The organism is Nocardia sp. PLKS1-43, assembly GCF_059510335.1.
In genome coordinates, this window is the sequence record NZ_JCAJZQ010000008.1 from 230,687 (window position 1) to 286,742 (window position 56,056).

Consider the following 56,056-nt stretch of genomic DNA (forward strand, 5'->3'; position numbering starts at 1 on the left):
TATTCGGTAACCGTGGAAAGTTTCGGGCCGGCCGTACTCGAGCGTGCCCTGCACGGTGAACACGACCTGCTGATTCTGGATCTGGGCCTACCCGGTATGGACGGGCTCGAGGTCTGCCGCCAGGTCCGCGCCAGCGGCGCCGATCTCGCGGTGCTCATGCTCACCGCCCGCACCGACGAGGTCGACTTCGTCGTCGGCCTGGACGCCGGCGCCGACGATTACGTCGGCAAACCGTTCCGGCTCGCCGAACTGCTGGCCCGGGTGCGAGCGTTGTTGCGGCGCAGCGGAATCGGTGACGAGGCAGTGGAGATCGGCGGCATCCGGCTCGAACCGCAGGCGCGGCGGGTCATGGTCAACGGCCACGAGGTGAATCTGGCCAACAAGGAATACGAACTGCTCAAGGTGCTCATCGACCGGGCCGGTCAGGTCGTGCCGCGCGAGGCGATCCTGCGCGAGGTGTGGGGCGATGCGGATCTGCGCGGCTCCAAGACGCTCGATATGCACATGTCCTGGCTGCGTCGCAAGATCGGCGACGAGGGCCCGGTGGCCGAGCGGCGCATCGTCACCGTCCGGGGCGTCGGCTTCCGGTTCAACACCGACTGAGCGCGGATGCGGCGCAGAATTCTGCGGTCCATGCTGGCCGCGCTGCTGCTCACCACCGTCGTGCTGGGTATCCCGCTGGCCTTCACGGCCTGGCAGTGGGTTGCCGATATCAATCGCAACGATCTCATGGCCCGGCTGGATCGGATGGCACAGGAGGTGCGCGGTCAGGAGCAGGCGGACGGGCTGGTGCACGGCACCCTGGATCTGCATCTGGTGCAGGCGCTGATTCCGCAGGGCGGCAAGCTCACCATCATCTACCCGACCCCGGAGGATGCCGCGCTGAGCGTCACAGCGGGCGTGACGAATGTGCAGGATCCGGTGGCGCAGTCGCTGTCGATGGGCACGTCGGGTTCGCTGCGGCTCGAGGTGCCCGCGGACCGGATGCACGCGATGCAGTGGCAGGCGGTGGGCGCGGTGGGCCTGGTCGCGCTGGCCTCGCTGGCTGCGGGCGTGGCGGTGGCGGTGGTGACCGCGCGCCGGGTGGCCGATCCGCTGCGCGACGTTGCGGGCCGTGCCGCGCGCCTGGCGATGGGCGATTTCCGCCTGGAGGTCCGGCGGCACGGCATCACCGAGCTCGATCGGGTCTCCGATGTGCTCGATTCGGCCGCGGTCGAGATCGCCGGCCGGCTGCAACGCGAACACACGCTGGTGGCGGACGTGTCCCATCAGCTGCGCAGCCGCCTGACCGCGGTGCGGCTGCGCCTGGACGAGTTGTCCGCGCACGCCGATCCGGCGGTCGTGCACGAGGCGGAGGAAGCGATGGCCCAGGTCGACCGGCTCACCGCCGCCATCGATGAGCTGGTGCGCGCCTCCCGCGACGAGAACGCCGCCGACCGCGATCCGGTGCCGGTGGTGGAGGAGTTGCGCGGGGTGGTGGCCGAATGGCGGCATCCGTTCGCCGACGCCGGTCGCCGGCTGATCCTGTCGGGCGATCCCACGCTGCGCGCGCCGGTGACCGGTTCGCGACTGCGCGAGGCGCTCGCGGTGCTGATCGACAATGCCCTGATGCACGGCGCCGGCGACTGCACGGTCTCGGTGCGCACGGTCTACGGCGGTCCGGATCGGGAGCCGCTGATCGCGGTTGAGGTGGCCGACGAGGGCGACGGCGTCAGCGACGAGCTGGCCCCGCACATCTTCGATCGCGGTTTCTCCGGCGCCGGATCGACCGGCGTCGGACTCGCGCTGGCGCGGGCGCTGATCGAGGCCGACGGCGGCCGCCTGGAACTGCAGCGGCGACGTCCGGCACTGTTCGCGGTCTTCCTGGGCAAACCCACTCGCGCCCGCACGGCCATCGGCGTATCGGGCGAACCGCGCTGAGTTGTGTTTTTGGCCTCTGGATTTTTGGCCTCCGCTTCGCTCCGGCGGGTTTTCGGCGCTGTAAGGCTCGTCGTTCAGCCCTCGAGACTCGGCCTTCGGCCATGCGCTTCGAGGGCCGAACGACGAGCCCGCGCCGAAAACCTTGCGGGTCTTGTTGCTGAGCCTTTCGCTTCGCGGGCGACTCCCAGCCATACAGAGACGCTTCGCCGCTGGGCGCGTCAGCCGTCGCCTCGCCTCGCTTCGCTTCGGTGGTGGTTCGTGTGATTCGCGCCAGGAACCCTTTGAGTTGGTGTTGTGGAGCGCGGGTGACTGCCAGCCATACAGAGGCGCTTTGCCGCCTTCTGGGCGCGTCGGCGATACAGAGACCGTTTGCGCTGGGCGCGTCGGCCTTCGCTTCGCTTCGGTGGTGGTTCGGTGTGATTCGCGCCGGGACCCGTTGGGGTTGGCATTGTGGAGCCCTTTCGCTTCACGGGGCTTCCTGCGGGATGGAGACGCTTTGCCGCAGGGCGCGGCATCTGGGGCGCGATGGAGAGGGGTGTTGGGGCCCGTTCGTGGCTCGGCGGGGTGCGTCTTCGGGCACCGGAACCGGGCGCGGCAGGGGCGACGAGGATACAGCCGTGCGGAAAACTCAGTGTGGGGTTTCGGTGCTGTGTTGCTCTTCGTCGTAGAGTTCCTCGAATTCGTCGACCAGGGCGTCGATCTCGTCGGGGAACACCCAGCGCTTCATGGTCCAGTAGCGGAACGCCATCTGTAGCAGGTTGCCGATGACGAACGCGCTCAAGAAGTCGGCGATGTTCTCGGTGGTGAGGCTCACGTGCGGGACGCGCAGCTGGAACACGTAGCTCGAGATCCACAGCGGGATATTGCTCAGCAGCACGCCGATACCGCTGACCACGAAGAACAGCAGCGCCTCGTGATGACGTTCGCGTCCGCCGCGACCCTTGAACGACCATTCCCGGTTCAGAATGTACGACGCGATGACCGCGATCACACCGGAGATGATCTTGGCGGTGACCGGTTTGGGCGAAAGCACCGTCAGCTTCAAGGCATAGAAAATGCCGCTGTCGATGATGAAAGTGGTCGCTCCGACAATGGCGAACTTGATCAGTTCATGATGACGGATTGCGAGGTCCCGCACCGTTTTGGGCAGGACACTGACCACATTGTCGACGATTGACACCCGATGAGTCTACGTCCGTTCCAGTTCGGGCAACCAACCCGCACGCATTCGCCGGTGGCGGCGCATGACAACATTGTGGCTCGTGACGTCCCGTTCTTTCGACAATTCGGGCATGCCGACCGTGACGATGATCGGTGGCGGCCAGCTTGCCCGCATGACGCATCAGGCCGCCGTGGCGCTCGGGCAGCGCCTGCGCGTGCTGGCCGAGCGCCCCGATGACCCCGCCGCCCAGGTGACACCCGAGGTGGTGCTGGGTTCGCACACGGATCTGGCGGCGCTGCGCAAGGCGGCGGTCGGCTCGCATGCGTTGACCTTCGACCACGAGCACGTGCCGACCGCGCATCTCGAGGCGCTGGTCGCCGAGGGCGTGAACGTCCAGCCGCCGCCGGGCGCGCTGATCTTCGCCCAGGACAAGCTGGCGATGCGGCGTCGGCTCGCCGAGTTCGGTGCGCCCGTTCCGGCGTTCGCCGCCGTGGAATCGGTCGCGGACGCGGTCGGCTTCGGTGCGGAGCACGGCTGGCCGGTGGTGCTCAAGGCGGTGCGCGGCGGGTACGACGGCCGCGGGGTGTGGATGGTCGACGATGCCGAAGCGGCCGCCGCCGTCGCCGGGGAGCAGCTGGACCAGGGCGTCCCGCTGCTGGCCGAGCAGAAGGTGGCGCTGCGCCGGGAGCTGTCGGCGATGGTCGCGCGTTCGCCGTTCGGTCAGGCCGCGGTGTGGCCGGTGGTGGAGACGGTGCAGCGGGAGGGGCAGTGCGCGGTGGTCATCGCGCCCGCGCCGGACCTGCCGGAGGAGTCGGCTGCACAGGCGCAGTCGCTGGCCCTGCGGTTGGCCACCGAACTGGGCGTCACCGGGGTGATGGCGGTGGAGCTGTTCGAGACCGATGACGGCGCGCTGCTGGTGAACGAGCTGGCGATGCGACCGCACAATTCCGGGCACTGGGGAATGGACGGCGCGGTCACCGGCCAGTTCGAACAGCATCTGCGGGCGGTCCTGGACTATCCGCTCGGCGACACCACCCCGCTCGCGCCGGTGACGGTCATGGCGAACATCCTGGGTGCGCCGCAAGCGCCGGAGATGTCGATGGACGAACGGCTGCACCACCTGTTCGCCCGCCTGCCCGAGGCCCGAGTTCACCTGTACGGCAAGGGCGAACGCCCGAAGCGCAAGATCGGGCACGTCAACATTCTCGGCGATGACGTAGCGGTGGTACGCGAGAAGGCCGAGCGTGCGGCGCACTGGATGTCGCATGCGGTATGGACCGACGGATGGGATCCGCACGATGAGCACTGAGGCAAATCCCGCTGGTGGCAACGGGTCCGGCGGTTCGGGCCCGATGGTCGGCCTGATCATGGGCAGCGATTCGGACTGGCCGACCATGCAGGCCGCGGCGGAAGCGTTGGCGGAGTTCGGCATTCGCTTCGAGGTCGGCGTGGTCTCGGCGCACCGCACGCCTCAGCGCATGCTGGACTACGCCCGGGCCGCGGCCGGGCGCGGCATCCGCGTGATCATCGCGGGTGCGGGCGGCGCGGCCCACCTGCCCGGCATGGTCGCCTCGGCCACCGCGCTGCCCGTCATCGGCGTTCCGGTTCCGCTCAAATACCTTGACGGGATGGATTCCCTCCTGTCGATCGTGCAGATGCCCGCCGGTGTCCCGGTCGCGACCGTCTCCATCGGCGGCGCCCGCAACGCGGGCCTGCTGGCGGTGCGCATCCTCGCCGCCGCGGACCCCGAATTGCGCACTCGCATGGAGCAATTCCAGGCCGGCCTGGAAACGATGGTGCTGGAGAAGGACGCCGCGCTGCGCACGCGCCTGCTGGGCTGACCGCACCGGGCGCCTACTCGAGCAATGTGCTGGGCCGGCAGGTCCGGTCTTGCACCGGGTAGGCGCCGTCGCGGAAGTAGTCGTTGGTGGTGTCCAGGACGCAGAGGCTCAGACCGGGCCGCAGCACCATGTGAATCCTGGTGTCGGTCAACGTGATCAAGCGTGACCGCGACATCTGATGATGCAGGGCGACGGCCCCCGGGTAGGGCGTCCGATTGTCGCCGGTGGCCTGCAGGATCAGTGCGGGCACGGCGTTGTCGACCACGGTGGGCGGTTCGGCGGGCGGCGGCCAGAAGGCGCAGGGCTGAATGTTGTCGGCCAGTGCGGCGAAGATCGGCTGGGTCGGCCGGGCGGCCTGGATCGCGTTCCAGTACCAGGCGGGATCGGCGGGCATCGGCGCGTCCGCGCACCAGATCTGCACCATCACCGAATTCTCGTCGTGCACGTTGTCCTGGATCAGCTTGTGCAGCTCCGGCGGCACCTGCGGTGCGCGGCCCGCGGCCGCGTCGGCGAGGGCCAGCATCGACGCGGCCAGGGCCGCGTTCAACCGCGCGTCGCGCAACATCGTCCACAGCACCGTCGGCAGCAGATGATCGTCGAATCCGAAGCCCTCGACCACGATCGGCGATCGTGATGCCCGGTCGATCAGGGCTTCGACGCCACGCCGCACCTCGGCCGCGTCGGCGCCCAGATGAAACCGCCGGTCCCGGGCGGCGACCCAGCCCGCCCAGTCGTCGAAGGCCGTTTCCACCGCGGGGCCCCAATCCTGTTGCAGCCCCAGCCAATAGCGGCGCGGATCGATGGCGCTGTCGAGCACCATGCGATCGGACCGGCCGGGGAACAGCTGGGCGTACACCGCGCCCAGGTACGTTCCGTACGACACGCCGTAATAGCTGAGCCGGTCCTCGTGCAGCGCGGCCCGGATCACGTCCATGTCGCGGGCGGTATTGCGAGTGCTCAGCTGCCGCATCCAGTCCCGGTCGCCCACCAGGCATCGGGCGGCCAGCTGAGCCTGCAGGCCCGTCTCGGCGACGAATCCGGGCAATCCGACGCCCGCCGAGCGGATCGGGGTGGCGACCGGCCATCCGCAGCGCTGGTGCCGTCCGGATCGGGCGACGCCGCGCGGGTCGAAGCCGATCAGGTCGTAGCGGCTCAGCACGTCCGGTCGCAGCACGTCACCGACCAGATCGAACGCATCGATCCCCGGCGTGCCCGGCCCGCCCGAGTTGGTCAGCAGCACGCCGCGCCGGTGTGCGGTATCGCGCGCCCGGATCCGCGAGATCGCGATCGTGATGTTCGGCCCGTCCGGCCTGCCGTAGTCCAGTGGCACCGCGACACCCGCACATTCCGCGTGTTCCGCCGCCAAGCCCGGATCGTCGCACGGATGCCAATCCAGATGTTGCCGGTGAAAGTGCGCCAGGGGGTCCGCCGGTTCGGCGACCGCGACACCAGCCGCCATCGCGGTCGCCAGAACGGCGACGATCATCGTCGCGACGACACTTCCGGCATCACGCAGCCAACGAGCTTCGATACCCACCGCAAACTGCCCCTTTCAGCAAGTCGAGACCGAATCACGCAGGGAGCCACCGCAGAACGAACGCAAATCAGGGAGAGTCAACCGCAAATGCGAGCGAATTCGCGGACGCTCCCCGGCGTTTTGCGGTTCGGCCGCGGATTGCGAGCCGGGACTCGCGCCGGACCAGTTCGGCGAACGTGCCGGAGAGAATGGTCGTGGAGTGGGATGCCCTCGCGCCGGACCGCTCTGGGATAATCGCCGATATGCCGACCGGCCGACTGATTTCGCGAGCACATGGGTAATTCACGGGACACGCCCGAGAACCGGCCGGGCAGCGAACCGCCGGCTCGCGGGGCACATCTTTCCGCGTCCGAGGATTCGCAGAATTCCCGGAATGGCGGCGCGGCGTTCCGGTTGTCGGTGGTCGACCACGCCCTGCGGTTGTTCGCGGACCAGGGGTACGAGGCGACGGCGGTCGACGAGATCGCCGAGGCCGCGGGCATCTCGCGACGCACCTTCTTCCGCCAGTTCCGGTCCAAGGAGGACGTCGTATTCGCCGACCACGAGGCACAATTGGCGCAGGCTCGGGCGTATCTGGATGCGGCGCGGGGTGATCCGTGGGACGAGGTGTGCGAGGCCGTGGTGGGGGTGTTCGAAAGATTCACCCGCACACGGGAATTGGCCGCGCGGCGGTATCGGGTGGTGCGGCAGGTGCCGGCTCTGCGGGATCGGGAGATCGTGACCGTGTTCCGGTACGAGCGATTGTTCACCGACTATCTGCGCACCGCCCTGCCGCAGACGCCGGATCTGGCGCTCATCCAGTTCACCGCGGCGGTGACGGCCACGCACAACTACCTGCTGCGGCGGATGGTGCGCGGTGAGTCCGACGGCGGGGTAGCAGATCTGCGTGCGGCGCTGGCGAGTATCGGACGCGAGCGCAAGGGAGACCAGGAGATGGTCGTCGCGGTCTTCCCGCGCGATATGCCACCCGCGCAGGTGACCGCCTTCCTCGGTCGACGGCTCGGTAATCTGTGATAACCGTCACTCCCAGGCGTTGACACTCAGTGCCAGCGAGATCGGGGTATCGCGGAACGCGCGGTGAAATGTCGACGTATACTCGACAACGACTGGCACTGAGTGCCGACATGCTGAAAATTCGCGGACCCAGGTGATCCGACCCGACAACCAGGAGCGACCCATGGCGGGCAATCCCGATTTCGACCTGTTCAAGCTCGACGACGTACACAACGAGCTGCGCGAGGCAATCCGCGGCCTGGCGGAGAAGGAAATCGCGCCCTACGCCAAGGATGTCGACGAGCATTCCCGCTTCCCGCAGGAGGCGCTGGACGCGCTCAACGCCGCCGGGTTCAACGCGGTGCACGTGCCGGACGCGTTCGGTGGTCAGGGTGCGGATTCGGTCGCGACCTGCATCGTGATCGAGGAGGTCGCGCGGGTGTGCGGTTCGTCCTCGCTGATCCCGGCGGTGAACAAGCTGGGCACCATGGGCCTGATCCTGAAGGGCTCCGAGGAGCTCAAGGCCAAGGTGCTGCCCGATATCGTGAACGGCCGGATGGCCTCCTACGCGCTGTCCGAGCGCGAGGCCGGCTCCGATGCGGCCGGTATGCGCACCCGCGCCCGCCGCGACGGCGACGACTGGGTGATCAACGGTTCCAAGTGCTGGATCACCAACGGCGGCAAGTCCAGCTGGTACACCGTGATGGCGGTGACTGACCCGGACAAGGGCGCCAACGGCATCTCCGCGTTCATGGTGCATATCGATGACGAGGGTTTCGTCGTCGGCCCGCTCGAGCACAAGCTGGGCATCAAGGGTTCGCCGACCGCCGAGCTGTACTTCGAGAACTGCCGCGTCCCCGGCGATCGGATGATCGGCGCGGAGGGCACCGGCTTCAAGACCGCGCTCGAGACCCTGGACCACACCCGCCCGACCATCGGTGCGCAGGCGGTCGGTCTGGCGCAGGGCGCCCTCGATGCCGCGATCGCGTATACCAAGGAGCGCAAGCAGTTCGGCAAGGCCATCGCGGACTTCCAGAACACCCAGTTCATGCTCGCGGATATGGCGATGAAGGTCGAGGCGGCCCGCCTGATGGTCTACACCTCCGCCGCTCGCGCCGAGCGCGGCGAGAAGAACCTCGGCTTCATCTCCGCCGCCTCGAAGTGTTTCGCCTCCGACGTGGCGATGGAGGTCACCACCAACGCCGTGCAGCTGTTCGGCGGCGCGGGCTACACCACCGACTTTCCGGTGGAGCGGATGATGCGCGATGCCAAGATCACCCAGATCTACGAGGGCACCAACCAGATTCAGCGCCTGGTGATGTCGCGCGCCCTGCTTCGGTAGCGGCCGCATTCTCCGCCTTCGCTCCGGCGGGTTCGCGGCTTCCGAGGTCCCACCGTTCGGCGCGCGGCTGGCGTGCCTGTCGCGCGGCCGAGTGGTGAGGCCGGGCCGCGAACCGGAGACCGGTGTCGTTGGAGATGTTCCGGCCAGGTGTGCGGGGTTGTGCGGTAGGCCCCGAGCGCCGGTCCCGCGGGCGGGTTGCCACTGTTTCGCTCCGCTGCGAAACCGGCTCTTTCCGGCGTTCCCGTGGCAGCGAGATCTGTTCTTGCAGACGCAAATACAGTCGCAATCGGGCGAATTCGGGTCTATCGAATGTGGCTCGCACGGAGCACTATTGAGGCATGGCCGGAGTCGAGATCAACGACAAGTTCGTCCGGCGCACGTTGGACAACGGGCGGATCGAAGAGGTCCTGTGGCGGGACCTCTCCGAAGTCCGGGTGATCACCACGGCGGACGGACCTTTCGCCGAGGCGATGTTCTTCGTGCTCATCGGGACGAAGGGAAATGGATGTGTGGTACCCCGTTCGGCAGCCGACACCGAATTTCTCGTGCGGCTGCGGTCGTTACCGGGTTTCGACAACCGGCGGGTGAATCAGGCCATCGGCACCGCGCTCGACCGGCAATTCTCGGTGTGGCGGCGTAATTAGCCGCCCACCATGTCGGCGTATTCGCGGTGTTCGGCGATGAACTTCTCCACGTACCAGCACGTGGGAATCACCGAGAACCCCGCTTCCCTGGCGTCTTTCAGCGCGAATTCGACCACCTGTGCGGCCACGCCGCGGCCGCGGAACTCCGGAAACGTCAGGGTGTGCTGGAAATCGCGCGTCTTGCGGTCGCCGTCGGCGCGCTCGCTGTAGTCGGCGTATCCGGCGAGGGTGTCGTCGAGGTAGATCTCATATCGGGTATCGGCGACATTGTGCTCGAACCTGGTGGTCATATGTGCTGAAACTCCTCGGAGGGGTGAGTTTGTTCCGGCGGAGTACCCGGTTCCGGGCGCTTTACATCACGGCGCCGGGATTGAGAATTCCGTGCGGGTCCAGCGCGTCCTTGATGCGACGGGTCAGGGCCATCACATCCGGGCCGACCTGATCGGGCAGCCACGCCTTCTTCAGCCGGCCGACGCCGTGCTCGCCGGTGATGGTGCCACCCAATGCGATCGCCAGCTCCATGATCTCCCCGAACGCCTGGTGCGCGCGAGCTGTCTCCTCGGCGTCGCTGGGATCGTGCACGATCAGCGGATGCGTGTTGCCGTCCCCGGCGTGCGCGATCACCGAGACCAGAACCGCACGGCGCGTGGCGATCTCGGCGACGCCGGTGACCAGCTCGCCCAATCGCGGCAGCGGCACACCGACATCCTCGAGCAACAGTGTGCCCTTGCGCTCCACGGCCGGGATGGCGAACCGTCGTGCGGCGGTGAACGCCTCGCCCTCCTGCACGTCCTCGGTGCTGAAAACCTCTGCGGCACCGGACTTTTCGCAGATTTCGACCATGATCGCGGCCTCGGCGGCGGCGTGCTCGCCGGGGGCGTCGGATCGGGCCACCAGCATGCCCGCCGCGGTGCGGTCCAGGCCCATGCGCAATTCGTCCTCGACGGCGTTGATCGCCACCGAGTCCATGAACTCCAGCATCGAGGGCCGCAGCCGCGCGGTGATCGCCAGGATCGCCGCGGTGGCCGTCTCGATCGTGGAAAACGTTGCCACCACAGTGCTCTGCGGTGTCTGCGCGGGCAGCAGACGCAACGTCAACTCGGTGATGACGCCGAGGGTGCCCTCGCTGCCGACGAACAATTTGGTCAATGACAGCCCGGCCGAATCCTTCAGCCGCGGCCCGCCCAGCCGGACCGCGGTGCCGTCGGCCAGCACCACCTCCATCCCGAGCACGTAATCGGTTGTGACGCCGTACTTCACGCAGCACAGACCGCCCGCGTTGGTGGCCGCGTTACCGCCGATCGAACAGATCTCGAACGAGGACGGGTCCGGCGGATACCACAGCCCGTGCTCGGCGACCGCCCGTTTGACCTCGGCGTTCAGCAACCCCGGCTGGGCGACCGCGGTCCGGGTGACCGGATCGACGGTGATCTGTCGCATCCGCTCGGTACTCAGCAGCAGCGCACCGTCCTGGGCGGTGGCCCCGCCGGAAAGCCCGGTCCCCGCGCCCCGGGGCACCACCGGCACTCGGTGCCGCTGCGCCCATCGCAGCACGGTCGAGACCTGTTCGGTGGTGGTCGGGCGAACCAGCGCCAACGGGGTCCCCGCATCCGGGTCCAGGGCCCGGTCCTGCCGGTAACCGGCGAGAATGTCCGGATCGGTGACGACCGTGCCCGGGGGCAGCTGCTCCGCGAGCTTTGTCACGTCCGCTCCTGCCCGGGACGCTCCTGCACCTCCCCGGGACCTCAGCGTGTCGTCGGGCGCGTGGCGGCTTGTGCTCGAGGCCGGCGGTTGAGCGCCCGCTCGGATTTCGGGCGTGCCCTTGGAGTTACCCATGTATCAACCAGATCAGTTGTCGCCTGCTCGTGCAACCAGTTGTCCCTGCTCGTGCGATGAAATCTGTGCTCGGCAGGGTGGTGCGCTGGTCCGGGCGTGGATCGGCCGGCGGGATAACCAGGTGCCGGTACGTCGGTTGCCCTGGTCTCATACAATTTCGCGGTGTCCGATCCGAAGCTCGAAATTCAGATGTTGCACGACAGGGTCATCGTGCGGGAAACACCCGAGGCCGGGGAGCGGCGCAGTAGCGGCGGCATCCTCATCCCCGCGACCGCGCAGGTGGCCAAGCGTCTGACCTGGGGCGAAGTGTGCGGCGTGGGGTCGCACGTGCGCAGCGTCGAGGTCGGGGACCGGGTGCTGTACAGCGCCGAGGACCAGTTCGAGGTCGAGATCCAGGGTCAGGCGTACACCGTCATGCGCGAACGCGACCTGCACGCGGTCGCCAACGACCGCACCGAGCACGGTACCGGCCTCTACCTGTGAGCCCGCCCGTTCGGTTGCGCACCGAACGGACGGGCTCGTCGGCCCGACGAAGGCCTTCGCGGTGAGCCGGGTTCAGGGCCGGGTATGCCTGGGCAGGGCGAAGGCAGCCGCCAACGCGATCACCAGGACGGCGAGTCCGGCCAGCGCGGCGGCCCGCATGGCGTTGACGTAATCGCCGGTCCCGTCGGCCGACCCCAGGACCGCGAAGAAGGTGGTTCCGAGAATCGTTGCGCCGATGGCGTTTCCGAACTGCTGTGAGGTGGTCAGCGCACCGGCGGCCATCCCGGCCTGCTGTGGCGGGATGCCCGAGGACAGCACCGCGCCGATCACCGAGGGCAGGGTCAGGCCGTTGCCGATGCCGACGATCATCATGCCGGGAACGAGTGCGAACACGCTGACCTCACGACCGAACCAGGTCAGTACCGCCAGCACGATCACGGTGCCGAGCAGTCCCGACCCGACCCCGGCCACCATGACCCGATTGCCGATCCGGTCCGCGACGCGGCGAGCCAGGAAGAACGAACTGCCCGCGAAGCACAGCCCCAGCGGCGCGAACGCCAGCCCCGCGCGCAGGGGTGAGAGGCCGAGCCCGTCCTGCAGCAGCAGGGTCAGGCAGAGCATGAACCCGGCGAAGAAGGTCAGATAGCCGCCGCCGATCAGCATGCCCGCGCTGAACACCCGGCGGCGCACCATACCCATGTCCAGGACCGGCGCGCCGCCGCGGCGGCCGAGCCGGGCCTCATAGCCCGCGGTGAGCAGCGCGACCGGAACCGACGCGGCCATCGAGATCCACGTCCACAGCGGCCAGCCCTCCGGACGTCCCACCGTAACCGGGACCAGCAGCAATGCCAGTGCACTCGAGATACCCAGTGCGCCAACAGGATCCAGCCTCGTGCGGTGGCGTGCTTCGGTGCGCGGCAGCCAGCGTGCGGCCAGTGCGGCCGCGGCCAGGCCGATCGGCACGTTGATGTAGAACACGGTGCGCCAGCCCCAGCCGAACAGATTCGCCTCGAGCAGCAGTCCGCCCAGCACCTGCCCGGCGACCGCGCCCAGGCCGATGGTCGCACCGTAGGCGGCCATCGCGCGGGGGCGTTCGCCGACCGGGAACAGGGTGTTGATCAGGGCGAGCAGTTGCGGCACCATGAGCGCCGCCGTGCCGCCCTGCAGGATGCGGAAGGCGACCAGCGTCCAGGAGTTCGGCGCCAGCCCGCACAGCAGCGATGCCGCGCCGAAGGCGAGCATGCCCAGGACGAACATGCGCCGGTGACCGTACAGATCACCGAGGCGTCCGCCGGTGATCAGCGCCGAGGCGAAGGCGAATCCGTACCCGCCGACGATCAGTTCCAGGGCGGACTGGCCGGTGTGCAGCTCGTGCTGCAACGAGGACGCGGCGACGTTGACCACGAACCAGTCGAACATCGCCATGAACATGGCGCTGAGCACCACCGGCAGCACTCGCCAGCGTCCGGCGAACGGCGCGGCGGTTGCGGGCGCCGGCGGCGCGGTGGGTGGCGCGATCTGCTCGGGTTCGAGAAACGTTGCGGCTGTTGAAGTTTCGAGAGTGGACATGACGATCTCCCGGAATCGGTATGCGGATGCCGGGCGCCGCGCTGCGCCCGGATCGGGTCGGAGGTGAACCTCGAAACCCAGTAACTAACCGGTTGGTTGTGAATATTCCAGTCGGCCACGCGCCTTGTCAACTGTTCGGTTGGTTAGACTCGGTGCATGGCTCCGAGAGATCCCGAGGCGACGAAGGCGCGCATCTTCTCCGCGGCCATCGACGAGTTCGCGGCATACGGGATCGCCGGGGCCCGGGTCGATCGCATCGCCCGTAACGCCAACGCCAACAAGCAGCTGATCTACGCCTATTTCGGGGATAAACAGCAGCTGTTCCGCCAGGTGCTGGAGAAGGTCATGCTGGATGTGGCCGAGGCGGTGCCTATCGATCTGACCGATCTGGACGCCTGGGTCGATGCCCACCTGGACTACCACCGCGCCCATCCGGAATTCCTGCGTCTGCAGATGTGGGAGGCGCTGGAGATGGGACCGGACGAGATCACCGCGGGCCAGGCCCGCGCCAACCGCTACCAGCACAAGGTCGCCCGGGTGGACGACGCGCAGCAGCGAGGGCTGGTCCGCGACGATATGCCGCCGGGTTATCTGCTGACGCTGCTGACCGGCCTGATCAACTACCGCGAGGCCCTGCCCCAGTCCGCTCGATTCGTCCTGGGAGACGACGCCGACCCCGACCTGTGGCGTCAGTGGGTGAAGGCGGCCGTCCGTGATATCGCCTTGCGGGACAGGGGCATTGCCGAGCGGCAGTGAGCATCGGGTCGCACGCTCGCATTCGGCGTCGTCAGTGGGGGTCGCCGGAACACGGGCGGCGTCAGGGCCGGCCGCGCAATACCTCGACCCGGTCTCCCTCGACGATCACCGCATCGTCGTCGGTCAGCGCCCAGTGCGGAATCTCCTCGCCGCGGAACTTCGCGGCCAGGGCGGTGCAGACTCCGCCGGGATCGGTCTCCGGGGAGTCGACGTGCGGGACGATGCGCCGGTCCACCAATCCCAGTCCGTCCCAGCGGGTTTCGACTCCGCAGGCGGGCAGCACCTCGGCCGGGTCGTCGGCAGGCTCGAGTCCGTGCAGGTCTGGAGTGAGCAGGCAGGCTCCGGCGCTGTACCCGGCATAGGCCACGGCGTCCTCGCCCAAGAGGTCGCGCAGCACGAGATCGGCTCCGCTGCGGGCGAATTGGGCACGCAGGACGAATGTGTTGCCGCCGCGCACCCACAGCACGGGATACCGCCGCAGCGTTTTCTCCAATTCACCTGTGCGGCCGACGTAGTCGCGCAGGTCGACCACGTCGGGGCGAAAGCCCGCGCGGCGCAACGGGACTCGATCGCTGGTCACCGCGCCGGCCCAGGCCGCGGGCCAGGCGTCACAGGCGTTCGGGATGATCGCGACCGGCCCCGGTTCGCCCGCGAGCGCGGCGAATCGGTCGTAGTGCGCCCCGAATCGATAGCTGGACAGGAACAGTCGCATCGGCGCTCAGATGGTGAAGCGCAGGTTCTCGACCACGCGGCGACCCAGGTCCGTATCTCCGGTGATCGTGATCTGGTCCGAATGCTCTGCGGCCGTGGTTCTTCCGGCGCGCAGCCGGGCGAACAGCCCGGAGGGCATCTCGATGCGCACGGTCGCGGGGCCGTCGAGTTCGTCGACCTGATTCGCCCGGCCGTCCACCGCCAGATGCAGTTGCCGGGTGACGGGCCCGGTCAGGACCACGCTGATGCGCGACCCGTCCGGGGCGTGCGCACCCTTGACCACCGCGCGGCCGAGAGTCGGGGTGAGTTCGTCGAAGGCGATCTCGGCTCGCGGCCCGTCCTCGGGCACCGCGACGCCGAGCGCATCGGCGATGTCGAGTTCGTGCATCCAGCAATCGAACAGGCGGACCTGCATGAACCGGCCGTACGGCACGATGCCCACCGGTGATTGCGACGGGTTCTGCCACTGATCCTCGGTCAACTCGGCCAGCGCCTTGCGCCGCCGGTCGGTGACCTCGGTGAATTTCGCCAGGAGTTGTTCGCCGCGCAGCGGACGCAGCGACTCGATCCACGCCTCGTTGAGCGCACCGATCTCGTTGCGCACGTGCGGCGCCGCGGTGACCGCGGCGTCCGCCGTCGGATTGGGCTCACCGAGCAGGATGGATTCGATCCCGACCAGATGGGCCAGGACATCGAAGACGGTCCAGCCGGGCAGCGGAGACGGTGTGCGCCACTGATTTTCGTCGAGGCCGCTGACCAGATCGGTCAACGAGTCCCACTCCTGTGACAGGGCGGTGGTGAGGGTGTCGCGGTCGGTCATGCGTTCTTTTCCTTGTCCGTGTCGGCGGATTCCTCGATGCCGAGCCGATCCAACCCGGTGCGGATGGCCGCGGCGGTGGTCGAGGGCTCGGGCTGGCTGCCGACCCGTCCGCGAAAGAGCATTCCGGTGGCGAAGGATCGAATATCGCCGGTGTGGCGTGGCACCACGTGCAGATGTACGTGGTGCACGGTCTGGAAGGCCGACTTTCCGTCATTGAGGATGAGATTCGCGCCATCGGCCGCGAGGGTGCTGCGGCGCAATGCTTTCGCCATCCGATGGCCGAGGGTGAACAGCTCGGCGCCCAGCGCCGCGTCGAGGTCGTCCAGGTTGGTCGCGTGGCATTTGGGGATCACCAGCATGTGCCCGCGGGTGATGGGCCGGATGTCGAGGAACGCGCACAAGGTGTCGTCCTCGTGGACCTTCGTCGCCGGTGCCGTGCCCGCGACGATCGCGCAGAATATGCAGCCGCTCACAGTCGAGACATTACGGTGTACGAAGCCCACGGGACACCCCCCGCCGGCTTTGCCCGGGTCAGCGGCGGGTCCCGTGCCCGCGGGCGCGGCGCGGGCCTGCGATACGGACGAACCGGAACGGCGTGTGAGATTGATCTCGGTTACGCTCACCGGCGAGCCGGTACAGTTGTGCGACCTGAAACCTACTGGTGGGTAAGTTTCGGGGCCGAAAGAACGGCTCGAGGCTCCGCACGAACCGTGGGGCCGGCTACCGTCACGAGTAAGGATGTTGACCAGTGGAGACAACGCAGAGCGGAGTCGACGCAGCGCCACCCGGTGATGATGGGAGCGCCTCGCAGAGTACCCGTGTCGGTGTCGTGCGTGAGACGAATCCCGGTGAGCGCCGGGTCGCGCTGGTGCCGAAAATCATTGCGGGCCTGGTGAAGCAGGGTGTGCAGGTGGTCGTGGAGGCCGGCGCGGGGCAGGGCGCGTTGATCCCGGACACGGCGTTCACCGAGGTCGGCGCGGTGATCGGAGATCCGTGGTCGGCGGAGGTGGTGGTGAAAGTCGCCCCGCCGAGTGATGCGGAGATCGCGAAGCTGTCCGCTGGGCAGACGGTGATCGGCTTCCTGGCTCCGCGCAATGCGGACAACAAGATCGGCGCGTTGCGTGATGCGGGGGTGCGGGCGTTCGCGGTGGAGGCCATCCCGCGCATCTCCCGCGCCCAGGTGATGGACGCGCTGTCCTCGCAGGCGAATGTGTCCGGGTACAAGGCCGTGCTGCTGGCCGCGTCGGAGTCGACGCGGTTCTTCCCGATGCTGACCACCGCGGCGGGGACGGTGAAGCCGGCCACGGTGCTGGTGCTCGGTGTCGGTGTCGCGGGCCTGCAGGCCCTGGCGACGGCCAAGCGCCTTGGTGGTCGCACCACGGGGTATGACGTGCGCCCGGAGGTGGCCGATCAGGTGCGGTCCGTGGGCGCGCAGTGGCTGGATCTGGGTATCGACGCCGCCGGTGAGGGCGGCTACGCGCGGGAGCTGACCGAGGAGGAGAAGGCTCAGCAGCAGCAGGCCTTGGAGAACGCCATCAAGGGTTTCGACGTGGTGATCACGACCGCGTTGGTGCCGGGTCGCCCCGCGCCGCGCCTGGTGACCGCCGCCGCTGTCGAGGGAATGAAGCCGGGCAGTGTGATCGTGGACCTGGCCGGTGAGACCGGCGGCAACTGTGAGCTCACGAAGCCGGGCGAGACGGTGGTGGTGCACGATGTGACGATCTGCTCACCGTTGAATCTGCCCGCGACGATGCCCGAGCACGCCAGTGAGCTGTACGCGAAGAATATTGCGGCGCTGCTGGAGTTGATGCTCGTGGACGGTGTGCTGGCACCGGATTTCACCGATCAGGTTCTCGCGGACTCGTGCGTCACCCGGGACGCGGAGGCCGAGGCGAAGACGGACTCGGCTGCGGCGCAGGCGGATTCGGCCGAAACCTCTGCCGATGCGACGGATTCGACTGCGGACACCTCGGATTCGGGTGCGGCCGGCTCGGCCGGGAAGGAACAAGGCTGATGTATACCGAGTTGTTGGCGAATATCGCGATTCTGGTGTTGTCCGGTTTCGTGGGTTTCGCGGTGATCTCGAAGGTCCCCAATACCCTGCACACGCCATTGATGTCCGGTACCAACGCGATTCACGGAATCGTGGTGCTGGGTGCGTTGGTGACGCTCGGGAATGTGAAGGACCCGTCGATCCTGACCCAGATCATCTTGTTCGTGGCCGTGGTGTTCGGAACGTTGAACGTGATCGGTGGTTTCGTGGTCACGGACCGGATGCTGGGCATGTTCAAGGGTAAGAAGCCCGGTAGCGAGAAGGCGGGTCAGTGATGCACACCTTCGACAATGTCAGTTATCTGGTGAACGGCCTCTACATCATCGCGTTCGCCCTGTTCATCTACGGTCTGATGGGCCTGACCGGGCCCAAGACCGCGGTCCGCGGCAATTTGATCGCGGCGGCGGGCATGGTGATCGCGGTGGTCGCCACGCTGATCTCGGTGCGGCACACCAGCAATTGGATTCTGATCATCGCGGGCATCGTGGTCGGCGTCGTGCTGGGTGTGCCGCCGGCGAAGTTCACCAAGATGACCGCGATGCCGCAGCTGGTCGCCGCGTTCAACGGTGTGGGCGGTGGCACGGTCGCGTTGATCGCGTGGTCGGAATTCATCAATTCCCACGGCTTCTCGCATTTCGACGAGCAGCCCACGGTGCACATCGTGGTCGGATCGCTGTTCGCCGCGATCATCGGGTCGGTGTCGTTCTGGGGATCGTTGATCGCGTTCGGCAAACTCCAGGAAATCCTGCCCGGACGCCCGATCGGCGTCGGCAAACTCCAGCAGCCGCTGAATCTGCTGCTGCTCGTCGGCGCGATCGCGTGCGCGGTCGTGATCGGTGTCGGGGCGACCGGGCACGGGGTCTCGCAGGTGTGGATGATCGCGGTGCTGGTGCTGGCCGGTGTGCTGGGGCTGATGGTGGTGCTGCCGATCGGCGGCGCGGATATGCCGGTGGTGATCTCACTGCTCAACGCGTTGACCGGGTTGTCCGCCGCGGCAGCGGGTTTGGCGTTGAACAACACCGCGATGATCGTGGCCGGCATGATCGTCGGCGCGTCGGGTTCGATCCTGACGAATTTGATGGCCAAGGCGATGAACCGGTCGATTCCCGCGATCGTGGCCGGTGGCTTCGGCGGCGGCGGCACGGCTCCGGGCGCTGGTGGTGGTGAGCAGAAGCAGGCCAAGGCCACCAGTGCCGCGGATGCGGCGATTCAGATGGCGTACGCGAACCAGGTGATCGTGGTGCCCGGCTACGGTATGGCCGTGGCGCAGGCCCAGCACGCGGTCAAGGAGATGGCCTCGCTGCTGGAAGCCAAGGGCGTGGAAGTGAAGTACGCGATCCACCCGGTGGCCGGTCGGATGCCCGGTCATATGAACGTGCTGCTGGCCGAGGCGGAGGTCTCCTACGACGCGCTCAAGGAGATGGACGACATCAACGGCGAATTCGCGCGTACCGACGTGGCATTGGTGATCGGCGCGAACGATGTCACCAACCCCGCGGCGCGGGAGGACTCCTCCAGCCCGATCTACGGGATGCCGGTGCTGAACGTCGATCAGGCGCACAGCGTGATCGTGTTGAAACGGTCGATGAACTCCGGATTCGCCGGAATCGACAACCCGTTGTTCTACGCCGACCACACCTCGATGCTGTTCGGTGACGCCAAGAAATCCGTCGGCGCCGTGACCGAAGAACTCAAGGCGCTGTAGAACTTTCGCGAAAACGGCCCGCACCGATCGAATCGGTGCGGGCCGTATCGCGTCGATCTCGCTGCCGGGGGCCGAACGCGATTAGGCTGTGGACCGTCCAGCTCACCGGTATACAGCCGGTGACCGATCCTCGAGTCAGGGGGCAGTATGACGCCCGGAGAGCACCTCGAAGTTTCTGCGGCCGTAGACGATTCGGCGATCTTCGGTACCCCGCATCAAACCCCCGACGGCGCGACGGTCATAACCGTCGCCCGGCCCGGTGGCCGATTCCGGCGCGGACCGCGTCCCTTGGGGGCGATCGTGGTCCAGGGCGGCGACTCGAAGTGGATCCCGGCCACCGACGATACCCGAATCACCTTGCTGGCCTTGCTGATCGGACTCTCGGCCGCGACGCTCGGCACAGCCGCGGTGCTGCGCCGCCCACCGTGGCCGGACCTGACGGTCACGGTGGACAAGCACGTTCAGTAGTGCGGTTGCTCCCGAGCCTCCACCGCGTCCTTGGCGTTCTTCAAGGACGTGCCGGGCAGCATTTCCCGGTAGAGCTTGATGGCGTGGATCTTCTTGCCCTGTGCGATCAGCGCATCGATCTCGGCCAGGTCCGCGCCGGACAGCGGCGCGGAGCCGGACATCGGCCGAGTCGGTGAATTCATCAGCGGCACAGAAGAATCGGTGATCTCCAGATGTCGCATGATGAGATCGAGTTTGTACTCGATACGTTGCAGCCTGCGTTCGTGCCGCCGATTCTCGAACATTCCCGAACTCTAACGCCCGGACGCCGAGGGGCGGGCGCACTCATGCGTCGTTCACATCACCTTCAGCGTTCCGCCGTCGATGACGTAATCCGCGCCGAGGATGTTGCCCGCGCGCCCCGAGACCAGGAAGGCAACCAGTGCGGCGACCTCCTCCGGTTCGGTGATCCGCTCCGAAGCTATGCCGAACTGCTGCGGCAGCGCGGCGAGAAACTCCTCGTGGCCGACCCCGCTGACCTCGGCGAGTTTGGCGCCGAACCGGCCGGGTTCGCGCCACAGCGGAGTGCCGACCACACCCGGGGACACCGTGTTCACCCGCACGCCGCGCGGACCGAATTCCTCGCTGATCCGCTTGGAGAACGAGGTCAGCGCGGCCTTGGCCTCGCTGTAGGCGACCGGACCGGCCGCGGGCAGGTGGGCGTTGATCGAGGAGATGGTGACGATCGCGCCCCGGCGTTCGATCAGACTCGGCAGTGCCGCCCGGGTGGCCCGGACCGCGCTCATCAGATTCAGTTCGAAGATCTGATCCCACTGCTCGTCGGGGATGTCGAGGAATCCGCCGAGGGTCAACTGATCGACGTCGCCGCCGCCGACATTGTTGACCAGAATATCGATTCCGCCCAGCTCCGCCTGCGCTGCGTCGAACAGTGCGGTGATGCCCTCTGTGCTGCTCAGGTCGGCGGAAACAGCTGCGACACTGACCTTTTCGAGTTCGGGTGTGACGGTGCGCGCCCCGCCGACCACCCGAACGCCCTCATCGGTGAGCGCCTGGGCGACGGCCAGGCCGATGCCGCGGCTGGCTCCGGTGACGACTGCGGTCTTGCCGGTCAATTCGAGATCCATGGGATTGCCTTTCTTTATTGAACTGAGGGTCAAAAATTAGGGCAGCGGAACGCGCCGCGGTGGACGGGGAAATTCAGAGGGTGCTCAGGGCGGTATCGATGATGCGGTGCAGGACCGCGCGGTCGTGGCTCTTGGCCATGACGCGCAGTCCGGCGAGGGTGTTCATCAGGAACTCCGCCGCGGCGCGCGGATCTGTGTCGCGGCCGACGTCGCCGTCGCGGCGGCCCTGGGCGATTCGATCGGCCAGGCCGGTGAGGTGGTGTTCGGTGATCTCTTCGACGATGCGACGGATCTCCGCATCATGTCCGCACAGCTCGAGTGCCGTATTGGTGGCCAGGCAGCCGCGTCGGTCCGGATCGGCCATATCGGCGTCCACCAGATCTCGCAGGTACGCGCCCACGACTTCGCGGGTACTGCCCGGCCGGGACATGTATTCCGCGACCAGATCGATACCCATCCGGTCGTAACGCGCGAGGGCTCGCTCGAACAGTTTCCGCTTACTGCCGAAGGCGTTGTACAGGCTGCCCTTGGCCAGGCCGGTGGCCTCGGCGAGCTGTGCGGGAGAGGTGTTGGCGTATCCGTTGATCCAGAACATCTCCATCGCGCGATCGACGACGGCGTCGTCCTCGAAGGTGCGTGGCCTGCCCATGACATGAACGATATCGATTTTGGACCTGTGGGTCAAGAACTGGCGCGACGATTCGCGCGCAGGCCGAATACCCGGTGCAGCGCGCTCCAGTCGTTGGCCACCCCCTCGGTCAGCAGGAAACCGAAGGCGATCGCGGCGAGGGCGAGCACCCGCGGCGACGCGGACCGCCGTGCATCCGTTCAGGCCGAACACCGTGAACACGGCGGCCCGCGACATCCGGACCCGTGGAACCAGCGTCGAAGCATCCATCGGAACCACAGTATTGGCCGGACCGGAGGGATGATCGGACGAAACCGAGGGGTGGTTACTGTTTGGTGGTGACTAATGCGCAGGACTATCCGGTGCTCTGGCCGGTACCGACCCGCTGGGCCGACAACGACCACTACGGTCACGTCAACAATGTGACGTACTACTCGTACTTCGACACCGCGGTCAACGCCTGGCTGATGCACGCCACCGGCACCGACATTCGCGACCTGCCCGCAATCGGAGTGGTCGCGCGCACCTCATGCGATTTCCACGGATCTCTGAGCTTTCCCGACCAACTGCGGGTCGGACTGCGCATCAGCCGCCTGGGCCGGTCCAGCATCACCTACGACCTGGCCATCTTCCGCGAGGCCGGACAGGACCTCGAACTCGCCGCCACCGGCGATTTCGTGCACGTCTACGTCGACAACGAGACCCGCAAATCCGTGCAGATCCCGGCCGTCATCCGCGCCGCCGCGACCGAACTGGTCGTCGAACCGAAAACCGTGTGAGTTCACCGGCGTTGCGCGGTTTTCATGCCGTGGATCGAGCGCATGAATGCCTGGACGCGGACCGGATGCCGCAGAGGCGATCAGATTCGGCCGAGCAGGGTCAGTGGATCCTCCAGGAGGGACGCGACCGTCGCCAGGAATCGGGCGCCCAGTTCGCCGTCGATCATCCGGTGGTCGAAGCTCAGGCCCAGGGTGGTGACCCAGCGGACCGCGAGTTCGTCGCGATATACCCACGGTTGTTTGCGGATCGACCCGAGGCACAGGATCGCGCCTTCGCCCGGATTGACCAGCGGCACACCGACATCGACGCCGAAGACACCCACGTTGCTGATGGTGAACGTGCCGCCGCGCAGATCCGCGGGCGTGGCCGAACCGGCGCGGGCGATATCGGCGAGCCAGCCGATCTCCCGGCACAGCTCGCGCAGGCTCAGGGTGTGCGCGTCCTTGACGTTCGGCACCAGCAGTCCGCGCTCGGTGGCCACCGCGATCCCCAGGTGCACATAGTGCTTGGTGACGATCTCGCGGTTCTCCTCGTCCCAGAACGAGTTGACGCCCGGGAATTCGGCCATCGCCACCAGCGTCGCCTTGGCCACCAGCGCGAGCGGGGTGAGCGAGAGTCCCATGAACGAATCGGTCGTGCGCAGATGGTCCAGCAGTTCCATGGAGGCGGTGAAATCCGTCGTGACGAACGTGCTGGCCTGCGGAATCGTCCGAGCGCTGGTGAGCATTGCGGCGGCGGTGCGTTTGCGCACGCCGGTCACCGGGGCGCGGGTCTCGCCGGTGCTCGGGGTCGGGCGGATGACGCCGCCGTCCGGGCGCATCGTCGGCACCGGCGGCACGCTGGGCCGCGGGGCGTTGGGTAGCGCCTCGTCCTCCGGACGCGCTCGGCTCATCGGCTGGGAAACCGGCACCGCGTGCCGCACGTCCTCGACGGTGACCGCCCCGCCCGGTCCGGAACCGGGAACGAAGGCGAGGTTGATGCCGAGTTCCCGGGCCAGCGCCCGAGCGCCCGGCGTGGCCGCGGGACGGTCCGGATAGGTCGGCAGCAGTGTGGTTTTCGTCGAATCCTCATCTGTCGCAGGGGCATTCGTTCGTTGGCGGGTGCGGCGCGGGGCGGTCTCCTCGTTCGGGCCGTAGCCGACCAGGACCGACCGGCGTTCGCCCGGCGCGGGCGGTGCGCCCGCGCCGCGGTCGCTGCGCACCCGGATCAGCGGCGCGCCCACCGCGACGGCGTCGCCGGGCGCGGCCAGCAGTTCGGTGACCACGCCGGAGAACGGACACGGCAGCACCACCTGGGCCTTCGCCGTCTCGACCTCGGCGATGGTCTGATTCAACTCCACCGAGTCGCCCACGGACACCGCCCAGGAGACCAGTTCCGCCTCGGTCAGCCCCTCGCCCAGATCGGGAAGCCGGAACTCGAGCACCCGCGGGTCGTCGGTGCCGTCCGGTAGGGGGTCGTCCGCATTCGCGCGGCTGCTCTCCTCCGGGGCCGGGCCGGTCGACCGGGGATCTTGGGTGGCGGCTTCGTCCAACGGGCACCTCTGTCTGAACGGGCGGATCAGGCGGCTAGCGTTCGGTCGACCGCGTCCAGGATGCGGTCGGGGTCTGGCAGGTGGTGCCGTTCGAGCTTAGCCGGGGGATACGGGATGTCGAAGCCTCCGACGCGCAGAATCGGTGCTTCTAGCTGGTAGAAACAGCGCTCGGCGATGCGGGCGGCGATCTCCGCGCCCAGTCCGGCGAACACCGGGGCCTCGTGCGTGATGATCAACCGCCCGGTCCGCAGCACCGACTCCTCGATGGTGTCGAAGTCGATCGGGGACAGGCTGCGCAGATCGACGACCTCGAGCGAATGCCCCTCCCCGGCCGCGATCTGCGCGGCGGTCAGCGCGGTGCGGACCATGCCGCCGTAGGTGACGACCGTCGCGTCCGAACCCGCGCGGCGGATGCGGGCCCGCTCCAGCGGAAACGGATCGCGGTCGAGGGCGGCGAAGTCCACCTCGTCCTTGTCCCAGTAGCGGCGCTTGGGTTCGAGGAAGATCACCGGATCGTCCAGCGAAACGGCTTGGCGGATCATCAGATAGGCGTCGGCCGGGGTGCTCGGCGAGACCACGCGCAGGCCCGCGGTGTGCGCGAAATACGCCTCCGGCGATTCGGAGTGGTGTTCCACCGAGCCGATCCCGCCGCCGAACGGGATCCGAATCGTGATGGGCGCGAGCACTTTTCCGGCCGTCCGGTAGTGGATCTTGGCGACCTGGGAGACGATCTGATCGAAGGCCGGATAGACGAATCCGTCGAACTGGATCTCGCACACCGGACGGTAGCCGCGCAGGGCCATGCCGAAAGCCGTTCCCACGATGCCGGATTCGGCCAGTGGCGTGTCGATGACGCGGTTGTCGCCGAAATCCTTCTGCAGGGTGTCGGTGACCCGGAAGACGCCGCCGAGGCGGCCGATGTCCTCACCCATCAGCACGACCCGGGGGTCGTCCTCGAGAGCCCGGCGCAGCCCGAAGTTGAGCGCCGCCGCGAAGGTGGTGGTCATGGCTGGACTCCTTCCAGGTAGGCGGTGTACTCCCGGCGTTCCCGCTCGACCAGCGCATGCGGGGTGGCGTAAACGTGCTCGAACAGGTCCTGCGGCTCGGGATCGGGCATCTCGATGGTCGCGGTGCGCAGCCGGGCGCCGACCTCGTCCGAGCGTTCCCGCACTTCTCGTTCGAAATCGCTGTCCCACAGGTTCTCTCGTTCGAGCAACCGGCGCATCCGGTCGATCGGATCGCGACGCCGCCACAGCTCGGTCTCGGCATCCGAGCGGTAGCGGGTGGGATCGTCGGCGGTGGTGTGCGGGCCCATCCGATAGGTGATCGCCTCGATGAACGACGGGCCGCCGCCCGCACGGGCGCGGGCCACGGCCTGCCTGGTCACGGCCAAGACAGCGAGGACGTCGTTGCCGTCGACCTGGACGCCCGGTATGCCGTAGCCGTACGCGCGTCGCACGATCGGAGTCGCGCTCTGCACCCGCACGGGTTCGCTGATCGCCCAGTGGTTGTTCTGGCAGAAGAACACCACCGGCGCACTCCAGGACGCCGCGAAACCCAGGGCCTCGGCGATATCGCCCTGACTCGTCGCGCCGTCGCCGAAGTAGGTGATCACCGCGATCTCCGCGCCGTCGAGATGGGCCGCGTACGCGTAGCCGGTGGCGTGCAGTCCCTGCGAACCCACCACGATGGCCGGATTGGTCATATTGATCTGCGCGGGATCCCAGCAGGAATGCGCCACGCCGCGCCACAGGCGGGTGATCTGCGCCGGATCGACGCCGCGGCAGTAGGCCACCCCGGCCTCACGGTAACTGCAGAAGACGTAGTCGTCTGGGTACAGGGCGTGTGCGGAACCGATCTGCGCGGCCTCCTGGCCCAGCAGCGGCGGCCACAGTCCGAGTTGGCCCTGGCGCTGTAGTGCGGTCGCCTCGGTATCGATCCGGCGGGCGACGACCATGTCGAGGTAGAGCCGGCGCAATCGATCCGGGCCGATATCGCCGACCAGGGCTGCGTGTTCGCGATCCAGGACGCGGCGGCCGTCGGGTTGGACCAGTTGCACCGGATAGGCGAGCTTCTCGGGCAGGCTCGTCGAGGCGGCGATCGCGCCGGTGGGGGATCCGGTATCGGGGATCGTGGGTGTGACCTGGGTTGTGGCCGTTGCCGCGGAGGTGGTGGGCATCGTTGCCGCCTTCCTGAAACGTAGCCGTTCTGGTACGTCTGCCTTCTGGCCCGTAGCCGGTCCGGGATCTCCGGGCCGGGCGAGGAAGTAATGTGTCCTACTTCACAGCATCCACGATTGTGCGACTTGCGCAAGTATAGACATGCGAACTGTGCACAATGCGTGATCTGCGACCGGTGATTGCTGTCATACTGCATTACATGTCCAGTGCAGAACCTGCCGGAGCCGTCGTCGACCCGACCGACGCCAGGCTGTTGCTCGAACTCGTCGCCAACCCCCGGGCGACCGGTGTCGAACTCGCCACGCGGCTCGGCCTGTCGCGCAATACCGTGCAGGCTCGACTCGCGCGCTGGGAGGCGGCCGGGGTCCTGGCTGGATTCGACCGCCGCGTCGATCCGCGGGCCCTGGGATACCAGTTGGCCGCGTTCGTGGCGGTGGTGGTCGATCAGCATCAACTCGATGCGGTCGTCGCCGAACTGGCCGAGGTCCCGGAGGTCACCGAAGTGTGCGGAATGACCGGCCTGACCGATCTCACCGTGCGTGTCGTCGCCCGTGACGCCGACGATCTCTATCGCATCGCGGGCCGCATTCTGAAGATTCCCGGCGTCGAACGCACCAATATGGCCCTGGTCATGCAGCAACTGGTCGGCCCGCGCACCACGCCCCTGCTGCAACGCCTTTCCCGCGCGAACGGCTCCAGCCGTCCCGAGTCCGCTCGCACGACTACCCGCCCTTCCCGCTGAGAGGATGCACTTCTCGATGCCGTCGGTGCGACCTCGGTGCTTGCGATGCCGCTGAACCGGGCGATGTAGTGCCGTCTTCCGAGGCGTACGGTCCACCCTTCGCGAATGACGAGGTCCTGCGGCGCGCGACCGCCGCTCGGTAGTCGGCACACGCAGCACGTTCGCCGCAGCGGCGGATGTGCGTGTGCCGTGATGCTGGGCGCGTCCTGTCGTGCCGTGATGCTGGGCGCGTCCTGTCGTGCCGTGATGCTGGGCGCGTCCCGTTGTGCCGTGATGCTGGGCGTGTCCGGTTGTGCCGTGATGCTGGGCGCGTCCGGTTGTGCCGTGTGTCGGGCGCGTTCTGTCGTGGCGTGATGTTTTGGGTGTCTCTGGTGGTGCCGTGATGTCGGGCGTTCTGTTGTGCTGGGATGTCGGCCGTGTCTGGTTGTGCCGTTTGTCGGGCGCGTCTGGTGCTCGTGCCGTGATGCCGGACGCGTCCTGTTGTGCCGTGATGTTGGGCGCGTCTGGTGGTGCCGTGATGTCGGCCGCGTCCTCACCGGACTGGCATCGGGGCGACACTCAGCGGAAACCGGTGCGGTGACCGGACTGGTCGATCGCTTGGAAAAGGCCGGTCGTGCCCTGATGCCGGATGGTCCCGGTTGGGCGGCGCATCGGTTGCGCGGTACGGGGTATGCGGAACGGACTGTCTCGGTGGCGTGGGCTGTGCGGTCCGTTCGCGCCGGGTATTCGCCCGTGGTCGCGTGGGTGCGGGGCTAGGGTGCGGAATATGGATGTTTCGGGCAAGGTGGCGATCGTTACGGGGGCTGGGGCAGGGATCGGGGCGGCGTTGGCGCGGGGGCTGGTGGCGGCCGGGGCGCGGGTTGTGCTGGCCGATCTGGACCGAGAGGTGGTAGGGGTTGCCGCGGAGCTGGGCGAGCAAGCGGTGCCGGTGGTGGGGGATGTCGCCGATTCGACGGTGATTCGGGGGCTGGTGGCGCGGGCCGAGGAGGAATTCGGGCCGGTGGATCTGTATTTCGCGAATGCGGGGATCTTCGGTGCGCGGGGCCTGGATGGTGGCGACGAACAGTGGTCGGCCGCAATGGAAGTCAATGTGATGGCGCATGTGCGGGCCGCGCAGATCCTGATTCCGGGATGGGTGGAGCGCGGTAGCGGATATTTCGTGTCCACCGCTTCGGCGGCCGGACTGCTGACCCAGATCGGGTCCGCGCCGTACGCGGTCACCAAGCATGCGGCCGTCGGATTCGCGGAGTGGCTCAATATCACGTACGGGGACAAAGGAATTCGCGTCAGCTGTGTGTGTCCGATGGGTGTGGACACCGATCTGCTGCGCGCGGGAAACGAGGATTTCACCGAGGCCGCGGCGAACGAGGAGGCGATCCGCGCGGTCGTCTCCGCCGGTGAGGTCCTCACCCCGGAACAGGTGGCACGCGACGTGCTGTCCGGTGTCGCCGACGAACGATTCCTGATCCTGCCGCACGCCCAGGTGCTCGAGATGTACCGGCACAAGAGCGCCGATTACGACCGCTGGCTCGCGGGCATGCGGCGCTACCAAGCCGCATTGCACCAGTGAATATTCCGACCACCTGGCCGCGTGTCGCGAAGTCCACCGCGCGCGGGTGCCCGCAATCCTTCCCTGTCGGGTGATCGCGAAGCTGCTGCCACTGATGTGAGGCGTGATTGTGGGTGAACCCGGTTCTGTTCGCTGTCGGCCCCTACCGAGCCGCGGCCGAGACAACAGTATCGACCGGCCATCGAACGCCCTCGACATTCGATTCGGGAACACCCGATGCCGCACGGCGGGGCAGCCCGATCGGGCCGAGCTACGAAGGAACCAGGCTCCCGAACATCGTCGAACACAACCAGCACGTCTTCGTGGCCGACGCCGATCACGGACGTCTACTCCCATCTGCTCGCCGAGCGGATCGCCTACCCGGGCACCCCGATCGACGCGGGCGTCGCCGAACCCGTGGCGTGTTCGGTGGGCGGTCGGACCGCCCTGCGGGCCGTCGCAAATTCGCAGGTCGACGTGAGCTTCCGGTGGTGGTGAGCACCGAATTCGGTCCACTTTCGAACGATTGGCCGCTGACTGGACTGTTCGTACCCGGGACGATTACGAAATGACCTTCACCGAACCGCAGACCAGTGATCCGAATTCGCGGTCCGGTCGATCTCTCGGACAGTCCAGTGCGTCTGCCGAGCCTGGCCCGGACGCCGGCGCCGCAGGTTCGGGCGTTGACGACGCCGGGTCCGACGCCGCGGCCGCTCCTGGTTCGAATAGCGCCTCCCGGGCGGATGCCGGTGCTGGTGATCCGGGAATCTGGCAGCCGGTCGGTGCCGGGATCGTGGCCGCGTTGGTGGGGTTCACCAGCACGTTCGCGGTGGTGCTCACCGGCTTGACCAAGGTGGGGGCTACACCTGGGCAGGCGGCTTCCGGGCTGTTGGCGATCTGCCTGACGCAGGCGGTGGGGATGCTGGTGCTGAGCCTGCGGTATCGAATGCCGATCGCATTGGCCTGGTCGACGCCCGGTGCGGCCCTGCTGGCGGGGACCGGTGCGGTGTCCGGCGGCTGGCCCGCGGCGGTGGGGGCGTTCGCGGTGGTGGGCGCGCTGATCGTGCTGACCGGGTTCTGGCAGCGGCTGGGCCGGTTGATCGCGGCCATTCCGGCCGAGATCGCGCAGGCCATGCTCGCCGGTGTGCTGGTGCCGCTGTGTCTGGCCCCGATGCGCGCACTGACCGTCAGTCCGGCGGTCGTCGTCCCGGTGATCGTGGTCTGGCTGGTGTTGCAGCGGTTCGCCCCGCGCTGGGCCGTACTCGCGGCATTCGCGACCGCCGCGATCGGGGCCGGTGCCGACATCGCGGCCGAACATCGGCGACTGGATCTCGCGGCGATGGTGCCGAGAGTGGAATTGACTGTGCCGCACTGGAGTTGGACGGCGCTGATCGGCATCGCGATACCGCTGTACATCGTGACGATGGCCGCGCAGAACATCCCGGGCGTGGCCATCATGGAATCCTTCGGCTTCCGGGTGCCGTGGCGCGCGGCCATGGCCGTGACCGGGATCGGCACGGTGATCGGCGCGCCGGCGGGCGCGCACGCGATCAACCTGGCCGCGATCAGCGCGGCCCTGTCGGCAGCGCCGTCGGCGCATCCGAATCCGCGGCGACGCTGGATCGCGGTGTTCACCGTCGGCTGTGCCTATCTGGTATTGACGCTCGTCTCGGGCGCTCTGGTCGTCCTGGTCGCCGCCGCCCCGAAAGGCGTGCTGGAAACCGTTGCGGGACTTGCCCTCATCGCAACGCTCGCCACCGCGCTGACCGCGGCCCTGGGCTCGGCCGAGCATCGGATCGCCGGGGCGGTGACCTTCCTGGTGGCGGCGTCCGGATTCGCGGCGCTCGGGATCGGTGCGGCCTTCTGGGCGCTGCTGGCCGGGTTGCTGGTCCGCTGGACGCTCTCGGCGCGCCGTCCGGGCGATTCGCCACGCCCGCCCGGCGGCAAACGCGCTGCCGTAGGGTGAGAGGTATTCGCGTCCCGGGGGAACAGATGTGACAGAGGAGTCGGCTTGGCCTCGGTATTGATCTCGGCGCAGGACCTTCGGAAACAGCTGGGTGACAACGCGTCCCGCACACATCTGCTCGATGTGCGCTGGGCGCTGGGCGATCCGGACGGTCCGCAGCACTATCTGGACGGTCACATCCCCGGCGCGGTGTTCGTGGATCTGGAGACCGAATTGGCCGCGCCGCCCTCCACGGCGCGTGGCCGCCACCCGCTGCCCGAGATCGCGCATCTGCAGAAATGCGCTCGCAGTTGGGGATTGCGCACCGGTGAACCGGTGGTCGTCTACGACGGGACCGGCGGCATGGCCGCCGCACGCGCCTGGTGGCTGCTGCGCTGGGCGGGGATGGACGATGTGCGAATCCTGGACGGCGGACTCCCGGCATGGGAGCGGTCCGGTGGTGAACTCGCCGTCGGCAGCGAAGCCGATCCCGCCCCGGGCGATGTCGTGCTGACCGAGGGTGCTCTGCCGGTCATCGACGCAGACGGCGCGGCGGCCTGGGGCGGTCTGCTGCTCGATGCCCGTGCGGGCGAGCGATACCGCGGCGAGGTGGAGCCGGTCGATCCGCGCGCCGGGCACATTCCCGGCGCGGTGAGCGCACCCACTGCCGAGAACCTCACCGCCGAAGGCACTTTCAAGAGCCCCGATCAGCTGCGCGCCCGGTTCACCGGGCTCGGCACCGGTCCGGTGGCGGTGTACTGCGGTTCCGGTGTCACCGCCGCCCACCAGATCGCCGCACTCGCCGCGGCGGGTATCGAGGCCGCCCTCTATCCGGGTTCGTGGTCCCAGTGGTCCAGCGATCCCGAACGTCCCGTCGCCACCGGCTGACCGAACCGGTCCGGGCATTGCCGTTCTCCTTCGCCGCGCGAACCGGCGCGCCGGGTGGCGGGCAGGCCGGTATCGGGGCGTCCGGGTGCGATCGTGGATCGCCTCGATAGCCGAAGGCGCTGTGCGGCTGGAGGATGGGCTGCGCGCGACGGCGGCCGCGGAGCCGGAGGAGCCGGCGAACGCCGCATCAGGGGCAGTCGTGGGCTGTGCGGGACAGGGCATCACGGTCTCCGGCGGTGATCGGGAGGGTGTAGTGGGCGGCGGCGGTGAGGTAGCGGCCCGCGTAGTAGCAGCGGTAGGCCGGGGCGGGCGGTAGCCAGTCGGCCGGGGTGCGGTCGCCCTTGTCCTGATTGGTCGGGCCGTCGACGGCGAGCAGATTGAATTCGATGTCGTTGGCGAAGTGGATGCGTTGCGGCAGTGGCCAATCCGAGGCGCCCATATCCCAGGCGGCGGCCAGCGGATAGATGTGGTCGATCTGCACCGCGCGGGCGCGGGATCTGTCGAAGGCGATATCTCTGCCCGTGTAGGGATCGTGCAGGGTGCCCGCGGCGACCACGCATTGATCGGTGTTCGCGCGGAAACGTACGGCGCTGAGCTGCTTGCTCAGCACGGCGTTGCGCGAGTCGCAGTTGCCGGACGCCGCCCAGGCCGGACCGAATACACAGCCCTGCCCGGCCGCGCAGCCGCGCTCGTATCCACCCGGATGCGGTCGCCGCGGCAGCACCCGCACCACGGCCAGCAGCCGTTCGAGTTGCGCCCGCGTGGGACTGCCCGGTGCGGGCGCCGACGCGGTGAACAGCCCCGGTCCGTGCAGCACTACAACAGCCAGCAGCACCGCGACGACCGGCGCCGCCAGTGCCCACCCCCATCCGCCCCTGTTCGAATGCACGGCACAACTACTACACCGGGGCACCGACAGATTCCCCGAACGGGGCGCATCGCGCCGACACCCCGGCTGAAGAGGTTGTTCACCGAAAGCCACTGCGGCTTCGCGAGACTGGGCGCGGGCGGAGCGAGAAATCCTGTAGCTGTGCGCTTTTACCCGGGTGAAAGGGCTGTGCGATGGCGTTGGCTCGCGCGACTGTGCGTGTACTCGACGACGTCGCGACGCAGGCTCGACGAGTCCGAGCCGATGCCCGCCCTCGGCCAGATGACGTGCGGGCGTTGGCAGCTGGTGCGCGGGCCCGTCCGACAAAGGGTGCGAGTTGGTGGAGTCGGCGCGGCGCGAATGCGGCGTGTCCGGCTGCCGCTCGCGTGTTCCGCAGAGCAATCGCACTGGTAGGCAGCGCAGTTCGAGGAAAACCTATCTGCTCGGCCCGGATGCCCGTTACTGTGCTCCTGATCACATTGGTTTCGTGCCAACGTTATCCGGTAGTTACGATCCTGCGTGCGCACGTGACATGCGGTCACGGGGGGCTTTTGATTGCGGAATCCGATTGAGGTGGGTGGTCACGTGGCAGGGCGGCATCGCAGGTTCGGTACGGCGGCACGGCGGGTGATGTTGCCCGCGGTGGGGGCGATTCCGCTCGCACTGGTCGTCGGCTGCTCCAGCACGACCCATCAGTCGGGCCAATCGTCCACTGCCGCTTCGGCATCCACCGCGCCGACCCAGGACTCCACCCAGCCGACCGTGCCCGGTACGTCGGTCACGCCCCCGCCCGGCAAGGACCAGGGGCCGCAGCCGCAGGCGGGCCCCTCGGGCACACCGCAACCCGGCGTGACGCCGTCGTGGGCGGACAGCCTGTACACCCCGCACACCACCGTGCAACCGGGCGTCACCCCTGGGGTCACCGTCCAGCCCGGTGTCACTCCGGCCGAGCCAGCGCCGGATTACGTTGTCCCGCCGGACTTCCGGCCCATTCCGCAGGACGAATACGAGTCCGCCCCGGCCGTGAACTGGACCCAGTTGCACGCGCCCACCGCCGTGAAACCGGTCAAGCCGATCGCGCCTCCGCCGCGCACGTTGCGCCTGGGCAATTTCACCTCTCCGGTCCCGGACTCCGTGCCCAGCGACTTGCTGACCAACGTCAACGTCACCGCCGCCCAGGCCGAAGCCAACCTCTCCACTGGCCTGAACTCGGTCGGCATCAACCCCAGCCGTTCGGACAAGGTGGCCGCCGGCGCGCTCGCGGGCGCCGCGCTGGGCGCGACCGTGGCCGGCGTGCCCGCCGCGGTGGCCGGGGGCGTCGTGGGCGGCATGCTCGGCGGTGTGGTCGGTGTCGCCGTTACTTCCGAGACCGTCGTGGGGGTGCCGGTGGGCGGGGCCGTCGGAACCGCGGTCGGTGCCGCGGCGGGCGCCGCGGCTGTCGGTATTCCGGCCGCGGTGGTCGGTGGTGTCATCGGCGGCGTCGCCGGTGCCGCCATCGGAAGCGCGGTCTGATCCGGGCGGACGCTCCGGAAACAGCACCGGCGTCCGCCCGCCACGTGACGACAGCGCTTCGGCCTGTCGACTCGTGTGAGCGGTCACCGCAGATGGCTACCGTCCGGTGTCGGTGCGAACGCCGGACCCGGACGATGGGCGATCCGGGGCCGTCTCGGCCTGTCGGTGCCACCTGATTGGATGGTGGGATGCTGCACGGATTGTGGACACCCGGGTCGGGGCTGGTGCTGTGGCGCCATCCCGAGGCCGACACGGTGTCCGCGATCGATGCGGTGAGCCTGCCCGATCCGCTCGGTGGGGTGATGCAGGCGGCTCGGTTCCGGCATCGGGCGCATGTCCTGGTCGCAGGCGGGGAGGGGCCCCAGGAGATCGCGGTACGCGGGCATGCGCTCGCGCCGCCGATGGCCGCGCAGGTGTTGCTGCAGCGGTTGCCGCCCGCCGTCATCGCTGCTGACCTGCGGTTTCTGGCGCATGTCGCGCGTGGTGTCGAACGCTGGGTGCGGGCGGGGCGAATCGTGCCGGAGCTCCGGCGCGACGACGGCGAGTGGTGGGTGCGCTGGCGGTTGGTCGGCGGTCAGCGCCAGCGCGCCTGGCTTGCCGAGTTGGCCGCGGCGATGCCGCCCGCACTGCGAGTGGCCGGGCGTCCGGCGGCGCTGCTGGAAGATCTCGTCGCCGAGCTGACCGATCCGATCGCCCGGCTGCATCTGGACCCCGCGGCCATCGGCTCGCGTCGCCACCCCGCCCATCCGCTGTTGACCGCCTTGATCGCCGACGCTCCGCTCGATTCCGGTTCGCATCGGGTGGCCGACGTGCTCGACCAGTGGCGCACCAGCCTGACCACGGGTGAACCGGAACTCGTGTTGCGTCTGCTCGAACCGGACGACGATCCCGAGCAGGCCACGGAAACCGTCGACGCGCTGTGGCGGCTCGAGGTCTGTCTGCGCATGGAAGGTGAAGCGCCGCAACCCGTTCCGATCCTCGGCGATCCCGCGCTGGTGCGGATCGCGGGTGAGCGGGTGACCGCGGCGATCCAGGCGTATCCGATGTTGCGGGAATTGCCGCGCGATCCGCGCGGGATGGATTTCCTGCTGCCTACCCCGGTCGTGCAGGATCTGGTCGCGCACGGTGCGCACGAATTGCGTTCCGCGGGAGTGCATCTGCTGCTGCCGCGCGCGTGGCGGATCGTCGCGCCGAGTATGCGAATGCGGGTGCAGAGCCCTGCTGCGACCGAGACCGAGGTCGGCCTGAGCGGATTGGTCGCCTACCGCTGGGAGTTGGCGCTCGGCGATATCGTGCTCACCCCGGCCGAGATGTCCCGCCTGGTGAAATCGAAATCCGATCTGGTGCGCCTGCGCGGTCAATGGGTGCAGGCCGATCACCGGACCCTGGCCGCCGCGGCCATGTATCTGGACGGTCGCACCGACGAACAGGTCGGATCGCTGACCGCTCTGATGGCCGAGATCGCCGCCTCCGAGGTTCGGAACGTGCCGATCGAGGACGTCACCGCCAGTGGCTGGGTGGCCGAACTGCTCGACGCGACCCGATCGGCGGATCCCGTCGAGCCGCCCTCGGGCCTGAAGGCGCAGTTGCGACCGTATCAGCTGCGCGGCCTGTCCTGGCTGGTGACGATGAACCGGCTCGGCTGCGGCGCGATCCTGGCCGACGATATGGGCCTGGGCAAGACGTTGCAGGTGTTGGCCCTGTTGGTCTACGAAAGGGAAAGCGCCGCAAGCGGTTCCGCGCCGGGACCGACACTGCTGGTCTGCCCGATGTCGGTGGTCGGCAACTGGCAGCGCGAGGCCGAGCGTTTCGCCCCGGGGCTGCGGGTGCTGGTGCACCACGGTGCGGCGCGCCGCTCGGGCGCCGAACTCGATGGCGCCGTTGCGGATTCGGACCTGGTGATCACCACCTATGCGCTACTTGCCCGCGATTTCGAGGAGTTGAAGCGCCAGCCCTGGCGGCGGATCACCCTGGACGAGGCGCAGCACATCAAGAACGCGAACACCCGTCAGGCGCGGGCCGCGCGCGCCCTGCCCGCCCCGCATCGCCTGGCGCTGACCGGAACCCCGGTGGAGAACCGGCTCGAGGAGTTGCGCTCGATTCTGGACTTCGCGGCGCCGTCGTTGCTGGGCAAGGCCTCCCAGTTCCACGCCAGGTTCGCGATTCCGATCGAGCGCGAGCGCGACGAGAACGCGATCACCCGATTACGCACGGTCACATCGCCTTTCGTGCTTCGCCGGGTGAAGACGGACCCTGCCGTGATCTCCGATCTGCCCGAGAAGATCGAGATGACGGTCCGTGCCAATCTGACCGTGGAACAGGCCGCGCTGTATCAGGCCGTGGTAGACGATATGGTGACGAAACTGAAGGACGCCAAGGGCATGTCCCGCCGCGGCGCGGTGCTCGGCGCGCTGACCAGGCTCAAGCAGGTCTGCAATCATCCCGCTCATTTCCTGGGCGACGGATCGAGTGTGCTGCGCCGCGGCCGTCATCGGTCCGGCAAGATAGGGCTGGTCGAGGACATTCTCGAATCGGTGCTGGCCGACGGCGAGAAGGCGCTGCTGTTCACCCAGTTTCGCGAATTCGGCGATCTGATCGGGCCTTATCTGGACGAGCGGTTCGGCACGCAGATCCCGTTCCTGCACGGCGGGGTGGCCAAGAAGCGGCGTGACGAAATGGTCGAGCGGTTCCAGAACGACGACGGCCCGCCGCTGATGTTGTTGTCGCTCAAGGCCGGTGGCACCGGTCTCAATCTCACCGCCGCCAATCACGTTGTACACCTGGATCGTTGGTGGAACCCCGCGGTGGAGAACCAGGCCACCGACCGGGCCTTCCGGATCGGCCAGCGGCGCGATGTGCAGGTGCGCAAACTGGTCTGTGTCGACACCATCGAGGAGCGGATCGACGATATGATCAGCGGCAAGCGGGAATTGGCGGACCTGACCGTCGGCGCGGGCGAGAACTGGATCACCGAACTGAGCACCGAGGAGATCGGCGCGCTGTTCGCCTTGGGTTCCGAGGCGGTCGGCGAATGAGCGATTACGGTGCGGGACAGGTGCGGGAATGAGTCCGTTCATCGACTACGACCGGTACGGCAAACGCCTGCCCGTGCGCGGGGGAGTCGAACCGCGCAGTCGCAGAGGTTCTTTCGCGCGCACCTGGTGGGGACGGTCGTTCATCGAGGCGGTGGAGCAGGTGGCCGACGCCGGGCGATTGACTCGCGGGCGCACCTATGCGCGCGCCGGCCAAGTGGTGAACTATCACATCGAACCGGGCGCGGTGGCCGCGGAGGTGCAGGGTAGTCAGCCGCGCCCGTTCTCGGCCACGCTGACCCTGCGCACTCTGCGCGACGAACGCCTGGACGAGCTGATCGATCTGGTCCGCGCCACCCCCGGCATGCTCGCCCAGCTGGCCTCGGGCGCCCTGCCGAAGGAATTGGGGCCGCTGCTGCTGCCCACCACCGCCGCCGAACTCGATTTCGCCTGCAGTTGCCCGGACGACGGCTGGCCCTGCAAACATGTGGCCGCGGTCTGCTACATCATCGCCGAACGCCTGGACGAGGAACCCTCGGTCATGCTCACCCTGCGCGGCCTGGATCTGGACACCCTCATCGGTGGCGTCCAGAACGACAGCGGCCCGACGGTTTCCGACGATCTCTACGGCGAGAACATCACCCTGCCGGGCCTTCCCGAACCCGAATTCCGGCCCGCCGTGGACGATTTGGACCCGATCCCGCTTCGCCAGGCCCTGCGCATGACCGCCGAGGACGAACACACCGCCGAATCGGGCCTGCGCGACCTCGACACCCTCTACCGCACGCTGGATCGATAGTCCGGTCGCCGGGCCCGGTGCGATCCGGCTCCCGGGCCCCTCGCATCCCGTGCACGTCGCGGGCCCGGCAACCGCTCGGACGGTGACCGGCCGTGGCCCTGCCGAGGATGACGCAGCGCGGGATCTGTCCGCGCGACAGCCGCCGGATGGGCGTCCGCCGTCGAAACGAAGCTGTGGTTGCGACAACGATAAACGCCGGCCATCACGTCGTCCCGGTTCGATGGGCGAACATATCGTGGACCTCGTTGGGGGAACGGCCGAATTCTCCGCGACGATGTCGTAGGCCTGGCGCTGGGTATCCGGGGTCGGTTTGGACGAGAATTAGGGTGGAGAGATGTCCGATGCCGATCCGGTCGATGATCTCGGGACGCCGGTGCCGATCGCCCGCCCGGTGCGGCGGGTCGTCTCGCTGGTTCCGTCGCTGACCGAGGCGATCGCACTGAGCTGTCCGGGAATGCTCGCGGCGGCGACCGACTGGTGCACTCATCCTCGGGAGCTGGCCGTGGAGCGGGTCCGGGGAACCAAGAATCCGAATGTGCGCCGGATCGCCGAACTGGCACCTGATCTGGTGATCTGCAATCAGGAGGAGAATCGCCGGATCGACGTCGACCGCTTGCGCGCTGCGGGAATCGCGGTGTGGGTCACCAGGATTCGCATTGTCGACGAGGCATTCGAATCGATGACCCGGCTGTTCACCGTAGCACTCGGCGTCGAACGTCCGAACTGGCTGTCCGAGGCCGAATCGGTCTGGGCTCCACCACCTCCGGAACCGATTCGCAACGCCGTGATCCCGATCTGGCGTGACCCGTGGATGGTGGTCGGCCGCGACACCTTCACCGGAGACCTGGCCCACCGCCTCGGGTTGCGCCTGGTCCACGCCCACCTCCCCGGCCGCTACCCCACGGTGTCCGCTGAGGACCTCACCTCGGGCGTGGACCTGGCCATCCTGCCCGACGAGCCCTACGTCTTCACCGAAACCGATGGCCCCGAAGCCTTTCCGAACATCCCGGCAGCCCTGGTCTCCGGCCGCGACCTCACCTGGTATGGGCCTTCCCTGGTCACCGCGCGAGCCAGGCTGTCCGACCGGCTGGCCCGAGCGACAAATCCGGCAGGTACCCGGGACGGCGTGAACAAGTCCGACTGACGTCCGCCTTGCCGAAACCCGCATAGCATCAGCCGTCAGCCTGCGTGCCACGATCTGAATTGGAACCGGTCCATCTGAGCAACTGTCGATCGGAGAGCGCTTATTCGGACTATTGATTAATTTTTGATGTAGATGTAAATTCGATGTATGATTCGTACTCAGGTCCAACTGCCTGATGGGCTGTATCGAGATGCCAAACGGATTGCCGAGGAGCAGGAAATGACGCTGGCGGAAGTCGTTCGCCGCGGTCTCGAACATATGGTGCGGATCTATCCGGCTCGCGACGGCGTGAGCGAATCCGATTGGCGTCCGCCGACACCGCGGCGACTGGGTGCCTTTCAGGCGCCGGAAGAAAACTGGCGCGATCTCGCCAACGAGGCGTGATGCTGTCGATCGATACGAATGTGTTGCTGTATGCGCAGAATGAGGATTGTGCCGAGCATCGGGCGGCAGCGGATTTCGTTGCTGATTGCGGTCGTCGTGACGATGTAGCGATCGCCGAACTTGTCCTCATCGAGTTGTATCAACTCCTGCGTAACCCCGCGGTCTTGGCTCGACCGCTGGATGGCCCGGACGCGGCAGAGGTATGCCAGGCGTTTCGTGGCAATCGGCGCTGGGCGCTGATCGAGAATGCGCCGGTGATGAACGAGGTGTGGAAGGTAGCCGCCACTCCCGGGATGACGCGCCGTCGCTTGTTCGACGCGCGGCTTGCGCTCACACTGCGACACCACGGCGTCGACGAAATCGCGACCCGGAATGTCAAAGATTTTCGGAGTTTCGGATTCGCCCGTGTGTGGGATCCGATCGGGCAGGGATGAACCATCCCTGGTGTCCGGATGTCCTCGGGCACATCAAGAATCAGCAGGTTGACCGGCATGCATGCACACCGTGCATGCATGCCGGATGCCCTACACGTTGCGGCGGTATTGACCGCCGACGGTGAAGAAGGCGTCCGTGATCTGTTGCAGGGTGCAAACCCGGGCGGCGTCCATGAGCACCTCGAAGACGTTCTCGTCGGTGCGGGCGGCGGCGTCGAGGCGGGCCAGGGCCTCGTGGGCGGCGTCGCGGTGGTCGCTCTGGAACTCGCGAGTGCGCTTCAGCTGGGACTGCTTCTCCGCCTCGGTGCCGCGGGCCAGTTCGAGTTCGCGCTGTTCCTCTCCGTGCGGGTTGCGGAAGGTGTTCACTCCGATAATCGGCAGCGAACCGTCGTGTTTGCGCTGCTCGTACAGCATCGACTCGTCCTGGATGCGGCCGCGCTGATAGCCGGTCTCCATCGCGCCCAAGACGCCGCCGCGTTCGGAGATGCGCTCGAACTCCTGCAGCACCGCCTCCTCGACCAGATCGGTGAGCTCGTCGATGATGAAACTGCCCTGTAGCGGATTCTCGTTCATCGACAGACCCCACTCCCGGTTGATGATCAACTGGATGGCCAGGGCGCGGCGCACCGAATCCTCGGTCGGCGTGGTGACCGCCTCGTCGTAGGCGTTGGTGTGCAGGCTGTTGCAGTTGTCGTAGAGCGCGATCAGGGCCTGCAGCGTGGTGCGAATGTCGTTGAAGCTCATCTCCTGTGCGTGCAGCGAGCGTCCCGAGGTCTGCACGTGGTACTTGAGCTTCTGCGAGCGCTCGTTCGCGCCGTACTTGTCGCGCATCGCGACCGCCCAGATCCGCCGCGCCACCCGGCCGATCACCGAATACTCCGGATCCATGCCGTTGGAGAAGAAGAAGGACAGATTCGGCGCGAAATCGTCGATGTGCATGCCACGCGCGAGGTACGCCTCGACGTAGGTGAATCCGTTGGACAGCGTGAAGGCCAGCTGGCTGATCGGATTCGCGCCCGCCTCGGCGATGTGGTAGCCGGAGATCGAGACCGAATAGAAATTGCGAACGTCGTTGCGCACGAACCATTCCTGGATGTCGGCCATCATGCGCAGGCTGAATTCGGTGGAGAAGATGCAGGTGTTCTGGCCCTGATCCTCCTTGAGGATGTCGGCCTGCACGGTGCCGCGCACGGTGGCCAGCGTCCGGGCCCGGATATCGGCGGCCTCGGCCGCATCGGGCTCACGTCCCTCGGATTCGGAGAACCGTTGCAGCGCTTGGTCGATCGCGGTATTGAGGAAGAACGCGAGAATCGTCGGCGCCGGCCCGTTGATGGTCATCGATACCGAGGTCGTCGGCGCGGTGAGGTCGAAGCCGTCGTAGAGCGCCTTCATATCGTCCAGCGTCGCGATGGAAACCCCTGAGGTGCCGACCTTTCCGTAGATATCGGGGCGCTCGGCCGGGTCGTGGCCGTAGAGCGTCACCGAATCGAAGGCCGTGGACAGCCGTTTGGCGTCCGAATGTTCCGAGAGCACCTTGAACCGGCGGTTGGTCCGGAACGGGTCGCCCTCACCGGCGAACATGCGCGCGGGATCCTCGTTGTCCCGCTTGAACGGGAACACCCCGGCGGTGAACGGGAAACGGCCGGGCAGATTCTCCGAACGCAGGAACCGCAGCAGCTCACCGTGATCGGTGAACCGCGGCAGGGCCACGCGCGGAATCGAGCTGCCGGACAACGACTTGCGCCGCAGCGTGGTGCGCAGCTCGCGATCGCGGACGCGCACCACCTGCTCCTCGCCGCGATACGACTCGGCCAGCGCGGGCCAATCCTTCAGCAGTGCGGCGTTATCCGCGCTCAGCTCGGTGCGAGCGGATTCCAACAGGGCGCCGATCGCGGATTCGCCCTCGCTCGCGGCCGTGTTGCCGACCAGACCGGACAACTCCTCGAGAACTTGCTCGTACCGCTGAACCCGTTGCGCGGCAATGACTTGCGCGGCGGTATCGGCATGGTAGGAGCGGACCGTCTCGGCGATCTCGGCCAGATACCGCACCCGGGCGGGCGGGATGATCTGCGCGAAGCGGGTCGAGGCGCGGGTGTCCACCCGCGGGAGTACGCCCTCGGCGATCGGCAGCCCCTGCTCGGCCAGGTGCGCGGCCAGATATTGGTACAGCGCCGTCACGCCGTCGTCGTTGAACGTCGCCGCGCTGGTGCCGAAGACCGGCATATCCTCCGGCGTGCTGGTGAACGCCTCCCGGTTGCGGATCAGCTGCCGCGAGACGTCCCGCAGGGCGTCGGCCGCACCGCGACGCTCGAACTTGTTGATCGCCACCACGTCAGCGAAATCGAGCATATCGATCTTCTCGAGCTGCGAGGCCGCGCCGAATTCCGGCGTCATCACGTACAGCGAGAGGTCGACGTGGTCGATGATGGCCGCGTCACCCTGCCCGATACCCGGCGTTTCCAGGATCACCAGGTCGTATCCGGCTGCCTTGCAGGCCAGGATCATGGTGTCGGTATTGACCGGCAGTTCGTGCGCGCCGCGGGTGGCCAGCGAGCGGAAGTAGACGTGATCGCTGTCGAGTGAGTTCATCCGGATCCGGTCGCCCAGCAGCGCGCCGCCGCCGCGGCGCCGGGTCGGGTCCACCGCGAGGATCGCCACGCGCAGTTTGTCCTGCTGATCCGAGCGCAGCCGCCGCACGAGTTCGTCTGTGAGCGAGGACTTTCCGGAGCCGCCGGTGCCGGTGATGCCGAGCACCGGGACGTTCCGCCCGGCCGCCGCGGCCCGCAGCGCCGCGAGGTCGGCCGCGGGCAGTGCGTCCTGCTGCAGGCAGGTGATGGTGCGCGCCAGCGCTTTTCGGTCACCGGCCAGGACGGCCTCGATATCCGCGGGCTCACGCGAGAGGTCGACATCGCAGTCGCGCACGAGTTCGTTGATCATGCCCGGCAGGCCGAGTCGCTGCCCGTCCTCGGGGGAGAAGATCCGGACCCCGGCCGCGGCGAGCCGGTTGATCTCCTGATCCACGATGACGCCGCCGCCACCGCCGAAGATCCGCACGTGCCCGGCGCCCGCCGCACGCAGCGCGGTCGCCAGGTATTCGAAGTATTCGACGTGCCCGCCCTGATACGAGCTGATCGCGACGCCCTGCGCGTCTTCGGTGAGCACCGCGTCGACCACCTCTTGCACGGCGCGGTTGTGCCCCAGGTGGATGACTTCCGCGCCCTGTGATTGCAGGATCCGCCGCATGATGTTGATCGCGGCGTCGTGCCCGTCGAACAGGGCCGCGGAGGTCACGAAGCGAACCGGGTGTACCGGAGTGTGCAGGTCGGCCATGACATCCTCCATCAGAAGAGGCCGTCGAATAATTTGATGTCCCGATAGTAGGACGTCAAAGTAACTGTACTGTGGCCGGGGTCGCAGCGCCAGGGCTCGACGGGTGCCGCACCGCCGTGATGGTGTGGATCACAGACCTGGTAATGGATGCGGATGCACGTCCGAATCTAGGATGACCTAGTAGTTGGCCCGACGACGGGCACGGCCGGGAAGGACACAGATGAGCGAGCCCGAGGTTCTGATCGAGGTGCGCGACGGCCTCGGCCTGATCACGCTCAACCGGCCCAGGGCCATCAATGCGCTCAACCATCCGATGGCGCTGACCATTCTCGACGCCCTGCGTGCCTGGGTGGACGACGAGCGGGTGCGAACGGTGGTGCTCACCGGCGCGGGCGAACGCGGACTGTGCGCGGGCGGCGATATCGTCGCCATCCACCGCGACGCGAAGAACGCGGTCGAGAACGGCGGCACGGCCGGGGCCGATTCGCCCAGCGGACGTTTCTGGCGGGACGAATACATCCTCAACGCCCTCATCGGCCGGTACCCCAAACCGTATGTGGCGATCATGGACGGCATCGTCATGGGCGGTGGCGTCGGCCTGTCCGGGCATGCCGGGTACCGCGTGGTGACCGAGCGTTCGATGGTCGGCATGCCCGAGACCGGTATCGGTTTCGTCCCGGACGTGGGCGGCACCTACCTGCTCTCGCACGCACCCGGCGAAATCGGCACGCACGTCGCGCTGACCGCCGCCCGGATGAGTGCCGGGGATGCCATCGCCGCCGGATTCGCCGACTATTTCGTTCCCGCGGAACAGATTCCGGCCCTGCTCGACGCGCTGCGCACCGCCGAGGCCGAGGTAGCCATCGCGAAATTCGCTCAGCCCGCCCCGGTTTCGGCCTTCGTCGTCGACCGGGCCTGGATCGACGCGTGCTACGCCGCGGATACCGTCGAGGAGATCGTGTCCCGGTTGCAGAGCGACGGACGTCCCGAGGCGGCCCGCGCCGCCGCCGATCTGCTCGCGAAATCGCCGGTGGCGCTGAAGGTCACGTTGCGTTCGCTGCGCAACGCCCGCGCGGACGCGAATCTCGAGCAGGCGCTGGACCGGGAGTACCGGGTCTCCATCGCGGCACTGGGCACGCACGACCTGGTGGAGGGCATCCGCGCACAGGTGATCGACAAGGATCGCGAACCGCGCTGGTCACCGGCCACCCTCGCCGAGGTCACCGATGCCGATGTCGCGGCCTACTTCCGCGAACTCGGCGATCACGAACTGGGGCAACATCAACCATTGCGAGGCGAACGGTGACCGCTCCGCTAGGGTCACCGATGTCCGGACTCGATCGGGAGAGGAACACGAGATGACGCAGGACGAATCGGTGCGGGACGGCGGACCGGATTTCGAGACGATCCTCCTGGAGCGCACCGGCCGCGTCGCGGTGATCACGCTGAACCGGCCCAAGGCGCTCAACGCGCTCAATTCCCAGGTGCTGGTGGACATCACCGCCGCACTGGATCTGCTCGAGCAGGATCAGAGCGTCGGCGCGGTCGTGCTCACCGGGTCCGAGCGGGCCTTCGCGGCGGGTGCGGATATCAAGGAGATGCAGAGCAAGTCCTATATGGACATGTTCCTGGTCGATCACTTCGGCGGTTGGGACCGGGTGGCCGCGTTCCGCAAGCCGATCATCGCCGCGGTCGCCGGATACGCCCTGGGCGGCGGCTGCGAGCTGGCCATGATGTGCGATCTGCTGATCGCGGCGGATACCGCGAAATTCGGTCAGCCCGAGATCAAATTGGGCATCATCCCCGGGATGGGTGGTTCGCAGCGGCTCACCAAGGCCGTCGGCAAGGCCAAGGCGATGGATCTGATCCTCACCGGCCGCAACATGGACGCCGAGGAGGCCGAACGCGCGGGTCTGGTCTCGCGCGTCGTGCCGGCCGCCGACCTGCTGAGCGTTGCCCTCGAGGTCGCGCAGACGATCGCGTCCATGTCGCTGCCTTCGGTGCTGATCGCCAAGGAGGCGGTGAACCGCGCGTTCGAGACGACGCTCGACGAGGGATTGCGGTTCGAGCGCCGGGTGTTCCATTCGCTGTTCGCGACCGAGGATCAGAAGGAAGGCATGGCCGCGTTCGTGGAGAAGCGGACCGCCGATTTCACCCATCGCTGAGCCGCGACGCCTCGCCGATGTTCCCGTAGCCTTGGCCACGTGCACAAGCAGGTGGCACGGGCGGCGATGGCCTGTGCGGTGATGGCCGTGACCGGATGCGGTAGTCCGGTCGGTCCGTCCGCGTCCGAACAGACGAGTGTGCCGGCCGCTCCCGCGCAGGCCGTCGCGATCGGGCGGTGCGGGTCGGTCTCCGACGCCGATATCTCCCGGGCCACCGGACTCACCGGATTGCAGCAGGTAGCGGCCGATCCGATGCGATGCAGCTGGGATGCCGGCGCGGACGGCGATTACGCCGTCGTCTTCCAGTGGTTCCGCGGGACGTCGCTGCGGGACCGCCGCGACCAGGTCACCCTCGGCACGCCCTCGACGGTGCAGGTCGCGGGCCACCCGGGCATTCTCTGGTCGGGTGCGAAGGCCTGCGAGATCGCGGTCGCCTCCGGCGGGACGGATTTCATCGACTGGATCCTCACCGGCAGCGGGCCCGAACCCGCACGGCCGCAAGGTTGTTCGGAACTCGAGCAACTCGCCGCCGAGACGCTCGCGAAGGCGGGTTAGCGATGCGCGCGGCAGGGCGGATGGTGCTCGCGGTGCTGCTGGCCGCCGCGCTGGCCGGATGTGCGGGCAGCGGTACCCCGCGCACGCAGAGCACCCCGGCCGCTGATCCGAACGTTCTGGGCGGCTGCGGGCCACTGAGCGAGCAAGCTCTCGCCGGTCAGTTGCACGCGACCTCGGTGCGTCGGCAGAGTGCGCCGACCACGTGCACCTGGATCGCCCGGACCCCCGGCGGCACAGTCGATCTCAGTTACAGCTGGTTCTCCGGCGATGTGCTGATGCGGGAGATGCAGGTCGCCGCGCAATACGGATATCGGACCGAGAAAGTGGTGGTCGACCGTTTCGGCGGGATGTACTGGCGCGATCCGCAGGATCCGGGCAGCTGCGGGGTGACCGCCGCCGACACCGGTACCGTCACCTGGTGGGTGCAGAACCGCGACCATGCCGCACAGCCCGATCCGTGCGCGGCGGCGATGAGCCTGTTGCACACCACCTTGACATTCGACGGTATCTGAGCGCGAAACTACTTGGGCGGCAACTGTTTCGCGGGCGTTCCCGCGACCTCGACCGGAGCCGGCGGGGCGTGGTGGGTGGCCGGTGCGGTCGAATCCCGGTTCGTGCTGAGCAGTCCCGCCACCGTTGCCCCCAGTGTGGCTGTAACAGCAAGCGCGGCAACGAGTTTGCGCTTGGATACCGGTGCGGGATCGGTGGGCCGCGGGGCCGGTCGCGCGCCGAATCGCGCACTCCGGATCCGGCCGGCCGAGGGCAGTCGAGTGGACATCAGCACCGCGCCGCGCGCGGAGACGAATTCCGGTTCCGGATCGTAGATCACCGGCAGATCCAGTAATTGCCCGAGCGCCTCGCGAATCCCCGGATTACGGGCACACCCGCCCAGCAGGGCGATGGCGTTCGGCGCAACGCCCGTCTCCTCGATCATCTGCCGCACATAGGACACCGAATGGTGGATTCCGGCCTCGGCCAGCTCCTCGAAATCGCTGCGCGTCACCACCATTCGCTGTCCGCTGGCCGGATCGGTGGCGGTGAGCACCGGTGCGGCGGTCAGCGCCTCCTTGTAGGCGCGACTGGTCGGCTTGTCGATGCTCAGCCCCCCGTGGGCCAGATGCCAGCGCAACAGCGCGTCGTGTCCGTCGCCGCCCAGAACGGTGCTGCGCTTGATCGCGAGAATCGCGTCGGTGCGGCAGTCGGCTTCGGTGACCGTGAGTCCGGAGGCGCCCAGATCGTAGAGCAGCACCGCGCCCTCGTCCGGTAGTTGTCCGGTGAAGCGCAGATAGCGCAGCTGGGCGTGCGGTTCGTCGACGATGGTGAGGCCGGTGCGAGCGGCCATGGCCCGCACCGCCTCCTCGTGCAGTGAGCAGCGGCAGGTGACCGCCGTGGCGGTGATGAACTCCTCCCGCTGCGCTGCCGCGTTCCGCATCAGGCGGATGGCCGCGAACACCGGTTCCTCGACGCCGGCTCCGGCCCGGCGGGGGACGGTGCAGCGATCGATCGGCGGCAGATGCGGCTGGTCGGAGTGCGTCAACATCGCGCGGGCTCCCCCAGCGCCCGCCGACACCCCCAGGACCAGCACCATGGGCTCCATGGTGAACCTTTCCCGCCCGGATGGGAAGGTCATGGCGGCCATGTCGCTGGCTGGATGCTGAATGGTTATCCAGACTGGGTCACAACCGCTCTCCGGCTGCGGTTTTCGTGCCTACCGGTCGGATGATTCTGCTCGTCATGACCAGTGCGTCGGCGTGTCGCCGATATCGAAATCGCCTGCGGCCTGGCGGAACTCCGACAGTAGCTGCAGTAGCTGACGCAGGCGCTGCGGCGGCAGGCCGGGACGCGCGAAAACCGATTCGTTCAGCTCCTCGGTCGCTTGGGCCACCAATTGCCGACCGGCATCGGTGATCTCGATCAACGTCGCCCGGCGGTCGCTCGGATGTGGCACCCGTTTGACCAGTTCGGCGGCCTCGAGCCGGTCCACGGTATTGGTCACGCTGGTCGGATGCACCTGCAACCGGGCACTGGCCACGGCCATCGGCAGCGCTCCGGTCCGGCTGAAGCTCAGCAGCGCGAGCAACTCGTAGCGGGAGAAGGTCAGACCCGACGGCCGAAGCGCCTCGTCCACCCGCGCCATCACGATCTGTTGCGCCCGCACCAGCGACGTCACCGCCGCCATCCCGTCCGCGACCTCACCCCAGCCGTGTGAGGTCCACTGGCGATGGGCCTCTGCGATCGGGTCCAGGGGCAGCGGGCGGGGTGTAGCCATGCGATCGAGTTTAGAGGGGTGGTGCGAAGTAGCAGTTTCCACGCTATTCGGACGCCGGGTGCGTTTGCGATCATGATGACCGCAACCCTGGGCGCGGCGGACGGCCCCGGGCACGATGAAGGTCGATGCGGGTGTGCCTGAGTGGTTAGGGGGCGGTCTGCAAAACCGTGTACGCGGGTTCGATTCCCGCCACTCGCTCTGTATTTTGCCCTCCGCTTGGCCCCGGGGTGTTCGCGGCCCTTCGGGGTCTCGCCGCTCGGCCCCGTGTCGGGCACTCGTTCCTCGCACCCGCTACGCGTCCGGGCGGCGAGGCGGGCGGTGAACCTTGGTGTGGGCGTTGCTCAGGGTGAACGGGCCTGGGTGGACGTGGGAATCCTGGATTCGGCTGGTCTCGCCGTTCGGCTTTGCGTCAGGTAACCGTTGCTCGCATGGGCTACCGCTCCGAGCGGGCGAGACGGGCCGCGAACTGTGTTTGATTGCCTCTGCTTCGCTTCGCCGGGTTCGCGGCCCCCGACGTCTCGCCGTCCAGCCCCGTGTCGGGCACTCGTTCCTCGCACCCGCCACGCGTCCGAGCGGCGAGGCGGGCCGTGAACCTTGGTGTGGGCGTTGTCCGGGGTCGGCGAAACCAGGTGTGCGGGGGCCGGTGTCGTGGTGCGATTTCCCTTGGTTGAATTACCTCCGGCCTGAAAGGTCGCGTAGGACAACGTGATTGCGATCCGCGGTGGTGCCGAGAGTGTATTCCGGGATCAGCCCCAGATATTCGGCGCGGCTGCGGGTGCTCCAGCGGCGGGCCTCGGGAGTGCGGGTCTTGTAGAAATTGACGATGTAGCCGCCCTCGTACAGGCGAATCAGGCTGTAACCGCCGGGATATTCCTTGACCGCGCCGACCTCGAGGAATTCGACGTTCAGCGGGATATCGGGAGCGGTGCGGCGGTTGCGGTGAGTGTGGCCCGCGTGATGCAGGAATACGCCGGGCGCGGATCGGTAGAGGTTCTGCAGGGTCGCCGCGTCGGCGCGGTTCAACACGAAATCCGGGCCGTTGATATTCGACAGGGCCGAATTCAGCGTCACGGGGTGGTGGCCGAAGACCAGCGTCGGTCGGTCCGGGTCGGCCCGCAGCACCTCGCGCAGGTGCGCGAACTGATCCGGATCGATGGCCCCGCCCGCCTCGTCGAGCCGGGTGGTGTCGAGGCCGAGCAGGCGCAACTCGCCCAGCCGGTGTTCGGTGAGTTGCCCTCGCGCGCCGAATGATTCGCCCCAGCAGTCGTGATGGGCCGCATCGGCCACCGGCGGACAGCCGGCATAGTCGGGGCCGACGTGCGGCCGGTCGTGATTGCCGCGCACGGCGAACCAGTCCAGTCCGGCCCGGCCCCAGCGATCCAGATGACTTCGGACGGAACGGCTTTGGTCCGGCGTCGCCTCCGCGGTCAGATCACCGGCCAGCAGCAGATGGTCCGCGCCGCGGTCGGGGCGGCGCAGGTCGTCCAGCATCCCGGTGAACATCAACTCCGGATACGGCCGCAGTCCCGGTTCCTGCTGGACTCCCGGCGGATAGCCGTTCACGAGCAGACCCGATGTCTCCTCGCCGAGATGCACGTCGTTGGACAGGGCCACGGTGCGCAGCAGCCGGCCCGGCGGCGGCACGAGTGTGGTGAACTGCCCGGTGCATTCGGCGCTGCCGGGCAGATGCGTCACCACGGTCGGCGCCGGAACCGCGCGCACGCCGTCGGACCACGCTTCGAAACGATATGTGCGTCCGGGTTCGAGACCGGTGACCTCGGCGTAGTGGTACGGCGTCCGAGCGGCGTCGTCGACGACGGTCCGGGCCGGCCCCACGGAATCGGCTGTGGCGATGCGGATCTGGGTGCCCGCGTCCATCGGAATCCGGTTCCCGGCCGCGTCCGAACCCAGCGTGGTCCACGTCAGGATCGCGGACTCCGGCGTCAGCGTCACCAGCTCGAGATCCGTGGCTATCATCGAATTCGCTTGTGCGCGAGCAGTTCCCGACGCGACCACGATCGGGGCCGCTGCCAGCGCCGCGAGCATCCGTCGACGGTTCGGGCCGCAACACGTCATCAGCGGCATACCCCTTCGCGCTCGTCGGGCCCCGCCCGTCCGAGTACGGGCGCCGTCGCAGCGCAGACTACGGCATCCGGGTTTCGGGCTCGTGTACGACAGTCGCGGCCGGACAGTCCCGGGAACGGTCCGCGCGCGAAGGCAGCGCGCCGGAAATCGACGTCCACCCGGTTGAGCCCCGGACCATTCGACGTCGGTGGAGGTCGCGGTGCCGCTGGGACAACTCGGCAGCGAGGCGGACGCGGAGTCGAAGTGGTCCCGTGTGACGCGGATAAGCGAAATGCCCTATGTGAGAGCGTTGACCGCGGCGCTTTGCGTGCGGACCGCGATCTCAGCCGAGGGTGTAGTGGTATCTGCTGCTGGGAACGACGTCGATATCCCGGTTGGCGCCGAAAGCGTCGATGCTGGCCATCATGCGGGCGACGCGGCGTTGCAGTTCGGCGTCATCGCCGCCGCTGCCCCAGAACGTGTGCGGATCGGTCATGGCGGCCATCGGGAACAGCTCCTCGACCAGGCCGTCGACGCGACGTCCCGGAGTCACCGCCGACACGACGGTGTTCTGTAGGTAGCCGAAGGTGGCCTGGGTTTCCATGGCGATGGTGGTGTGCACCTCGTGCCAGTACTTCCGCCACGCTTCGGGTGCCATTTCCGGCGGAATCCGCAGGAAGGCGATATTGGACAACGCGTCGAAGCGCACGCCGTCGGGGGTCGCCGGGGGTGCCATCGGGACGCGCTCCTCGACGATCCAGCCCTCGACATGTCCGGCGAGCGAGGTGAGTTCGCGGGTGATCGGCTCGTGCCCGGTTTCGGTCCAGACGCTGAGCACCGCGGTCACGGGTTCGTCGTAGGTCGACAGCCGCAATGTCGCCGCCGCGACATCGTCGTCGACCACGTTGACCTGCAGTTCGCTCGCGCCCGCGCGGGCCAGCCGCGCATGCGTGCCGGGGGAGCGCAGCGTATCAGCCGGTTCCGAACCCCACAGGGCGTACATCAATTTCATCTCATCGCCCTTTCGGCATCGGTGGTCGACGAGGGTATCCGCGCGATGCGATCGTCCGCGGGAATTCCCGCGGACGATCTCGCTGAATGGAATCCGACCCGATCAGCGGGCTGTGAGCTCGGCGAGCCGGAAGGCCGCCGCCCGCCGCACGCGCGGGAACAGCACCGCGAGGCGGATAACGGTGTTGCGCAGGGCGCGCGCCGGGCGCCGTTGCAGGGTGGCCATCCGGGTCATCCGGTCGGTGAGTTCGACCACGCCCTGCGCGACCGGGCGGCGGGTCGCCTCGTACTCGTCGAGCAGGGCCTCCGGCTCGCCGTGCAGCACCCGCGCGAGCAACCGGCCCAGCAATGCGCCGTCTTGGATTCCGGTGTTCATGCCCTGTCCGCCCGCCGGGCTGTGCACATGGGCGGCATCGCCGGCCAGCAGGATACGGCCCGCGCGGTAGTGGTCGGCGAGCCGGTGATGCACGCGAAACCGCGAGCTCCACAACACTTCCCGCACCCGCCCGCCCGGACGCCGCTCGTCGATGATGGCCTGCATGAAGGCCAGGTCCGGATGTTCGGGGGCCTCGTCGATGGTGGCAACGATGCGGAAGCGGTCGTCCTGCTCGTCCGGCAGCGGCGCGACCAGGGTGAACCCCTGCGGCGACAGGTGCAGGGAGACCTCGGTGCGCGGGTCGGGCCAGTCCATCCGGACGTCGGCCAGCGCGAACGATTCCGGATAGCTCGCACCCGTGAATCCGATGCCCGCCTGTTCGCGGACCACGCTGTGCATACCGTCCGCGCCGATCACGTAGTCCGCTCGAATGGATCCGGAATCGCCTGCGGCGTCGGTGAATTCGACCGTGACGCCTGAATCGTCCTTCTTCACCGCGGTGACCGTGTACGGACGCAGTACGGTGCCACCCGCCTTGCGCAGCCGGGCCAGCAGTACCTCCTCGGTGGTCGCCTGGCTGATCAGCAGCGTGTAGGGAAAACGGGTCGGCAGGTCCTTGAAGTGGATCGTGGCCAAGCGCTGCGGGCCGTCGTTGAGGTCGAACTGCTCGACGACGAGTCCGTGCTCGATCAAGTCCGTGGTCACGTCGAATTCGTCGAGCACCTCCAGCGTGCGGGCGTGGACGACCGCGGCTCGCGAGGTGTTCGCGCCCTCGGCCAGCCGGTCCAGCAGGACCACGTCGACGCCCGCGTCGGCGAGCGCGATCCCCGCGGTCATTCCGGTGGGCCCCGCGCCGATGACGACGACCGAGGCGGTGGCGGGAACTGTGTTCATGACGGCTCCTCAGATTTGCCAACATCTGTTGGCCAACGACTGTTGACATCAACGATAGGGTGTCGGCTGTGGCGCGTCAACAGTTGTTGGCCTACATTTGTTGGCATGACCGCCGAGACCCCTGTCCGCCGCTCCGACGCCACCCGCGCCGCCATCCTGGCCGCCGCCCGGCGCCGATTCGCGCAGGACGGGTTCCGCAAGGCGACCATCCGCGCGATCGCCGCCGACGCCGACATCGATCCGTCGATGGTGATGCGGTACTACGGCAACAAGGAGGGGCTGTTCGACGCGGCCCTCGAGATCGATCTGGAACTGCCGGATCTCGGTGTGGCGCAACCGGATTCGCTGGGCGAGACGATCATGCGCCGATTCCTCGAACTCTGGGAGACCCCGCCCGGCGACGAGATCCTGCTCACCCTGCTGCGCTCGGCGATGACCGACGACGCGGTGGGGCAGCGCGCCCAGCGCATCTTCGCCGGGCAGATCATGCCGATGGTGCTGCGCGTCGGCGATCCGGCCGACGCCCCGCGCCGCGCGGGCCTGATCGCCAGCCAGGTCCTCGGTCTGGCGCTGTGCCGCTACATACTGCGGCTCGAGCCGGTGGTCGCGATGACGCACGACGAACTGATCGCGAACCTGGCACCGGTCCTGCAGCGGTACCTGACCATGCGTCCCGGCGAGTCCCGACCGCTCGGCGCTGACCGCTAGCCCAGCGCTCGGCGGCCGCGCCGGGTGCCGGTTTCGATGGCGGACATGAGGTCTCGGGCTTCCTCGGCGCTTCGGGCGGGCGGGGACACCGGGCTGTCCCCGGCGGCCGGCGTGCTCAACTCCGGCGCCAGGCCGGCCTGCCGGCGCCGCCGTGGCAGGGGCGGCCGGCTCGGATTCGGGGATCGTTTCGCCGGTTCGTCGCGCGCGTCGTCTCGTCGTCGCGGTTCGTGCGAACGTTCCGGCGACGACGTCTCGATCGGAGCCGGGTCGAGCCGGGGTGTGCGGGGCGGTGGCAGCTCACCAGCGCGGGATCGTTCGGTTTCATCGCATGACCGAGGAGGACGGCGGGTGGTTCGACGACGACGCCGGACCGTTGATCCGTCCTTACACCAGGACTCGGGGCCGCACCGCGAGTACCGGGAACGACCTGGACATGCTCACCATCGTCGTGGCCGTCGATCCCGATCCCGCTCTCCGCGGGGCCGAGCCGGAACACCGGCACATCATGCGGTTGTGCCGGCATCCGCAGTCGGTGGCCGAGATCTCCGCTCGGCTCGAACTCCCGTTGGCAGTCACCAAGATCCTCGTCGGCGACCTGATCGGGCAGGGCTACCTGATCTTCCGGGATCCGATCCGAACCAGCGCGGATGCCGGTGACCTGGCGGTCCTGCGCGCCGCACTCGCCGGAATCCGAAAGCTCTGAGACATCCCGGCTTTGGATTGTCGAGCAACTGTCGCAGCGGCTCGGCAGTGGGCTGCCCAGGAGATGCCCTCGGGGTGGAGTGTCCGGGTTGTCAAGCAGCAGTGGAGGATGCCGACGAGCCGCTTGGCGAAGTCCAGGCCCCACGTGGACTCGCCCGCCGACCGCTACCGTTGGCGAGTCTGCCTGATCCCTCGAGCCACGGACCCGCCAATATTCATCAGGCCCCGCTTTCGATTTCCGATACGAGTGGGCCGCAATCGAATCGGATGCCTTGCCGCTTCGGTCGCCGCCATCATCACTCGGACGGGCTTGTGCCGAAACGCGGAATCCTGCTGGTAGAAGCGGAGTTTCCGGGGCAGCAACTGATGCGCCGCGTTGGCGAGTGCCGGCCTTATCCACCATTCGTGGGTTTCACGCGGTCGCCAAATCGAAAACCGTTCTGCTGTTTCGATCCCGTGGGACGCGGTAGCCGGTGATTGGGTCGGGACCCGGAAAGATCCCCGTCGAAGGAGATGAGAGCTATGGGTTCATTCGGATTCGATGCCGGCGTCGCGATGACCGCTGCCGTGAGGTGGATCGAGTTGACGTTCGGCGTCAATCTGGGCGTCCAGTGATGCCGCGCTGAGCACCGCCGGCCGCTCTCCCGCTATATGTCGAAGGAGGGCAGCACGATTCGTCGCATCAGCTGCCGGACTCGAGCCGCTCTCGCCGTTCGCGCGCGGAGTGCAGTTGCCGCACCGCAACGCCCGTATCGCGAAAAGATCGGCGGATCGCGTTGGCGTAACGCCGATTTCGGTGCCGAGACGCGTACCGCGGAGACCGGTGGAACCGACTCCGGTGGTACGGCCGCGCGAGACAGCTGAAGACTCGGTCGTGACAACTCGTCACATCGAGGCACGACGAGTCTCCGGACGCAACTAGGCCCTGACCGGTACTACGCTGGTCAGGGCCTAGTTCTTGCGGTGCCCTCGGCAGGAATCGAACCTGCGGCCTTCTGCTCCGGAGGCGGTATGCCCTTCAGCAGGTCAGAGTGCTGTTGAGGGCTGTTCGTGCGATCTATGTGCTACATCAGTTCTTGACCACGATCGACTTCGGCAACGGCGCGGCGCTTCCGCGCGCAGCGAGCTTGCTCAGCTCTGCGGCGATCTCCTTATCCCGGCCGTCGACCGCATGGAGATAGCGCAGCGCCGCTGCATCCGAAGCATGTCCAAGCCGCTTCTTCAGATCCGCGAGCGTAGCTCCGGTGGATGCCGCCAACGTCTGCCCAGTGTGTCGCAGATCGTGGAACGTGACGGAGGCGCCGGCGCGAACTCGGGCGCGCGCGAATGCTTTCCGGATCGCATCGCCGCGCATCCGGCTCCCGTCCCGGCTCACAAACAGCCACTCGTTGCCTGCCCACTGCTCCAGATGCTCGACCATGTACGGCCGCAGGTGCGGTGGGATTGATACGGATCGGGTGCCCGCATCGGTCTTCGGGTCCTTGTCGAACTTGCGGGGCGATTCCAGCAACTCGACACGATTGCGGCGGATCCAAACCTCATTCGCTTCCAGGTCCAGATCCACAACGGCAAGTCCGCATATCTCCCCGCGGCGAAGTCCGCACCAGGCCGCCAGCAGCACAGCGGCCCGGTATCTCGGAGTGATCTGCTCCACCAACTCCGCGACCTCAGCGACAGAGGCGACGGGGCGCTCCTTGGCTGTATCGGCGCCTGCCCCTTTGATATTGAACGGGTTGGAGCGGATCGCATTGTCGCGGATCGCGCAGTTCATCACGGTCCGGCCGAATCGGTACGACTGCGCGATAGCTACCCGGCCACCAGGGCCCGCGAGAGCCCTGGAGTGCCATTCGCGAACTACCGGACCAGTGATCGCGGCCAACGGTAGGTCGAGCAGGTCGACCATGTGCAGCCGCATGTTTCGTCGGCAATCCTCGGCCCATTTCTCGCCGACATCCGGGTTCGTACGAAGATAGGCGTCGGCGTAGTCGCGGAACTTCTGCCGACCGAGGTTCTCGTTGATCCACACACCCTTGCTGATATCGGCCTCGACATTGACCAGCCACCGATCCGCGTCGGTCCGTGTGCGGAAGGTATGTGGAGCATTCTGCCGCTCGCCGGCCGGGCCGATGAAAGACGCCTGAAAGCGTCCCGAGGGCAGCTCTCGCACCGATCCGAACCGGCGCCGCTTTGACTTCTTCGCCATCAAGCCGTCACCTGCCCGCCGCTCCAGCTCACCGAGACTGGATCTACTCGGCCGGATTGGGCGAACTCCTCCAGGTCGTTTACTGAAAACCGAACGTGCCGACCAACTTTGTAGAAGACGATCCGCCGTTCGGCCACCAGTCGGCGGATGAACCGCTCGGTGGTCCCGAGGTAGTCGGCGGCTTGCGGAACACCCAAGTACTTCGTCGGGGTGCGGTTTTCTCCACCAGTCATGCTCGGGACCTCCTTTCGTACGCATCGCCGTTCGCGATGAGGTGAGTGATGGTGGTAGCGAATCGGGATATCTGGGTGACCGGCACCGCGTGAGTTTTCGGACGCAGCCAGTCCCGCTGGCGGCTTGCGGTCGACATCACTCGGCAGGGTCGGCAGCAAACCGGCA

53 protein-coding genes and 1 tRNA gene (1 of these 54 only partly in view) are annotated in these 56,056 nt (G+C 67.6%); 31 read left to right on the forward strand and 23 right to left on the reverse strand.

The window, feature by feature from the left end; all coding sequences use genetic code 11:
- Both AC5WS7_RS26925 and AC5WS7_RS26930 read left to right on the forward strand, forming a co-directional pair.
- Positions 1-603 carry the 3' portion of a response regulator transcription factor gene (locus AC5WS7_RS26925; protein ID WP_067886009.1) on the forward strand. The gene continues 75 nt to the left of window position 1, outside the view, so only the last 603 of its 678 coding nucleotides appear in the window; its start codon lies beyond the left edge, outside the window; its stop codon occupies positions 601-603.
- A 6-nt stretch (positions 604-609) separates the two neighbouring features.
- Complete coding sequence (locus AC5WS7_RS26930; RefSeq protein WP_495957368.1) at positions 610-1,920, forward strand: sensor histidine kinase; 1,311 nt, start codon at positions 610-612, stop codon at positions 1,918-1,920.
- Positions 1,921-2,548: 628 nt separating this feature from the next.
- Here AC5WS7_RS26930 and AC5WS7_RS26935 read toward each other — a convergent pair.
- Positions 2,549-3,100, reverse strand: a complete 552-nt coding sequence (locus AC5WS7_RS26935; protein ID WP_495957369.1) for a GtrA family protein — start codon at positions 3,098-3,100, stop codon at positions 2,549-2,551.
- A gap of 64 nt (positions 3,101-3,164) precedes the next feature.
- Between AC5WS7_RS26935 and AC5WS7_RS26940 the strand changes: the two genes are divergently transcribed.
- Both AC5WS7_RS26940 and purE read left to right on the forward strand, forming a co-directional pair.
- Positions 3,165-4,391, forward strand: a complete 1,227-nt coding sequence (locus AC5WS7_RS26940) for a 5-(carboxyamino)imidazole ribonucleotide synthase (RefSeq protein WP_495957370.1) — start codon at positions 3,165-3,167, stop codon at positions 4,389-4,391.
- Positions 4,381-4,923 (forward strand): 5-(carboxyamino)imidazole ribonucleotide mutase, encoded by a 543-nt coding sequence (gene purE, locus AC5WS7_RS26945; protein WP_495957371.1) that lies wholly within the window; start codon positions 4,381-4,383, stop codon positions 4,921-4,923. The genes AC5WS7_RS26940 and purE overlap by 11 nt, the downstream gene beginning before the upstream one ends.
- A gap of 13 nt (positions 4,924-4,936) precedes the next feature.
- Here the strand turns inward: purE and AC5WS7_RS26950 are convergent, their stop codons facing one another.
- Entirely contained in the window at positions 4,937-6,460 is a 1,524-nt protein-coding gene (locus AC5WS7_RS26950) for an alpha/beta fold hydrolase (RefSeq protein WP_495957372.1), read from the reverse strand.
- A 273-nt stretch (positions 6,461-6,733) separates the two neighbouring features.
- On the opposite strand from AC5WS7_RS26950, the gene AC5WS7_RS26955 reads away from it, so the two are divergent.
- The 3 genes from AC5WS7_RS26955 (at position 6,734) to AC5WS7_RS26965 (ending at position 9,439) form a co-directional block, all read left to right on the forward strand.
- Positions 6,734-7,474, forward strand: a complete 741-nt coding sequence (locus AC5WS7_RS26955) for a TetR family transcriptional regulator (RefSeq protein ID WP_495957373.1) — start codon at positions 6,734-6,736, stop codon at positions 7,472-7,474.
- Between the two features lie 163 nt (positions 7,475-7,637).
- On the forward strand, positions 7,638-8,795 hold the full coding sequence (locus tag AC5WS7_RS26960) for an acyl-CoA dehydrogenase (protein ID WP_495957374.1): 1,158 nt from the start codon (positions 7,638-7,640) through the stop codon (positions 8,793-8,795).
- 338 nt (positions 8,796-9,133) lie between these two features.
- Positions 9,134-9,439: a hypothetical protein gene (locus tag AC5WS7_RS26965; RefSeq protein ID WP_495957375.1), complete on the forward strand. Its 306-nt coding sequence runs from the start codon at positions 9,134-9,136 to the stop codon at positions 9,437-9,439.
- Here AC5WS7_RS26965 and AC5WS7_RS26970 read toward each other — a convergent pair.
- Complete coding sequence (locus AC5WS7_RS26970; RefSeq protein WP_495957376.1) at positions 9,436-9,729, reverse strand: GNAT family N-acetyltransferase; 294 nt, start codon at positions 9,727-9,729, stop codon at positions 9,436-9,438. The genes AC5WS7_RS26965 and AC5WS7_RS26970 overlap by 4 nt on opposite strands.
- Before the next feature lie 61 nt (positions 9,730-9,790).
- A complete protein-coding gene (locus AC5WS7_RS26975; RefSeq protein WP_495957377.1) occupies positions 9,791-11,143 on the reverse strand; it encodes an FAD-binding oxidoreductase in 1,353 nt (450 codons plus the stop codon).
- A gap of 294 nt (positions 11,144-11,437) precedes the next feature.
- Between AC5WS7_RS26975 and AC5WS7_RS26980 the strand changes: the two genes are divergently transcribed.
- On the forward strand, positions 11,438-11,758 hold the full coding sequence (locus AC5WS7_RS26980) for a GroES family chaperonin (RefSeq protein ID WP_495957378.1): 321 nt from the start codon (positions 11,438-11,440) through the stop codon (positions 11,756-11,758).
- Positions 11,759-11,830: 72 nt separating this feature from the next.
- Here AC5WS7_RS26980 and AC5WS7_RS26985 read toward each other — a convergent pair whose 3' ends face one another.
- Positions 11,831-13,327 carry an MFS transporter gene (locus AC5WS7_RS26985; RefSeq protein ID WP_495957379.1) on the reverse strand — a complete coding sequence of 499 codons (1,497 nt, stop codon included), beginning with the start codon at positions 13,325-13,327 and terminating at the stop codon, positions 11,831-11,833.
- A 156-nt stretch (positions 13,328-13,483) separates the two neighbouring features.
- On the opposite strand from AC5WS7_RS26985, the gene AC5WS7_RS26990 reads away from it, so the two are divergent.
- On the forward strand, positions 13,484-14,083 hold the full coding sequence (locus AC5WS7_RS26990; protein WP_495957380.1) for a TetR/AcrR family transcriptional regulator: 600 nt from the start codon (positions 13,484-13,486) through the stop codon (positions 14,081-14,083).
- Positions 14,084-14,144: 61 nt separating this feature from the next.
- Here the strand turns inward: AC5WS7_RS26990 and AC5WS7_RS26995 are convergent, their stop codons facing one another.
- Genes AC5WS7_RS26995 through AC5WS7_RS27005 form a run of 3 tightly spaced genes read right to left on the reverse strand, consistent with a single transcriptional unit; the run spans position 14,145 to position 16,087 of the window.
- On the reverse strand, positions 14,145-14,795 hold the full coding sequence (locus tag AC5WS7_RS26995) for a Type 1 glutamine amidotransferase-like domain-containing protein (protein ID WP_495957381.1): 651 nt from the start codon (positions 14,793-14,795) through the stop codon (positions 14,145-14,147).
- 6 nt (positions 14,796-14,801) lie between these two features.
- Positions 14,802-15,614 (reverse strand): maleylpyruvate isomerase family mycothiol-dependent enzyme, encoded by an 813-nt coding sequence (locus tag AC5WS7_RS27000; protein WP_495957382.1) that lies wholly within the window; start codon positions 15,612-15,614, stop codon positions 14,802-14,804.
- Positions 15,611-16,087, reverse strand: a complete 477-nt coding sequence (locus AC5WS7_RS27005; protein ID WP_495957383.1) for an HIT family protein — start codon at positions 16,085-16,087, stop codon at positions 15,611-15,613. Before AC5WS7_RS27005 ends, AC5WS7_RS27000 begins: the two co-directional genes overlap by 4 nt.
- 356 nt (positions 16,088-16,443) lie before the next feature.
- On the opposite strand from AC5WS7_RS27005, the gene AC5WS7_RS27010 reads away from it, so the two are divergent.
- The 4 genes from AC5WS7_RS27010 to AC5WS7_RS27025 all read left to right on the forward strand — a co-directional run bounded on the left by AC5WS7_RS27010 (position 16,444) and on the right by AC5WS7_RS27025 (position 19,840).
- Positions 16,444-17,628, forward strand: coding sequence for an NAD(P) transhydrogenase subunit alpha (locus AC5WS7_RS27010; RefSeq protein WP_495957384.1), 1,185 nt, complete (start codon positions 16,444-16,446; stop codon positions 17,626-17,628).
- Entirely contained in the window at positions 17,628-17,942 is a 315-nt protein-coding gene (locus AC5WS7_RS27015) for an NAD(P) transhydrogenase subunit alpha part 2 (protein ID WP_495957385.1), read from the forward strand. Before AC5WS7_RS27010 ends, AC5WS7_RS27015 begins: the two co-directional genes overlap by 1 nt.
- Positions 17,942-19,372 carry an NAD(P)(+) transhydrogenase (Re/Si-specific) subunit beta gene (locus AC5WS7_RS27020; RefSeq protein ID WP_495957386.1) on the forward strand — a complete coding sequence of 477 codons (1,431 nt, stop codon included), beginning with the start codon at positions 17,942-17,944 and terminating at the stop codon, positions 19,370-19,372. Before AC5WS7_RS27015 ends, AC5WS7_RS27020 begins: the two co-directional genes overlap by 1 nt.
- A 147-nt stretch (positions 19,373-19,519) precedes the next feature.
- Positions 19,520-19,840, forward strand: a complete 321-nt coding sequence (locus tag AC5WS7_RS27025; protein WP_495957387.1) for a hypothetical protein — start codon at positions 19,520-19,522, stop codon at positions 19,838-19,840.
- On the opposite strand, the gene AC5WS7_RS27030 is transcribed toward AC5WS7_RS27025, so the two are convergent.
- The 3 genes from AC5WS7_RS27030 to AC5WS7_RS27040 form a co-directional block, all read right to left on the reverse strand.
- Positions 19,834-20,124, reverse strand: coding sequence for a hypothetical protein (locus AC5WS7_RS27030; protein WP_495957388.1), 291 nt, complete (start codon positions 20,122-20,124; stop codon positions 19,834-19,836). The two genes, AC5WS7_RS27025 and AC5WS7_RS27030, sit on opposite strands and share 7 nt — an antisense overlap.
- A gap of 51 nt (positions 20,125-20,175) precedes the next feature.
- Positions 20,176-20,964 carry an oxidoreductase gene (locus tag AC5WS7_RS27035; RefSeq protein WP_495957389.1) on the reverse strand — a complete coding sequence of 263 codons (789 nt, stop codon included), beginning with the start codon at positions 20,962-20,964 and terminating at the stop codon, positions 20,176-20,178.
- 73 nt (positions 20,965-21,037) lie between these two features.
- Entirely contained in the window at positions 21,038-21,613 is a 576-nt protein-coding gene (locus AC5WS7_RS27040; RefSeq protein ID WP_495957390.1) for a TetR/AcrR family transcriptional regulator, read from the reverse strand.
- Between the two features lie 317 nt (positions 21,614-21,930).
- On the opposite strand from AC5WS7_RS27040, the gene AC5WS7_RS27045 reads away from it, so the two are divergent.
- Entirely contained in the window at positions 21,931-22,371 is a 441-nt protein-coding gene (locus AC5WS7_RS27045) for an acyl-CoA thioesterase (protein ID WP_495957391.1), read from the forward strand.
- Positions 22,372-22,451: 80 nt separating this feature from the next.
- Here AC5WS7_RS27045 and AC5WS7_RS27050 read toward each other — a convergent pair whose 3' ends face one another.
- The 3 genes from AC5WS7_RS27050 to pdhA form a co-directional block, all read right to left on the reverse strand.
- Entirely contained in the window at positions 22,452-23,795 is a 1,344-nt protein-coding gene (locus AC5WS7_RS27050) for a dihydrolipoamide acetyltransferase family protein (protein WP_495957470.1), read from the reverse strand.
- Between the two features lie 134 nt (positions 23,796-23,929).
- Positions 23,930-24,910, reverse strand: coding sequence for an alpha-ketoacid dehydrogenase subunit beta (locus AC5WS7_RS27055; RefSeq protein ID WP_495957392.1), 981 nt, complete (start codon positions 24,908-24,910; stop codon positions 23,930-23,932).
- Positions 24,907-25,986: a pyruvate dehydrogenase (acetyl-transferring) E1 component subunit alpha gene (pdhA, locus tag AC5WS7_RS27060; protein ID WP_495957471.1), complete on the reverse strand. Its 1,080-nt coding sequence runs from the start codon at positions 25,984-25,986 to the stop codon at positions 24,907-24,909. Before pdhA ends, AC5WS7_RS27055 begins: the two co-directional genes overlap by 4 nt.
- Before the next feature lie 296 nt (positions 25,987-26,282).
- Between pdhA and AC5WS7_RS27065 the strand changes: the two genes are divergently transcribed.
- The 4 genes from AC5WS7_RS27065 (at position 26,283) to AC5WS7_RS27080 (ending at position 31,207) form a co-directional block, all read left to right on the forward strand.
- Positions 26,283-26,825 carry an Lrp/AsnC family transcriptional regulator gene (locus AC5WS7_RS27065; RefSeq protein ID WP_495957393.1) on the forward strand — a complete coding sequence of 181 codons (543 nt, stop codon included), beginning with the start codon at positions 26,283-26,285 and terminating at the stop codon, positions 26,823-26,825.
- Between the two features lie 766 nt (positions 26,826-27,591).
- The gene (locus AC5WS7_RS27070) at positions 27,592-28,395 is read left to right on the forward strand and encodes an SDR family oxidoreductase (RefSeq protein WP_495957394.1); all 804 of its coding nucleotides are present in this window, start codon (positions 27,592-27,594) and stop codon (positions 28,393-28,395) included.
- Between the two features lie 547 nt (positions 28,396-28,942).
- A complete protein-coding gene (locus AC5WS7_RS27075; RefSeq protein ID WP_495957395.1) occupies positions 28,943-30,340 on the forward strand; it encodes a benzoate/H(+) symporter BenE family transporter in 1,398 nt (465 codons plus the stop codon).
- Between the two features lie 60 nt (positions 30,341-30,400).
- Positions 30,401-31,207 (forward strand): sulfurtransferase, encoded by an 807-nt coding sequence (locus AC5WS7_RS27080; protein WP_495957472.1) that lies wholly within the window; start codon positions 30,401-30,403, stop codon positions 31,205-31,207.
- Between the two features lie 187 nt (positions 31,208-31,394).
- Here AC5WS7_RS27080 and AC5WS7_RS27085 read toward each other — a convergent pair whose 3' ends face one another.
- Positions 31,395-32,096, reverse strand: a complete 702-nt coding sequence (locus AC5WS7_RS27085) for an HNH endonuclease family protein (RefSeq protein WP_495957396.1) — start codon at positions 32,094-32,096, stop codon at positions 31,395-31,397.
- A gap of 564 nt (positions 32,097-32,660) precedes the next feature.
- Here AC5WS7_RS27085 and AC5WS7_RS27090 point away from each other — a divergent pair.
- From AC5WS7_RS27090 to AC5WS7_RS27115, 6 genes are all read left to right on the forward strand, one after another.
- Entirely contained in the window at positions 32,661-33,587 is a 927-nt protein-coding gene (locus AC5WS7_RS27090; RefSeq protein WP_495957397.1) for a hypothetical protein, read from the forward strand.
- Positions 33,588-33,775: 188 nt separating this feature from the next.
- Positions 33,776-36,622: a DEAD/DEAH box helicase gene (locus tag AC5WS7_RS27095; RefSeq protein WP_495957398.1), complete on the forward strand. Its 2,847-nt coding sequence runs from the start codon at positions 33,776-33,778 to the stop codon at positions 36,620-36,622.
- Positions 36,623-36,650: 28 nt separating this feature from the next.
- Positions 36,651-37,418 (forward strand): SWIM zinc finger family protein, encoded by a 768-nt coding sequence (locus AC5WS7_RS27100; RefSeq protein WP_495957399.1) that lies wholly within the window; start codon positions 36,651-36,653, stop codon positions 37,416-37,418.
- A 334-nt stretch (positions 37,419-37,752) separates the two neighbouring features.
- Positions 37,753-38,562 carry a helical backbone metal receptor gene (locus AC5WS7_RS27105; RefSeq protein ID WP_495957400.1) on the forward strand — a complete coding sequence of 270 codons (810 nt, stop codon included), beginning with the start codon at positions 37,753-37,755 and terminating at the stop codon, positions 38,560-38,562.
- Positions 38,563-38,709: 147 nt separating this feature from the next.
- Entirely contained in the window at positions 38,710-38,946 is a 237-nt protein-coding gene (locus AC5WS7_RS27110) for an antitoxin (RefSeq protein ID WP_495957401.1), read from the forward strand.
- Positions 38,946-39,380: a TA system VapC family ribonuclease toxin gene (locus tag AC5WS7_RS27115; protein WP_495957402.1), complete on the forward strand. Its 435-nt coding sequence runs from the start codon at positions 38,946-38,948 to the stop codon at positions 39,378-39,380. The genes AC5WS7_RS27110 and AC5WS7_RS27115 overlap by 1 nt, the downstream gene beginning before the upstream one ends.
- A gap of 90 nt (positions 39,381-39,470) precedes the next feature.
- Here the strand turns inward: AC5WS7_RS27115 and icmF are convergent, their stop codons facing one another.
- Positions 39,471-42,710 carry a fused isobutyryl-CoA mutase/GTPase IcmF gene (gene icmF, locus AC5WS7_RS27120; RefSeq protein WP_495957403.1) on the reverse strand — a complete coding sequence of 1,080 codons (3,240 nt, stop codon included), beginning with the start codon at positions 42,708-42,710 and terminating at the stop codon, positions 39,471-39,473.
- A 220-nt stretch (positions 42,711-42,930) separates the two neighbouring features.
- Between icmF and AC5WS7_RS27125 the strand changes: the two genes are divergently transcribed.
- Genes AC5WS7_RS27125 through AC5WS7_RS27140 form a run of 4 tightly spaced genes read left to right on the forward strand, consistent with a single transcriptional unit; the run spans position 42,931 to position 45,942 of the window.
- Positions 42,931-44,016, forward strand: a complete 1,086-nt coding sequence (locus tag AC5WS7_RS27125; protein ID WP_495957404.1) for an enoyl-CoA hydratase/isomerase family protein — start codon at positions 42,931-42,933, stop codon at positions 44,014-44,016.
- Between the two features lie 52 nt (positions 44,017-44,068).
- Positions 44,069-44,875 (forward strand): enoyl-CoA hydratase, encoded by an 807-nt coding sequence (locus AC5WS7_RS27130; protein WP_495957405.1) that lies wholly within the window; start codon positions 44,069-44,071, stop codon positions 44,873-44,875.
- 39 nt (positions 44,876-44,914) lie between these two features.
- The gene (locus AC5WS7_RS27135) at positions 44,915-45,430 is read left to right on the forward strand and encodes a DUF3558 family protein (protein ID WP_495957406.1); all 516 of its coding nucleotides are present in this window, start codon (positions 44,915-44,917) and stop codon (positions 45,428-45,430) included.
- Between the two features lie 2 nt (positions 45,431-45,432).
- A complete protein-coding gene (locus AC5WS7_RS27140; protein WP_495957407.1) occupies positions 45,433-45,942 on the forward strand; it encodes a DUF3558 family protein in 510 nt (169 codons plus the stop codon).
- 8 nt (positions 45,943-45,950) lie between these two features.
- Here AC5WS7_RS27140 and AC5WS7_RS27145 read toward each other — a convergent pair whose 3' ends face one another.
- Together AC5WS7_RS27145 and AC5WS7_RS27150 are read right to left on the reverse strand one after the other, a co-directional pair.
- Positions 45,951-47,027 (reverse strand): Hsp70 family protein, encoded by a 1,077-nt coding sequence (locus tag AC5WS7_RS27145; RefSeq protein WP_495957408.1) that lies wholly within the window; start codon positions 47,025-47,027, stop codon positions 45,951-45,953.
- A gap of 135 nt (positions 47,028-47,162) precedes the next feature.
- A complete protein-coding gene (locus AC5WS7_RS27150; RefSeq protein WP_495957409.1) occupies positions 47,163-47,699 on the reverse strand; it encodes a MarR family winged helix-turn-helix transcriptional regulator in 537 nt (178 codons plus the stop codon).
- Between the two features lie 127 nt (positions 47,700-47,826).
- On the opposite strand from AC5WS7_RS27150, the gene AC5WS7_RS27155 reads away from it, so the two are divergent.
- A tRNA-Cys gene (locus tag AC5WS7_RS27155) sits at positions 47,827-47,897 on the forward strand.
- A gap of 474 nt (positions 47,898-48,371) precedes the next feature.
- Here AC5WS7_RS27155 and AC5WS7_RS27160 read toward each other — a convergent pair.
- From AC5WS7_RS27160 to AC5WS7_RS27170, 3 genes are all read right to left on the reverse strand, one after another.
- Complete coding sequence (locus tag AC5WS7_RS27160; protein ID WP_495957410.1) at positions 48,372-49,676, reverse strand: metallophosphoesterase; 1,305 nt, start codon at positions 49,674-49,676, stop codon at positions 48,372-48,374.
- 430 nt (positions 49,677-50,106) lie between these two features.
- Positions 50,107-50,775: an EthD domain-containing protein gene (locus tag AC5WS7_RS27165; protein WP_495957411.1), complete on the reverse strand. Its 669-nt coding sequence runs from the start codon at positions 50,773-50,775 to the stop codon at positions 50,107-50,109.
- A 102-nt stretch (positions 50,776-50,877) separates the two neighbouring features.
- Complete coding sequence (locus tag AC5WS7_RS27170; RefSeq protein ID WP_495957412.1) at positions 50,878-52,044, reverse strand: FAD-dependent oxidoreductase; 1,167 nt, start codon at positions 52,042-52,044, stop codon at positions 50,878-50,880.
- A gap of 105 nt (positions 52,045-52,149) precedes the next feature.
- Between AC5WS7_RS27170 and AC5WS7_RS27175 the strand changes: the two genes are divergently transcribed.
- Positions 52,150-52,752 (forward strand): TetR/AcrR family transcriptional regulator, encoded by a 603-nt coding sequence (locus tag AC5WS7_RS27175; protein WP_495957413.1) that lies wholly within the window; start codon positions 52,150-52,152, stop codon positions 52,750-52,752.
- Positions 52,753-53,080: 328 nt separating this feature from the next.
- A complete protein-coding gene (locus AC5WS7_RS27180; RefSeq protein WP_495957414.1) occupies positions 53,081-53,455 on the forward strand; it encodes a DUF742 domain-containing protein in 375 nt (124 codons plus the stop codon).
- 1,068 nt (positions 53,456-54,523) lie between these two features.
- Here the strand turns inward: AC5WS7_RS27180 and AC5WS7_RS27185 are convergent.
- Both AC5WS7_RS27185 and AC5WS7_RS27190 read right to left on the reverse strand, forming a co-directional pair.
- Positions 54,524-55,657 (reverse strand): tyrosine-type recombinase/integrase, encoded by a 1,134-nt coding sequence (locus AC5WS7_RS27185; RefSeq protein ID WP_495957473.1) that lies wholly within the window; start codon positions 55,655-55,657, stop codon positions 54,524-54,526.
- Positions 55,657-55,890: a helix-turn-helix domain-containing protein gene (locus AC5WS7_RS27190; protein WP_495957415.1), complete on the reverse strand. Its 234-nt coding sequence runs from the start codon at positions 55,888-55,890 to the stop codon at positions 55,657-55,659. Before AC5WS7_RS27190 ends, AC5WS7_RS27185 begins: the two co-directional genes overlap by 1 nt.
- Positions 55,891-56,056: the final 166 nt, after the last annotated feature.

Coding starts and splice junctions, on each gene's coding strand:
- AC5WS7_RS26970 (WP_495957376.1), bottom strand. CDS start 9,729: ATGACCACCAGGTTCGAGCACAATGTCGCCGATACCCGATATGAGATC.
- AC5WS7_RS27180 (WP_495957414.1), top strand. CDS start 53,081: ATGACCGAGGAGGACGGCGGGTGGTTCGACGACGACGCCGGACCGTTG.
- AC5WS7_RS27025 (WP_495957387.1), top strand. CDS start 19,520: ATGACGCCCGGAGAGCACCTCGAAGTTTCTGCGGCCGTAGACGATTCG.
- AC5WS7_RS27130 (WP_495957405.1), top strand. CDS start 44,069: ATGACGCAGGACGAATCGGTGCGGGACGGCGGACCGGATTTCGAGACG.
- AC5WS7_RS26985 (WP_495957379.1), bottom strand. CDS start 13,327: ATGTCCACTCTCGAAACTTCAACAGCCGCAACGTTTCTCGAACCCGAG.
- AC5WS7_RS27100 (WP_495957399.1), top strand. CDS start 36,651: ATGAGTCCGTTCATCGACTACGACCGGTACGGCAAACGCCTGCCCGTG.
- AC5WS7_RS27040 (WP_495957390.1), bottom strand. CDS start 21,613: ATGGGCAGGCCACGCACCTTCGAGGACGACGCCGTCGTCGATCGCGCG.
- AC5WS7_RS27105 (WP_495957400.1), top strand. CDS start 37,753: ATGTCCGATGCCGATCCGGTCGATGATCTCGGGACGCCGGTGCCGATC.
- AC5WS7_RS26930 (WP_495957368.1), top strand. CDS start 610: ATGCGGCGCAGAATTCTGCGGTCCATGCTGGCCGCGCTGCTGCTCACC.
- AC5WS7_RS27070 (WP_495957394.1), top strand. CDS start 27,592: ATGGATGTTTCGGGCAAGGTGGCGATCGTTACGGGGGCTGGGGCAGGG.
- AC5WS7_RS26965 (WP_495957375.1), top strand. CDS start 9,134: ATGGCCGGAGTCGAGATCAACGACAAGTTCGTCCGGCGCACGTTGGAC.
- AC5WS7_RS27075 (WP_495957395.1), top strand. CDS start 28,943: ATGACCTTCACCGAACCGCAGACCAGTGATCCGAATTCGCGGTCCGGT.
- AC5WS7_RS27170 (WP_495957412.1), bottom strand. CDS start 52,044: ATGAACACAGTTCCCGCCACCGCCTCGGTCGTCGTCATCGGCGCGGGG.
- AC5WS7_RS27030 (WP_495957388.1), bottom strand. CDS start 20,124: ATGTTCGAGAATCGGCGGCACGAACGCAGGCTGCAACGTATCGAGTAC.
- AC5WS7_RS27175 (WP_495957413.1), top strand. CDS start 52,150: ATGACCGCCGAGACCCCTGTCCGCCGCTCCGACGCCACCCGCGCCGCC.
- AC5WS7_RS27165 (WP_495957411.1), bottom strand. CDS start 50,775: ATGAAATTGATGTACGCCCTGTGGGGTTCGGAACCGGCTGATACGCTG.
- AC5WS7_RS27160 (WP_495957410.1), bottom strand. CDS start 49,676: ATGATAGCCACGGATCTCGAGCTGGTGACGCTGACGCCGGAGTCCGCG.
- AC5WS7_RS27150 (WP_495957409.1), bottom strand. CDS start 47,699: ATGGCTACACCCCGCCCGCTGCCCCTGGACCCGATCGCAGAGGCCCAT.
- AC5WS7_RS26990 (WP_495957380.1), top strand. CDS start 13,484: ATGGCTCCGAGAGATCCCGAGGCGACGAAGGCGCGCATCTTCTCCGCG.
- AC5WS7_RS27065 (WP_495957393.1), top strand. CDS start 26,283: ATGTCCAGTGCAGAACCTGCCGGAGCCGTCGTCGACCCGACCGACGCC.
- AC5WS7_RS27115 (WP_495957402.1), top strand. CDS start 38,946: ATGCTGTCGATCGATACGAATGTGTTGCTGTATGCGCAGAATGAGGAT.
- AC5WS7_RS27125 (WP_495957404.1), top strand. CDS start 42,931: ATGAGCGAGCCCGAGGTTCTGATCGAGGTGCGCGACGGCCTCGGCCTG.
- AC5WS7_RS27110 (WP_495957401.1), top strand. CDS start 38,710: ATGATTCGTACTCAGGTCCAACTGCCTGATGGGCTGTATCGAGATGCC.
- AC5WS7_RS27000 (WP_495957382.1), bottom strand. CDS start 15,614: ATGACCGACCGCGACACCCTCACCACCGCCCTGTCACAGGAGTGGGAC.
- AC5WS7_RS26940 (WP_495957370.1), top strand. CDS start 3,165: ATGACAACATTGTGGCTCGTGACGTCCCGTTCTTTCGACAATTCGGGC.
- AC5WS7_RS26995 (WP_495957381.1), bottom strand. CDS start 14,795: ATGCGACTGTTCCTGTCCAGCTATCGATTCGGGGCGCACTACGACCGA.
- AC5WS7_RS27185 (WP_495957473.1), bottom strand. CDS start 55,657: ATGGCGAAGAAGTCAAAGCGGCGCCGGTTCGGATCGGTGCGAGAGCTG.
- AC5WS7_RS27035 (WP_495957389.1), bottom strand. CDS start 20,964: ATGGATCTCGAATTGACCGGCAAGACCGCAGTCGTCACCGGAGCCAGC.
- purE (WP_495957371.1), top strand. CDS start 4,381: ATGAGCACTGAGGCAAATCCCGCTGGTGGCAACGGGTCCGGCGGTTCG.
- AC5WS7_RS27055 (WP_495957392.1), bottom strand. CDS start 24,910: ATGACCACCACCTTCGCGGCGGCGCTCAACTTCGGGCTGCGCCGGGCT.
- AC5WS7_RS27145 (WP_495957408.1), bottom strand. CDS start 47,027: ATGGAGCCCATGGTGCTGGTCCTGGGGGTGTCGGCGGGCGCTGGGGGA.
- AC5WS7_RS26955 (WP_495957373.1), top strand. CDS start 6,734: ATGGGTAATTCACGGGACACGCCCGAGAACCGGCCGGGCAGCGAACCG.
- AC5WS7_RS27095 (WP_495957398.1), top strand. CDS start 33,776: ATGCTGCACGGATTGTGGACACCCGGGTCGGGGCTGGTGCTGTGGCGC.
- AC5WS7_RS27190 (WP_495957415.1), bottom strand. CDS start 55,890: ATGACTGGTGGAGAAAACCGCACCCCGACGAAGTACTTGGGTGTTCCG.
- AC5WS7_RS27140 (WP_495957407.1), top strand. CDS start 45,433: ATGCGCGCGGCAGGGCGGATGGTGCTCGCGGTGCTGCTGGCCGCCGCG.
- AC5WS7_RS26960 (WP_495957374.1), top strand. CDS start 7,638: ATGGCGGGCAATCCCGATTTCGACCTGTTCAAGCTCGACGACGTACAC.
- AC5WS7_RS27020 (WP_495957386.1), top strand. CDS start 17,942: ATGCACACCTTCGACAATGTCAGTTATCTGGTGAACGGCCTCTACATC.
- AC5WS7_RS27015 (WP_495957385.1), top strand. CDS start 17,628: ATGTATACCGAGTTGTTGGCGAATATCGCGATTCTGGTGTTGTCCGGT.
- icmF (WP_495957403.1), bottom strand. CDS start 42,710: ATGGCCGACCTGCACACTCCGGTACACCCGGTTCGCTTCGTGACCTCC.